Source organism: Spirosoma profusum, assembly GCF_014699005.1.
Classification (GTDB): Bacteria; Bacteroidota; Bacteroidia; order Cytophagales; family Spirosomataceae; genus Spirosoma; species Spirosoma profusum.
Genome location: NZ_JACWZY010000014.1, coordinates 1 through 57,671 on the forward strand (window position 1 = coordinate 1; position 57,671 = coordinate 57,671).

The 57,671-nt window shown below is 47.3% G+C and carries 41 protein-coding genes (1 of these 41 running past the window's edge); 12 read left to right on the plus strand and 29 right to left on the minus strand.

The window, feature by feature from the left end:
* The 5 genes from IC229_RS16770 to IC229_RS16790 all read right to left on the minus strand — a co-directional run.
* Positions 1-227, minus strand: a 227-nt coding sequence (locus IC229_RS16770; RefSeq protein WP_190888162.1) for a hypothetical protein, incomplete at its 3' end; no start/stop codon positions are given.
* Between the two features lie 68 nt (positions 228-295).
* Positions 296-601 (minus strand): helix-turn-helix domain-containing protein, encoded by a 306-nt coding sequence (locus IC229_RS16775; protein WP_190888163.1) that lies wholly within the window; start codon positions 599-601, stop codon positions 296-298.
* Positions 602-613: 12 nt separating this feature from the next.
* Complete coding sequence (locus tag IC229_RS16780; RefSeq protein WP_190888164.1) at positions 614-1,393, minus strand: phage antirepressor KilAC domain-containing protein; 780 nt, start codon at positions 1,391-1,393, stop codon at positions 614-616.
* Between the two features lie 2 nt (positions 1,394-1,395).
* Positions 1,396-1,605, minus strand: a complete 210-nt coding sequence (locus IC229_RS16785) for a hypothetical protein (protein WP_190888165.1) — start codon at positions 1,603-1,605, stop codon at positions 1,396-1,398.
* Positions 1,606-1,609: 4 nt separating this feature from the next.
* Entirely contained in the window at positions 1,610-1,861 is a 252-nt protein-coding gene (locus tag IC229_RS16790; RefSeq protein ID WP_190888166.1) for a helix-turn-helix domain-containing protein, read from the minus strand.
* A gap of 143 nt (positions 1,862-2,004) precedes the next feature.
* Here IC229_RS16790 and IC229_RS16795 point away from each other — a divergent pair, with 143 nt between their 5' ends.
* The 4 genes from IC229_RS16795 (at position 2,005) to IC229_RS16810 (ending at position 6,264) form a co-directional block, all read left to right on the plus strand.
* The gene (locus tag IC229_RS16795) at positions 2,005-2,766 is read left to right on the plus strand and encodes a S24 family peptidase (RefSeq protein ID WP_190888167.1); all 762 of its coding nucleotides are present in this window, start codon (positions 2,005-2,007) and stop codon (positions 2,764-2,766) included.
* Positions 2,767-2,819: 53 nt separating this feature from the next.
* Positions 2,820-3,905, plus strand: a complete 1,086-nt coding sequence (locus tag IC229_RS16800) for a hypothetical protein (protein WP_190888168.1) — start codon at positions 2,820-2,822, stop codon at positions 3,903-3,905.
* 107 nt (positions 3,906-4,012) lie between these two features.
* A complete protein-coding gene (locus IC229_RS16805; protein ID WP_190888169.1) occupies positions 4,013-4,753 on the plus strand; it encodes a hypothetical protein in 741 nt (246 codons plus the stop codon).
* Between the two features lie 224 nt (positions 4,754-4,977).
* Positions 4,978-6,264: a site-specific integrase gene (locus IC229_RS16810; RefSeq protein WP_190888170.1), complete on the plus strand. Its 1,287-nt coding sequence runs from the start codon at positions 4,978-4,980 to the stop codon at positions 6,262-6,264.
* A gap of 234 nt (positions 6,265-6,498) precedes the next feature.
* On the opposite strand, the gene IC229_RS16815 is transcribed toward IC229_RS16810, so the two are convergent.
* From IC229_RS16815 to IC229_RS16865, 12 genes are all read right to left on the minus strand, one after another.
* A complete protein-coding gene (locus tag IC229_RS16815) occupies positions 6,499-7,299 on the minus strand; it encodes a C10 family peptidase (RefSeq protein ID WP_190888171.1) in 801 nt (266 codons plus the stop codon).
* Positions 7,300-7,358: 59 nt separating this feature from the next.
* A complete protein-coding gene (locus IC229_RS16820) occupies positions 7,359-8,534 on the minus strand; it encodes a helix-turn-helix domain-containing protein (protein ID WP_190888172.1) in 1,176 nt (391 codons plus the stop codon).
* Between the two features lie 82 nt (positions 8,535-8,616).
* Positions 8,617-9,777 (minus strand): ABC transporter permease, encoded by a 1,161-nt coding sequence (locus IC229_RS35925; RefSeq protein WP_317171583.1) that lies wholly within the window; start codon positions 9,775-9,777, stop codon positions 8,617-8,619.
* A complete protein-coding gene (locus IC229_RS35930; protein ID WP_317171584.1) occupies positions 9,759-11,036 on the minus strand; it encodes an ABC transporter permease in 1,278 nt (425 codons plus the stop codon). The genes IC229_RS35925 and IC229_RS35930 overlap by 19 nt, the downstream gene beginning before the upstream one ends.
* A 65-nt stretch (positions 11,037-11,101) precedes the next feature.
* Positions 11,102-13,537 (minus strand): ABC transporter permease, encoded by a 2,436-nt coding sequence (locus IC229_RS16830; protein ID WP_190888173.1) that lies wholly within the window; start codon positions 13,535-13,537, stop codon positions 11,102-11,104.
* A gap of 266 nt (positions 13,538-13,803) precedes the next feature.
* The gene (locus IC229_RS16835) at positions 13,804-16,437 is read right to left on the minus strand and encodes an ABC transporter permease (protein WP_223834036.1); all 2,634 of its coding nucleotides are present in this window, start codon (positions 16,435-16,437) and stop codon (positions 13,804-13,806) included.
* A 122-nt stretch (positions 16,438-16,559) separates the two neighbouring features.
* Positions 16,560-19,169, minus strand: coding sequence for an ABC transporter permease (locus IC229_RS16840; RefSeq protein WP_190888174.1), 2,610 nt, complete (start codon positions 19,167-19,169; stop codon positions 16,560-16,562).
* Between the two features lie 117 nt (positions 19,170-19,286).
* Entirely contained in the window at positions 19,287-21,884 is a 2,598-nt protein-coding gene (locus IC229_RS16845) for an ABC transporter permease (protein ID WP_190888175.1), read from the minus strand.
* A gap of 49 nt (positions 21,885-21,933) precedes the next feature.
* Positions 21,934-24,585, minus strand: a complete 2,652-nt coding sequence (locus tag IC229_RS16850) for an ABC transporter permease (RefSeq protein WP_223834037.1) — start codon at positions 24,583-24,585, stop codon at positions 21,934-21,936.
* A 136-nt stretch (positions 24,586-24,721) separates the two neighbouring features.
* On the minus strand, positions 24,722-25,048 hold the full coding sequence (locus IC229_RS16855) for a PadR family transcriptional regulator (RefSeq protein ID WP_190888176.1): 327 nt from the start codon (positions 25,046-25,048) through the stop codon (positions 24,722-24,724).
* A gap of 423 nt (positions 25,049-25,471) precedes the next feature.
* Positions 25,472-27,934, minus strand: a complete 2,463-nt coding sequence (locus tag IC229_RS16860) for an ABC transporter permease (protein ID WP_190888177.1) — start codon at positions 27,932-27,934, stop codon at positions 25,472-25,474.
* A 24-nt stretch (positions 27,935-27,958) separates the two neighbouring features.
* On the minus strand, positions 27,959-29,143 hold the full coding sequence (locus tag IC229_RS16865) for a hypothetical protein (RefSeq protein WP_190888178.1): 1,185 nt from the start codon (positions 29,141-29,143) through the stop codon (positions 27,959-27,961).
* Positions 29,144-29,342: 199 nt separating this feature from the next.
* Between IC229_RS16865 and IC229_RS16870 the strand changes: the two genes are divergently transcribed.
* The 4 genes from IC229_RS16870 to IC229_RS16885 all read left to right on the plus strand — a co-directional run bounded on the left by IC229_RS16870 (position 29,343) and on the right by IC229_RS16885 (position 34,643).
* A complete protein-coding gene (locus tag IC229_RS16870) occupies positions 29,343-30,605 on the plus strand; it encodes a hypothetical protein (RefSeq protein WP_190888179.1) in 1,263 nt (420 codons plus the stop codon).
* Between the two features lie 124 nt (positions 30,606-30,729).
* Positions 30,730-31,536: a helix-turn-helix domain-containing protein gene (locus tag IC229_RS16875; RefSeq protein WP_190888180.1), complete on the plus strand. Its 807-nt coding sequence runs from the start codon at positions 30,730-30,732 to the stop codon at positions 31,534-31,536.
* A 139-nt stretch (positions 31,537-31,675) separates the two neighbouring features.
* Positions 31,676-33,109: an alpha/beta fold hydrolase gene (locus tag IC229_RS16880; RefSeq protein WP_190888181.1), complete on the plus strand. Its 1,434-nt coding sequence runs from the start codon at positions 31,676-31,678 to the stop codon at positions 33,107-33,109.
* A 148-nt stretch (positions 33,110-33,257) separates the two neighbouring features.
* Positions 33,258-34,643: a hypothetical protein gene (locus tag IC229_RS16885; protein ID WP_190888182.1), complete on the plus strand. Its 1,386-nt coding sequence runs from the start codon at positions 33,258-33,260 to the stop codon at positions 34,641-34,643.
* Positions 34,644-34,705: 62 nt separating this feature from the next.
* Here the strand turns inward: IC229_RS16885 and IC229_RS16890 are convergent, their stop codons facing one another.
* The 5 genes from IC229_RS16890 to IC229_RS35750 form a co-directional block, all read right to left on the minus strand.
* A complete protein-coding gene (locus tag IC229_RS16890) occupies positions 34,706-37,384 on the minus strand; it encodes a permease prefix domain 2-containing transporter (protein WP_190888183.1) in 2,679 nt (892 codons plus the stop codon).
* Between the two features lie 46 nt (positions 37,385-37,430).
* Positions 37,431-40,037 (minus strand): ABC transporter permease, encoded by a 2,607-nt coding sequence (locus IC229_RS16895; RefSeq protein WP_190888184.1) that lies wholly within the window; start codon positions 40,035-40,037, stop codon positions 37,431-37,433.
* A 51-nt stretch (positions 40,038-40,088) separates the two neighbouring features.
* On the minus strand, positions 40,089-42,719 hold the full coding sequence (locus IC229_RS16900; RefSeq protein ID WP_223834038.1) for an ABC transporter permease: 2,631 nt from the start codon (positions 42,717-42,719) through the stop codon (positions 40,089-40,091).
* A gap of 63 nt (positions 42,720-42,782) precedes the next feature.
* Complete coding sequence (locus tag IC229_RS16905; protein WP_190888186.1) at positions 42,783-43,118, minus strand: PadR family transcriptional regulator; 336 nt, start codon at positions 43,116-43,118, stop codon at positions 42,783-42,785.
* A gap of 93 nt (positions 43,119-43,211) precedes the next feature.
* On the minus strand, positions 43,212-43,334 hold the full coding sequence (locus tag IC229_RS35750) for a hypothetical protein (RefSeq protein ID WP_262893396.1): 123 nt from the start codon (positions 43,332-43,334) through the stop codon (positions 43,212-43,214).
* Between the two features lie 363 nt (positions 43,335-43,697).
* Here IC229_RS35750 and IC229_RS16910 point away from each other — a divergent pair, with 363 nt between their 5' ends.
* Positions 43,698-44,507, plus strand: coding sequence for an OstA-like protein (locus IC229_RS16910; RefSeq protein WP_190888187.1), 810 nt, complete (start codon positions 43,698-43,700; stop codon positions 44,505-44,507).
* 87 nt (positions 44,508-44,594) lie between these two features.
* Here IC229_RS16910 and IC229_RS16915 read toward each other — a convergent pair whose 3' ends face one another.
* The 5 genes from IC229_RS16915 to IC229_RS16935 all read right to left on the minus strand — a co-directional run bounded on the left by IC229_RS16915 (position 44,595) and on the right by IC229_RS16935 (position 53,503).
* On the minus strand, positions 44,595-47,222 hold the full coding sequence (locus IC229_RS16915; protein ID WP_223834039.1) for an ABC transporter permease: 2,628 nt from the start codon (positions 47,220-47,222) through the stop codon (positions 44,595-44,597).
* 75 nt (positions 47,223-47,297) lie between these two features.
* On the minus strand, positions 47,298-49,934 hold the full coding sequence (locus IC229_RS16920) for an ABC transporter permease (protein WP_190888188.1): 2,637 nt from the start codon (positions 49,932-49,934) through the stop codon (positions 47,298-47,300).
* Between the two features lie 64 nt (positions 49,935-49,998).
* Positions 49,999-50,367 carry a hypothetical protein gene (locus IC229_RS16925; protein ID WP_190888189.1) on the minus strand — a complete coding sequence of 123 codons (369 nt, stop codon included), beginning with the start codon at positions 50,365-50,367 and terminating at the stop codon, positions 49,999-50,001.
* A 21-nt stretch (positions 50,368-50,388) separates the two neighbouring features.
* Positions 50,389-53,049: an ABC transporter permease gene (locus IC229_RS16930; RefSeq protein WP_190888190.1), complete on the minus strand. Its 2,661-nt coding sequence runs from the start codon at positions 53,047-53,049 to the stop codon at positions 50,389-50,391.
* A 115-nt stretch (positions 53,050-53,164) separates the two neighbouring features.
* Complete coding sequence (locus IC229_RS16935; RefSeq protein ID WP_190888191.1) at positions 53,165-53,503, minus strand: PadR family transcriptional regulator; 339 nt, start codon at positions 53,501-53,503, stop codon at positions 53,165-53,167.
* Positions 53,504-53,685: 182 nt separating this feature from the next.
* Between IC229_RS16935 and IC229_RS16940 the strand changes: the two genes are divergently transcribed.
* A complete protein-coding gene (locus tag IC229_RS16940; protein WP_190888192.1) occupies positions 53,686-54,483 on the plus strand; it encodes a helix-turn-helix domain-containing protein in 798 nt (265 codons plus the stop codon).
* Between the two features lie 67 nt (positions 54,484-54,550).
* Positions 54,551-55,072 carry a dihydrofolate reductase family protein gene (locus tag IC229_RS16945; protein ID WP_190888193.1) on the plus strand — a complete coding sequence of 174 codons (522 nt, stop codon included), beginning with the start codon at positions 54,551-54,553 and terminating at the stop codon, positions 55,070-55,072.
* Here IC229_RS16945 and IC229_RS16950 read toward each other — a convergent pair.
* Together IC229_RS16950 and IC229_RS16955 are read right to left on the minus strand one after the other, a co-directional pair.
* The gene (locus IC229_RS16950; protein WP_190888194.1) at positions 55,064-56,545 is read right to left on the minus strand and encodes a serine hydrolase domain-containing protein; all 1,482 of its coding nucleotides are present in this window, start codon (positions 56,543-56,545) and stop codon (positions 55,064-55,066) included. The two genes, IC229_RS16945 and IC229_RS16950, sit on opposite strands and share 9 nt — an antisense overlap.
* Before the next feature lie 70 nt (positions 56,546-56,615).
* Positions 56,616-57,143 (minus strand): Crp/Fnr family transcriptional regulator, encoded by a 528-nt coding sequence (locus IC229_RS16955; protein WP_317171589.1) that lies wholly within the window; start codon positions 57,141-57,143, stop codon positions 56,616-56,618.
* A gap of 333 nt (positions 57,144-57,476) precedes the next feature.
* On the opposite strand from IC229_RS16955, the gene IC229_RS16960 reads away from it, so the two are divergent.
* On the plus strand, positions 57,477-57,671 hold the beginning of the coding sequence (locus IC229_RS16960; protein ID WP_190888196.1) for a hypothetical protein. Its footprint extends 1,239 nt past the window's final position; 195 of the gene's 1,434 nt are visible here — the first part of the coding sequence; the start codon lies at positions 57,477-57,479; the stop codon falls past the right edge of the window.

Here is a 57,671-nt window from a genome sequence, read left to right on the forward strand (position 1 = left end):
TCGGTCACTACATCGTAGATCAGATGGCGTTTGCCGTGATAGAGCGCGTCGGCGTGGAAATCAATCGTTTTGCAGTGGGGTCCGGCGTATTTGGCAACCAGATAATCCAGTTCCCGGTGAGCCTCTTCGTCGGAGAGTTCATTAAACGCTAACTGTTTGATTTCCACGGCCCGTAAAACCGACGTAGCCAGGTGCATTTTCTGTTGAAATGTTGCAGGATTTGACATAGATTTGCAGGGATTATAATATAAGATTGATGACAGCCCGGCACCCGAATTGATGCCGGGTTTTGTTTTTAGAAATGAGAGAGAAACTGATCTAAATCAGCGGGTTGAATCCGGTAATCACCTTTGGTTATCTCTTTGTGTTTGAGGTAGATAAGCTTCCCTTTTCGGTCGGGTGTGCCTTTGTGAATCCATCGACACACCACCGAACGGCCGTACCCCGTTCGTTCGCACACATCCTTGATAGTGTACAGGTGTTTAGCAGAGCCAGCAGAAATCTCCAGTTCACGTAGCCGCTCGACAAATGGCTTCAAAGCCCTCTCAAGCATGGCTACGTAATCGTCGTCCGAGCCGTTGTAGGTGGTAAGGACTTGCATATCATTTATGGGTTAGGCAGTAGCGAGTTGAACAGATTGTGCGGCTGGCGTCATAGCTGGATTTAGCAGCGAGTGAATCAATTCGCGACCGGCTTCAGTCCAGACCAACGAATGTTCAGTTCGCGAAGAACCATCGCGGCCAGGGTGGTGAAACGTAGCAAGTTTGGCGTACCCTTTGCCGTTGTATTTGGCCGTCAGGTTCCACATGCCACCGCGTTTATACTGCACCCCTTTTTCCTGTAGAAGCCGATTCAGCGCAATGGCACTCATGCCCAATTCCTGGGCTATATTGGTCGTAATCAGCGTATTGGAGCTATCAAGCACTTTCGTAGCGTAGTCGGCTTTAGGCTTGAGTTCAGCGTTTTCAAACACCAATGCCTGTTTTTCTTTCTGTTCCCGAATCCAGGCTTCGGCCCGTTGAATCGGATCATCAATCTGGTAGGAGGGGGTAGGGGTAGAGTTGGACAGCCGCCGACGTGCTTCAGCAAACGAGCGAACCAATACCGACTTAAATTCTACAACCCGTTCCGAATTGCGGGAAAGTGAACCGACGAACAGGGATTGATCTTCGGTGAGTAGGGCATAGTTAACTTGCTGAACACCACCCGCTGTCTCAAAGGGTCCGATTTGAAATCGGACCCTTCCAAAATCCTTTTCAATCGCTGGCAAGTATTCGCGTATCGTTTTAATGATACTGGCATGCTGGATACCTAGTCCCTCGGCAAAGTCAATTGTGTTCACAACCTGCAAACTACCCTCAATGGTGTTGATTGGAAGAATGATATTGCTCATGGCTAATAGTGCTCAACGATAGTTTTCGTAATGGACGCAGAGAGATTACCAACTGTTTTGCAGTAAGTTGACTTGACCACATCGTCAACAGAGGGTATTTCCCGAATTGTTACCGACAAGCCAGCGGCAGTAGCTTGCTTGATGAGTATGCTCAATTCGGCTAACTGAGCGTAGATTTGATTGGCTATGATTTGGTTTTCTTGAGTTTTCATGGTCTTAGGCGAGTGCTGCATTAAGTCGTCTTTGATTTGCCTTTTCAATTTCAAGTGCCTGTTTTTCAAGGACTTCAAGTTGCTCAATTAGCTGCTCGACATCAGCTACAGTTGGTGTTGTTCGGCCTTTGAACCAGTTGTGTAAAGTATTTTCAACTCGCCCCATCCGTTCGGCAACTCCTTTTATGCCACCTGGCACGTTTAGGCACCGTTCACGTATTTTTTTTAGCCGTTGGGTTAATGATTGTTGTGCCATATACCGTCAGTATCTTTATATTGCGGTTGGTGTTGCGGTTGGTATTAATGTTGGTATCAAAATTATGATACTAATATTTAAAAGTCAATACCTAGTATCAAATATTTTACCCAATCGTCTCATTTTTTTAATTCCATACCCGTATGCTGTATCATACCCTTAACTATTCGGTATCAAAAAGACGATTCCTCTTTCCAAATAGAATGACTCCGTATCAACGTTTAGAGAAGATTGCAGAACTCGAAGAGCGCACAGTTAATCAAATTGTGGAGTTATCTGGTAGGCACCCATCAATCGTATCGGCAATACGTACTGGAAAGAAAAGCCTATCTCAAGATCTGGCAGATGCAATTGAGTTAAAATGGAAATATAGAAGCGAATGGATATTGTCAGGACAAGGCGATATGAAAGAGACTGAATATCAGTCCAATGGAGTTGTTAAGCCAGTCAATTTAAGGCCAATACGAATTGCGCAATCTTTTGATCTAGTGCCAATTCTAAAAACGCCCTTGTATGCTAGGGCAGGTTTTGGATATACGGCATATTTGAATAGACCACCTGAAGAACAGGAATGGGAGTCAATTCCCTTTGATCGCCTTTATCCAGGCATACCGCCCGAGGATCATACAATCGTCACTATAAATGGAGATAGTATGGAGCCAAGATTAGAAGCTGGATGGGAAATGTTAGCTTATAAAACAGCAAATAATGAGTTTCCTCGAATCGGGAAAATAGTAATGCTTGATTACAAAGATGAATTGATAATCAAAACCTTAGTTGAGATTAATATTCAAAAACGAACTATAACAGTTCAATCCTATAACAATAAAGAGACAAGAGAAATACCAATGGACGAAATACGAAGAGTTTTTCATGTATATGACCACTGGAAGGCATTTCTGTAGAAATCTATTTAGAAAAAATAAACTCTACATAAATCCTAAATCACTATTTATACATGAGACGAATTGAAATAAATAGAGCAATTAATAACATTAAGGACGCTTTATTAAAGTCAAATATGCCAAATGCTTTGATTAGTTTGCAAAAGGCTGATGATAAAACTTCTCCTGAACAACTACTTGATGCCTTTAATATATATAAAATATTTTACCTTAATTTTAATAAAACAGAAAAAGCGATAATAAAGCTTTTTAGTTTAAATGGGCTTGAAGATACAAAACTTTGGGCGCAAGCTATTTCAGGCGCAAACGTTGGAGAAGTAAAGTCGATTTTTAGGAGGTTTTATAATAGTATTGTTTTTTTTGAAAATCATTTAACTCCGTTACTAGAGCTTTTTAAGCAAGATAATATAGGCTATACGGAGCGAAAAGATGATTTGATAGCGGAGTATGATGGAGACAATGAAAACACTCAACTGCTAACTATAATTCTACCTGAAGAGGATCATAAAATATCCTCCAAGCCAGATCGACTAATTAAAGCACTTAGTAGCACCAATGCATTTTATGGTGTCCTGTCAGGTCTTATGGGACACAGTGGCAATGATTTAAGTGTTATTGCTATTGATTCGGGAAGCGATAAGTCGTTTGATTTTCTGGGTGCAGCTAAAGTTGTTGAAGCTGTTAAAGAATTAATAATTGGAATGTGGGATAGGGTGGTTTTTCATAAAGAGAAAAAAATTGAAGAACGTATTGAAATTATATCAGATTCATTACCAGTGTTGGAAAAGATAAATCTACTTGAAAAAGAAGATAAAATAAGCCAACAACAGGCGGAAATTTATAGGCGAGCCCTATTAGGTGGGGTTAAGGACTTTCTCTCCGCTGGGGCAATTTTACCTGAATTTACAGCTCATTCAAGTTATAATCCTAGGCAGCTTATGGCTCCTGAAGTGAAGTTATTGTCAATGCCTAGCGAAGTAAAAAACGATACATCGACAATAGATGGTGGCCCAACTCCAGACTTGGACGAAAATAGCTATGAAGATGATGATGAGGAAGGGCTTGGCGATGTAAGTGAAGAGGATTTCGAGGCTTTTAAAAAGTTTATGGCTCGACGCAAAAAGAAAAAAGGCAATTGACGCTGTATGTGATCGAGCAGCAGAAGCGGATTGAGAAGCTGGAGAGGGAGCGGAGGTAAAATAAAGGGTGGTATGTAAATGAGTAATTATATAAATAGGAAAAAGACATGAGGCCCGATTATTATAAAGACTACTACTTTAATGAATTAGGGCCGGCCTTTACTCGCTATGTAGAAACATTTGATAGTCGTAGCGGTGGTACGGTCGCTTTATATAATGCCGCAATGGAAGCGGCTGGAAAACTTTTTCATTTACGAGAGGCTATAAATGAGAGTACAGGTATAGAGCGGTCTCGTAAAGATATTGGTGATTTATGCTGGTCCTATCAATTAATAGGTGACGTTTTTAATTCATCGAAGCACGTAAAGATTAATCGCGGTGATCGTCTTATTAATGGCAGAAAGGATGTTCACACAATAGTCTGTTGCAGTATTGTACCCTATGAAAATAATCCCTCTGATTGGTATTTTTATTCTGATTTCCGTGTAATCGTTCATCCTATAAAAAGCGATCCGATTGATTTGTTAAAGTTGGCCGCCGAAGTGTTAAGGTTTTGGGGCTGGTATTTGTATAAAGAAAACTTACTGGAACAGGTGCTCCAATACGAATACAAAGGAGATGAACCGTTATCACCTGAATTGGCGACGCAAAAAATCGATGTGCATCTGGTTGATAATAAACCTGAAGGTGTAGGGGAAATGACTATGGTCTACCGGCTATGGGATTTAGAAAAAAAAGATTGGGTGCCCTTTACAGGACAAGTTGCCCTTGAGAAAGACGGCGTTCCAATTCAACCAGCGCACGTTTCTCGCCCTCCGAAAAGCGCACGTAAGCGTTGGGGTTTGTAGAACACTCTCTAACAAAGGTTACGCTTTCGCAGTCCGCAACAACCCACATATATTTTAAAAGGAGCTCCTTATAGTCTATTGTATCTTGACTGACAGATTCCATAGTGAGTGCTTTTTAAAACAAAAAGTCAGACCACTGCCTGACTCCCTGCCGACCGAGTTCTCCCGATCCAAGCCCCGTAAGGCCATACAAATATTAGCAGTTAAACAACAAATTCCAACTAATGACGCTCACGTTTTACCTGAAAGAGGATCAACCCGACAAAGCTGGACGTTTCATGATTTACGGCCGGATATGCTGGCTTAGTCAAAAGGTACGCTTTTCAACGGGGGAAAAAGTGTTGCCCAATCACTTTAAAAACGAACGGGTTAAATCCAGCCTGGCAGCCGCCCACATCAACCAGACCCTTTCTACCTTCGAGAGTGAGTTAACCACGTTCTTCTACCGGAATCAAAACGATTCATCGGCCAAGGTATTGACCATCACTTCCGTTCAGGCTGAAGTTGAACGCATCAAGACCGATTTGCTGGGTAAAAAGCAAAAGAAAGGTAGTTTGCTAACTCCGCCTGATATTTCCTCCCAGCCAACCTTATTTGAGTTCTTTTCGATCTATCAGGCTGACATGAGGGCTAACCGCAGTCCCGAATGGGCGCGGTCCCTTCAGGCAGTGCATAAGCAGCTCGAAACGTTCAATTCAGATCTTACCTGGGCTGACCTGAAAATAAACATTCTCAACCGGTTTAAAGCGTATTTACAGGAAGAAGAGGAATTATCCGATAACACCATACATGCCTATATCTGTCTGCTTCGGGGCATGTGCGATTATGCCGAACGGCTGGACATTCATCCGCCCCGTGATATTCACTGGCTGGAAAGCAGTCCGGGTGAAGTGATTAGTCCGGTACTGGAGCCCGAAGACGAACTGGCTATTATTAATGTAAAGCTGGGTAAATCCTTAACGACCGGATATGCCGATAAATATTATCTGGAAAAGGTGCGCTGGTATTTTTTGTTAGCGTGCCAAACAGGATTACGCCGGTCGGACCAATGGCAGTTTTTAAATCCTCAGATTCAATTTATTGAAAATGTACCCTGCCTGATGGCCTTGCAGCAAAAGACCGGCAACCGTGTGGCGGTGCCACTGAGCGAGTTTGCGTATACACTACTGCTGAATCCGGCCACTGATCAGCGTCCACCCGATGGGAAAAACTACAACGCTACACTTCGCCAGATTGGACAGCAGGCCGGATTGACCCGAATTGTAACCGTTGGTAGTTTTTATAAAGGCGAACTATTGGCCGATACCATGCCACTTTATCAGGCAATGTCCTCGCACATGGCCCGAAGAACCTTTGCTACTCGCATGACTACGGGAGGCATGAATACCTTTACCCTAAAGGAGCTGATGGGGCATAAATCCATTTCATCGACTCAGAAATACCAGTCGGTGTCGAACTCAGCGATTGTGCAGCAAACAATGGAAGCCTGGCAGAAACAACAGGGCCGTTGACCCTACTTTATAAAAACAGGGTCAATAAAAGGGTTATCAAAAAACGCGAATGCGCAACTATTTATCGTTTGACAGGAAACGTTGAGGCTATGCCTGTTCTGAATGATTATTTAGGGCTATTTCTGAATATATATCTTAATGTTTCTTAAGTAGCAGAGGGCAGAGGGGGTGGGGCAGAGGAAAAGACGCCAACATGCGAAATCTCATTCTCACCCCAAGCCATTTACCCCCATGCTACGTTGGCTTGATGGTGACGAATGCGCGGAGTTTGATGTCATCTGCTACGTCGATTGGTTTGAAGAGATCGTACCAGCCGCTACGTTGGCCGCTGGAACCGTAGTTGATGTGTACCCAGAACGTATCGGCCTCCTGCTGGTAGCCATCAATGACCGTCGAGTGACCGTACGTAGTGAAATTGCCGAAGTGGAAATAGACGGGTCGGCGGGCGTCGATTTCCTCACGTATCAGTTTTACTACGTCGTCGCGTTGTACTACGTTCCGAATGTTTTCCTGCCGGGAAATGGTGGTCAACTGGTCTTTGGAAAGCGGGATGGGTTCCGTAAACGATACATAGAAATCGGCTTTGCAGGGAAAGTGTTTTTCAATCTGCCCGACGGGATTGACCAACTCCAGATAGTGACCCGTTCCGAAGTCTTTACGTATCGCTTCGGCGGTCAGGTACGACAGTAAAGCAATGTTGTTTTTGGCCACCGCTGACGTAGTAGCGTCAATTTCAGGAGCAAACTGGTCCCAGGAAAACGGATGCTTCGACAACGTATCGCGGATGACGTAACCCTTCGAACATTGGTAGTCGACAATACCGCTGGGACGTAATCGGTGGTAATAAAAAATTTGAGCGAGGGCCGTACTCCAGCAACCCAGTACGTGGTTGTCGGGAACGTAGCGGGCGTAACTGCCAAACTGGTCCCAGTTTGTTTTCAGGAGAAATGGGGCATTCTTCTGGGCGGTTGGTTGAAGCTGAGCGATGCTGTTCGTAGCAACCGCCATCAGCAGACAAAAAATGATACGTTTCATGATAAATTGTTTTGCTATGATTCGTGGCAAAACAACCCTATGAAACTACGCCTTTCCTCTCAAATTGGCTTTTGAGAGTCCTTACTACGTGTTTTGAGAGCCTGTTGCTCAGCTAACTGACGGGGTGATACACCGGTAATGGACTTGAAAACTCGATAAAAACTGGCTTCGGAATTGAAGCCCGAATCGAGGGCGATACCGAGAATAGATAAGTGCTGATACGTTGGGTCAGTTAGTCGGTGCGTTACTTCGGTTACCCTGCGTTCGTTGATAAGGCTTCGGAAACTTTTCCCGAACTCGCTGTTGATGACCGCTGATAATACGTTGGGTGATACATTCAGTTGATCGGCCAGACTGTTCAGACTTAAATCGGGATCTAAAAAAACACGTTCCTGATCAAGAGCCGTTTCCAGTCGGGACTTGATCGCCCGGCTTTGTGCTATGTCCAGGCCAATAGAGGTTCGATTTTCCGATGAACGAGTACTGGTTGCTTCAAAAGCGACTTCAAATGGTGGCTGCTGATACCCCATGATCGCCAGGTAATAAATGCATCCAGACAGATAAACGTAGAACAACTGCCAGTGCAGAAAGTAGCGCGTCGTGAAACCCAGTCCGGCATCGAGAACGATATTGATCGTCAGTAACAGACAGACGCCACCGCTGACAATCACTACGTTCCGAAGCCAGGTGTAGGTTGGATAAGACGTGTCGGAGATCGTGTCGAAAAGCCACAGTCGATACTGGTTCAGTCGACGTAAACTCAGATAGCCGTACACTATTCCCGAGAGCACCGACAGGTAATCTTCGATCTGCTTTACACGGTTAAAGGCAAGTTTTTCGGCGATCAGGTCTTTCTGGAGAAGGTCATCTGTCGTCTGCGTCTGGATATAAACGACAATGGCGTGAAGCAGGAAAATCAGTGTGGGGGCGAAATGAACGAGGTGCGACCTGAGTCGGAACTGTTTTTGCGTCAGCGCAATGGCGTACAAATACAGAAGTGGCTGGATGGTCAGATCGAAGGCGAGTGGAAAATAACGTAGCGTCGGATTTTGCCACAGACCTAGTGTGTGCAGGAGAATTTTGGCACTCAATACGCTGAATACCAGCAACAGCAACGCCAGCAAACGTTTGCTGGCGTACTGGCCGTATCGGGTTAGCAACAAGCCTGCGTAGAGCAGTCCCTGCGTAACGCCCAGAATGACAATGAGGTCGAATCCGTTGAAATTTACGTTCAAATCTGTTTTTTACTCCAAATTACGAAATAAGCAGCAGAGGGCAGGGGGCGGAAGGTAAAATCGGTCCCATCACAGCCCTATTCTATTCACTACGTAGTGACTTCACCGGATTCATCAGAGCCGCTTTAAGGCTTTGAAAACTGACAGTCAGGAGCGCGACAACGACGGCTACCAAACCGGACACTGCGAACATCCACCATTCAATGGATACTTTATAGTCGATATCTTTCAGCCAGTTCGTCATAACGTACCAGGCCACTGGCGAGGCAATTACTAAGGCAATGGCTACCAGCTTCACAAAGTCGAACGAGAACAGATGGAAAATATGGGCTGTTGACGCGCCCAGCACTTTCCGAATTCCCACTTCCTTCGTGCGCGACTCCGCCATGAACGCCACTACGCCATACAGACCTAAACAACCGATAAAAATGGCAATTCCCGCCAGCAGCCGAAACAAAGAAAACTGACGCTCCTCGGTCTGATAGAAATTGTTTATGGCTTTATCGGCAAACTCGTAGTTGAACACAAAGTCAGGGAACGTAGCGGACCAGGATTGCTCCACTGTCTTCAGCAATCGACTGATTGATTCCTGATTGGTAGCCTGTGGCGATAGTTTGATACTGAGTCGGCGGTAGGCTCCCTCTAACGTAGTGATGATACAGGCTTCGGTACGTTGATGGAGCGAGAACGTATTGAAATCCTTTACTACGCCCACAATTGGTTTTTTGACCTTGCTTCCGTTAAAATCAGAGAGAAACTGCCCCAGAATTTGCTGCGGGTTGCGGAATCCCAATTTCTTCACAAATGCTTCATTGACCACAAATTCGCTGATACTGTCGGATGGGTGTTGAATGCGACCCGCTATCAATTTCAGACCATAAGTGCGGAAATAGGCTGTATCCGCCGGGCGCATCACAACCGTAAATTCAGCAACTTTATTGGCTGGGCCGTAGCGGAAACTTGTCCACCAGTTACCACGAGCTGAGGGCGTCGACATGCTGTAGCTCATGGATTGGATACCGGGCTGACCCACTAATTTTGCCCGCAAATTCGTTAACTGATTTCCCTCGGCCTTATTAGGTATGGGTACCGTCAATACCGCATCTTTGTTATAACCGAGATCTGTCGAGCGGAAAAGCTGCATCTGGCTGTAGGCGATGATGGTGCCGATGATAAGTATCTGCGAAATAGCAAACTGTCCTACAATCAGGGTTCGACGTAGCGTTAACTGACCGCTGCCCATAGACCGAATTTTCCTTTAAGGGCCAATACCGGCTGATAACCCGACAGCACCAGCGCCGGATAAAAGCCCGCCAGCAACGTAGTGCAAACGGCAAGCACCACCAAAAAACCAAGAATCGTCGGCGTAAAGAGGTCCGATTGTTCCAGCCTGACATCCAGGAGTTCGATAACGTAGGGAAGGGCTGCATAAGCTATAACGAGCGAAAACAGGACGGCCAAACCCGTTAACAGTCCTGTTTCGCCCAGAAACTGACGTACTAACTGCGTTCGGGAACTGCCCAGTGTTTTGCGAACACCTACTTCCTTCGCCCGACGGATGGCCAGTGCGGTGGCCAGATTGATAAAATTGACACAAGCCGTAATCAGGATGAACAGACCAATAAGCCCCATCGCCCAAATGGTTTGTGTGCTTACCCTGCGATCCGCAAAATTACTTGTGCGCGTATCGGTGTGAATCTGCGTGAGGGGTTGCAGTTCGTAAACCAGATTTTTGGCGTCGTCGGGATTGTGGTATTTATTCACAAAGTTCACCAACTGTCGTTCCATAGCCTGCGGAGACTGACCATCCGGTAGCATCAGGTAAAGCTGCGTCTGGCTGGAAGTTGATTGCCAGTCGTCCCAGTTCGTATTGGAGCCATATGTTTTCAACGATGCAAACGACAACAGCACTTCAAACGGCAAACTGCTTGTAACGGGTGGATTCGCCACAATCCCAGTCACCACAAAATCCATTCGATTCTCCAACCGGAACCGTTTGCCCATCGGATTTGCGCTACCGAAATACTTTTGGGCCATACGTTCCGAGAGTACTACCGTGTTCGGATTGTTTAGCGAGGTTTCCGGACTGCCGCTTTTCCAGTTATAATCGAACAGGCGGAAATAGGCGGGTTCTACAAATGCCATTGTAGCATCTTCTTCCTCGAACTTCTTCGACGCATTTATTCGCACTACGCCACTCGTTTCATTTACAAGCGTTACCTGTTTTTTGATTTCGGGATAATCGCTACGTAGTGCCGCCAATGCAGGTAGTGCAATACCCACGTTACGTCCGTCGCTATCCGATTTTTTATAGAACGAAATGACTCGGTACGTTCGCTCGGCGTTGGTGTGATGCCGGTCGTAGCTGAGTTCGTAGCGGATGGCGAGAAACAGCAGCAGGCAACAGGCCAGTCCGAAGGTTAGCCCTGTTACGTTGATAACGGTGTAATTCCAGTTTCGCCGAAGCGCGCGCCAGGCGGTTTTGAAGTAGTTCGTTAGCATTGTTGTAAGGATTTTTCATGTGTAGAGACCGGTCCGCCGTTGCGAGGGCATGGCCTGTCTCTACATTATTCGGAACGTAGTGATTTCACTGGATTCATCAGGGCGGCTTTGATACTCTGGAAGCTGACTGTCAGCAGGGCGATTCCCACAGCCAACAGTCCTGCTACTGCAAACACCCACCACTGCATATCAATGCGGTAGGCGAAATCAGCCAGCCAGCGATTCATCGCATACCACGCCATGGGGGTGGCAATTACGATAGCGATGCCTACTAACTTCAGAAAGTCTTTCGATAGCAGCAGCGCCACACTTGCCACGGAGGCTCCCAACACTTTCCGAACGCCGATTTCTTTGGTACGTTGCTCAGCCGTGAACGTCGTCAGGCCGTAAAGACCCAGGCAGGCAATCAGGACTGAGATGAGCGAGAAATAAAGGAAAATCGTTGAAAAGCGGGCTTCAGCTTCGTATTGTTCGCCCAGTTTTTTATCGACAAAATCGTAATCAAGGTAAGCGGTCGGAAAATGCTTTTTCCATTGGGCCTGCAACTCTGCAATAGCTTCCTGCGGTTTTTGTCCGTCGATGTTCAGGATGATACGTGAGAAACCAAAATCCCGGATGACCATCGCCAGCGGTTCAACCTTGTGCTGAAGGGAATTAAAATGGAAATCGTTTACAACGCCTACTACCTGTCCCCGTCGACCACCCATCGAGAACGGTTTGCCGATAGCCTTATCGGCACCGGACCAGCCAAAAGCTTTTACTGCGGCTTCGTTGATAATAAAATTCTGAGTCGAGTCGGTGGGATTATCGGTGGGGAAGTTTTTTGAAAAATACCGGCCCGCTACTACGTGCATCCCTAGCGTAGCAAGGTAGTCGTAATCGACTCTCAGGCGAAAGATGCTGGTTTGCAGCTTCTTGCCCCGATTGTCCACCGTTTCCATACCATTGTTGCCCAGACCGCCAACCAGAATACTGTTACTGGTCGTCAGATTTTTGACATACTGACTTTTCAGCAGGTCATTTTTAAACGGTTCGATACGTCGCTGTACGTCAATATCGCCGTTAACTTTCACCTGCAGTAACGCATCTTTTTGGAAGCCCAAATTTTTGTTCGCTATAAATGACCGTTGAGCGTTGATCACCAGAATGCCTACTAACAGCACAATCGTTATACTGAACTGGGCAACAACGAGTGTCTTACGTAGCCAAACTCCTTTCCCCGACGTAGCCAAACTACCTTTTAACACGGTCGTCGGCTGGTAGGAAGAAATGAAAAAGGCCGGATAAAGCCCTGATCCCAGACCGACCAGTAATGCGATACCCACCAGAAACGCGAGCAGAACCGGTGACTGAAAAACAGCGATTTCTTTCTGCGTAAGCTGAGCGAAGGCACTTTGCAGCCCGTAACACAACAAAAGAGCAATGCCCAGCGCGCCAACTGCCAGAATAACGGATTCGAGCAGATACTGGCCAACGAGTTGGCCTTTCAAGGCGCCCATCACTTTCTTGACACCCACTTCCTTCGCGCGTTTCAACGAGCGGGCCGTAGCCAGATTCATGTAATTGATACCTGCCAGAAGTAGTATAAACAGACACACAGTACCAAAAATGTACAGATTCGTCAGGCTACCGGGAGCACTTATCTCGTACCGAACATTCGATTTTAGGTGGATGTCCGTGAGGGGCATAAGCTGATATTCCGCCGTACGCTTATTAACACCGTAACGCTGATTGATAGGCAGTACGTGCCGGTCATAGAACTGAGGCAATTTGGCGGCAAAGGCTTTATAATCAACGCCTTTTTTTAGCAGAATGTACGTGTAATAACTATTGTTGCCCCAGGCACCATCTCCCGCCAGGTCGGCGCGATTATACGCTATGAGGGTTTCAAACGAAACGAGGCAACTGAACGTAACGTGGGCGTTTTTGGGTGCATCGGGCATAATACCCGTGATTCGGTAAGGAACCCCCTTACCCGTCGAATCGTTCAGCATGATGGTTAAATTCTGACCGACGGGATTTTCCTGGCCAAAATACTTTTTGGCCATACTTTCAGTCAGGACAATGCTGTATGGATCGGTGAGGGCCGTTTTTGGATCGCCGACCGTCATCGAGTAGCTGAACGTATCAAAAAACGACGGGTCGGTGAGTAGAATTCCTTCTTCCACAAACACCCGATCTCCGCGCTTCACGACGGCATCGCTCGGATCGAATCGGACGAACTGCTCTACTTCAGGGTAATCGGCTTTGAGCGCAGGGCCCAGTGGTACCGCCGAAACCGCGTGCTCGAAGGTTTCGGAATCGCCGATGATTTTGCTGGCAACCCGGTAAATGCGGTCGGCATTTTCGTTGAAGCGGTCGAAGCTCCACTCATCCTGTATCCAGAGCGCAATAAAAGCAAAACAAGTCAGCCCGATAGACAGGCCAGCCAGATTGAGAGAGGAGTAGAGTTTGTTACTAACTAGGTTTCGCCAGGCGATTTTAAAATAGGTACGTAGCATAGGGCGTTGAGGTTAGCTTCGCTAACAGTTCCAACTACTATGCCACACCCGAAAAAAGCCTGCTACGTATGAATTGGGCTATTTTAACGTAGTATAACTGTCCGATACCGTACAAAGCCTGTCCGTTTCTGTACGGGGTTAATGGCAAGGGCATAGGGTAATTGGTAGAGACAAGGCATGCCTTGTCTCTACATGCGTCAGCAATAAACTATCTGGTTAAAAAGTTATCCGGTCATGAGACAGGGCATGCCCTGTCTCATCGTAGGTTATTCACTTCGTAGCGATTTGACCGGATTCACCAGCGCGGCTTTGATACTCTGGTAACTCACCGTCAGTAACGTAACGACCAGCGCTCCTAAGCCAGCTACGGCAAAAATCCACCACGACAAATCAGTATGATATTGATACTTCTGGAGCCAACCGTTCAAAAAGTAGTAAGCGATGAACGAGGAAATACCAAACGCAATCACAACCAGCACCACAAAGTCTTTGGAAAGCAGTACCCAGACGTTGGTAACCGATGCGCCCAACACTTTCCGAACGCCAATCTCTTTGGTACGTTGTTCGGCAACAAACGAAGCTAACCCGAACAGCCCAAGGCAGCTAATCAGAATGGCGAGAATGGCAAATCCCGAAGCCAGCTTGCCGATACGTTCCTCAGCGGCAAATTTTAAGGCATATTGCTGATCCGTAAATCGATAATCGAATGGACTTCCTGGGTTGAATTTACGGAAAACTCCTTCAATTTTAGCAAGCGATTCGCTGGTGCTACGTGCCGGATTGAGTTTGATATTGATGACATTGGCCCAGCCATAATTCAGCATATAAACGGTTTGAGTTACCGGTTTAAAGGGCGACTCCATAATCATGTCCTTGATGACACCCACTACTCGAAATTGTGAATCATTCCATTTAATTTGTTTGCCCACGGGATCTTTTAAACCCATGTAACGGACAGCCGTTTCGTTCAGCACCATGCCCGATGAATCACTGGCGAATTTCCGGGAAAGATCGCGACCCTGCACAAACTGCCAGCCTACTGTTTTGCCGAAATCATGCGAAACGGCAATCGTACCAAAGCTTTCTTTGAAATTTGGGTCTTTCCCTTCCCAGCTAAATCCGCTATTCTGTGAGTTCAGATTCGTTGCCGGAGCCGACGACGTTGACATATCGACAACACCGCCGGTCTGAATCAGAGCGTCCCGAAGGGCGTTGTAGTGCTGGTGCAATTCCGGGGTATTCATCGCTACTGTTATCAATCCGCTCCGATCATACCCGACTGGGCGATCTTTAGCGTGTTGAATTTGCCGAAACACGATGATCGTTCCGATAATCAGCGTAACGGAAACCGTAAACTGAACAACAACTAAAACCTGACGCGGAATCGAGGCAAATCGGCCCACCCGGAATGTACCTTTCAGTACCTTAACTGCCTGGAATGACGATAAGTAAAGCGCTGGATAGCTGCCTGCAATCAGCCCTGTCAATAGACTAAAACCGATGCCACAGAGCCAGAAAACCGGATTTGTCCACAAAATACCAATCTGTTTATCAGCTACATCATTGAAAACAGGTAGGATCAGCAGTACGAACAGAATAGCTAACACGAATGCAAAAGCAACGACCAGTAGTGATTCGCTAAAAAACTGTGCAATCAACTGGCTACGTACCGAACCAACGGCCTTTCGAATGCCAACTTCTTTGGCGCGCTTTTCACTACGTGCCGTACTGAGGTTCATGAAATTGATGCAAGCCAGCAGTAGCACAAACACGCCGATAATCCCAAATAACCAGACGTACTGAATGCGCCCTTCCAAGTTTCCTGATTTATCCCAACCCGAATAGAGATGCCATTTGCTCATCGGCAGCAGGTAAACCTCGGGTTTGATGAATGCTACCTCTGGATTATGCTTCAGCCGTATGTTTTTGATCTTGGCCGAAACGGCATCAAAATCGGCGTTGGGTGCGATCTGAACCAGCACCTGCCAGGAAAAGTTACCCCATTCGACATTGTCCTGCGCCTGTTTCACCCAGGATTCTGACGCTACATACAGATCCCAGGGAGCGATGAATTTCAGGTCTCTGAACTCAGTATTGTACGGAAAATCCTCATAAACGCCCGTCACTTTTACATCCAGCTTATTATCGATCTTCATGAGTTTGCCCAATGGGTCGGTCTCGCCAAACAACGCTTTGGCAACCGATTCCGACAATAAAATCGAATTCTGGTGTTTCAAGCCATTCCGTGTACCGCTGAGCATGTTCAGCGCGAGCATATCCGGCGCACCAGCGCTTAGATAACTGCCAGTTTTGGTGAATTTCTTTTCGCCATACGCCAGAATGTGATCGTTATTGCCATCCCCGGACGACATAATGACGTGCGTGAAATCACTGCCGTAAACAGTCCGCAATTCAGGGCCCATTGGTGCAGGATTGTATTCGCCGTTAAACACTTCCCCATTGAACGTACCCTTTTGCATGACTTTGGCGATGCGGTCGTAGTTCTGAAAATACCGGTCATACGATAGTTCGTCATAAATCCAGAGGCCAATCAGCATCGCGACGGCCATTCCCGCAGCTAGTCCGCCAATATTGATGAAGGAGTACACCCGGTTCTTGGCTAGATTCCGAAATGCGATTTTGAGATAATTACGAATCATGGTTGTAAAAGCTGGAGTTGGGTAAGTATTTGTATTTTCTCGTTTGATGAGGGAAGGACGTAGCAGACTCACTACGTCCCGAACGTAACGCCAGCGGGCTTCTCGTAAACCCACCCCCCGGATACGTTCCTGAAACAGCTCGTCCAGGTCGCCCTCCATCTCTTCGGCTCGATGCGGAGGGCAGAAGAGGTGCAGCAGGTACGTAGCAAAACGGGGCGGTCCGACGTTTCGGGGTTTCATGGTTTCTGTTTATATCGGTTGTAGAAACAAGGCATGCCTTGTCTCACGGGCGTCAGCCATAATCCATACGGTTGAGATAGCCATCCGGTCATGAGACAGGGCATGCCCTGTCTCTACGTGTGTCATTCCGAACGTAGTGATTTCACCGGATTCACCAGCGCAGCTTTGATACTTTGAAAACTGACCGTCAGCAACGTAACGGCTAACGCGCCCAGTCCGGCAGCGGCAAATATCCACCACGATAGCTCGGTACGGTATTGATAATTCTGGAGCCAGTCAGACAGAACGTAGTAAGCAAGGGGCGCGGCCAGACAAAAAGCTACCAGAATCAGCATTACAAATTCCTTCGACAGTAAGCCCCAGACGTTGAAAACCGATGCGCCCAGCACTTTCCGAATGCCAATTTCTTTAGTACGTTGCTCGGCCATGAACGATGCTAACCCAAACAGCCCCAGGCAACTAATTAAAATCGCTAGTATAGCAAAACCACCCGCTAATCGACCAATACGTTCCTCTGTACCAAACTTTTGGCTATATTGGTCATCGACAAATTTGTATTCGAAGGGCGAATCAGGGCTGTAGCTTTTAAAAACCTGCTCTACTTTTGCAAGCGCTTCATGACCTGATACTTGTGGGGCTAAGCGAATGTTGATCGTGTTGACATTCCGGTAGTTGACTGCGAAAAAAGACGGATTGACCGGCTTGAACGGGTCTTCTTTCACCATATCTTTTATGACACCAATCACCTTGTATTCGCGGCTACCTTGACGAACAATTGCGCCAATTGGCTGCTGGAAGCCCATCAGCTTAACCGATGCTTCATTTAAAATCATGGCCGAACTGTCTGTCCTGAAATCGCGGGAGAAATCCCGACCTTCCTTAATCTGCCAGCCAACCGTTTTGCCAAAATCGTGCGTTACGTAATTCGACATCACAAGCGGCTTAGTGTCAGTACTTTTACCTTTCCAGGAAATGTCCGTAGTGCCACCAGCCTGCACAGTTATCGAATTTGATGATTCTGACATACCAGCAACCGCACCTGTATTGAGCAAATCATTACGTAGGGCTGTATAATGCCTGGAAAGTTCAGGGGCATACATCCCGATTTCAATTAATCCACTTCGGCTGTAACCCACTGGACGGTCTTTAGCGTGTTCGATCTGCCGGAAAACGATGATGGTGCCGATAATCAACGTAACGGAAACTGTAAACTGAAATCCAACCAATACCCGACGCGGAATGGTAGCCGAACGACTGGTCCGCATGATACCCTTAAGCACTTTGATTGGTTGGAACGAGGATAAATACAGCGCTGGATAACTGCCTGCAATCAAGCCTGTTAGCAGACTGAAACCTAGTCCTGCGAGCCAGAATAGCGGATTTGCCCACAAAATCACCATCTTTTTCTCGGCCACCTGATTGAAAAATGGTAATGTAAGCTGTACGAACAGAATAGAAAGGACAAAAGCTAAGAGCGCCAGCAACAGCGATTCACTGAAAAACTGCGAAATGAGCTGACTACGTAGTGATCCTATCGACTTTCTGATCCCGACTTCTTTTGCGCGTTGCTCGCTACGTGCCGTTGAGAGATTCATGAAATTGATGCACGCCAGCAGCAGCACAATCCCGCCGATGCTCCCAAACAGCCAGACAAACGTAATGAGTCCACCCGTGTTGACGCCGTCTTTAAAATCACCATACAGGTGCCATTTGGACATCGGGTGCAGGAAGAATTCAGGTTTATAGCCCGGCGGATTATCGCGCTTCATACGTATATCCTTGATTTTAGCCGAAACCTGGTCGAAATCAGCGCCCGGTTTGAGTTGAGCGAAAATCTGGTATGAGTTGGAATCCCATTGATCCCGGTCGCGTTTGGCACCTTCATCGTTAGCCGCGAAAAATTTCCAGGAAACCAGAAACGTAACGTCGTTGAACGTATTATTGGACGGCAAATCTTTGTAAACGCCCACTACTTTCACCGTCTGTTTATTGTCCAGTTTAATTAGCTTATTGAGCGGATTCTCAGTACCAAACATCGTGTTGGCAAGCGACTCCGACAAAAGAATTGAATTGACGTCATTACTTCCAAACGGAGTGCCTGACACTACGTTCAGCGACATCATTTTCATAAAGTCAGGCTCAACGTAATTGCCGAGTTTGAGCAGTTTTCGTTCTCCGGCTGCCAGAATAGTGCTACGTGTTACGGAGATGCCAACCGATTCGAAATCAGGGTATTTGCTACGTAGTTCCTGCGCCAGCGGAATGGGCATCACATCATAGGACGCTTTCTCTACGTCGAATTTTACAAACTGCCACAGTTTGGCAATGCGATCGTAGTTTTTAAACTGTCTGTCGAAAGACAATTCATCATAAATCCACAAGCCAATCAGCATCGCGACGGCCATCCCCGACGCCAGCCCGAAAATGTTGATGAAGGAATACACTCGATTCTTGGTCAGATTGCGAAACGCGATGGTCAGATAATTACGTAGCATAGTTGTATTGGTTGGTCTTGGGTAATGGTGTTCTTGTCGTTTGATCAGCGAAGGACGTAGCAAACTCACTACGTCCCGAACGTAACGCCACTGAGCCTGCCGTAAACCCACCTCTCCGATACGTTGCTGAAATAGTTCCTCCAGATCACCCTCAGTTTCCTCGGCCCGGTTTGGCGTGAGGAACAGGTGTAGGAGATAGGTAGCAAAACGGGGCGGTCCGACGTTTCGGGGTTTCATGGTTTTGTATTTGTTGTAGAGACAAGGCATGCCTTGTCTTCTAGGCGTCAGCAATAAACCATCCGGTTAAGAAGGCCATCCGGTCATGAGACAAGGCATGCCTTGTCTCTACGTAGGTTATTCGGAACGTAGTGATTTTATCGGGTTCATCAACGCGGCTTTGATGCTTTGGAAACTGACCGTCAGCAACGTAATGAGCAGCGCACCCGCTCCTGATGCGGCAAAAACCCACCAGGAGATTTCAGTGCGATAGGTGTATTGCTGAATCCATCCGTGCATGTAATACCAGGTCGCCGGAATCGCGATCAAAAGCGAAATAATGACCAGCACCACGAAATCTTTTGAAAGCAGCTGCCATAAATTGGAAACGGAAGCACCCATCACCTTGCGAATACCGATTTCTTTGGTTCGTTGCTCCATCACAAACGACGCCAGACCAAATAATCCTAGGCAGGAAATGAATATGGCGAGAATGGCGAAAAAGCTGGCTAGCTTGCCAATACGTTCTTCTTCTCCGAATTTTTTCGCGTACTCCTGATCGGTGAATTTGTAATTGAACTCGTTGTCCGGGTCGTATTTTTTGTAGATCGCTTCCACCCTGGCTAAAGCTTCCGGCGCACTTTTGGCCGGATTAATTTTAAAGGTGATGAGCGAAATTCGTTTGTAATTGATGAAAAAGATGGTTTGCCTGACAGGCTCGTAGGGCGATTGAGTAATCAGGTTCTTGACTACACCAACGACTTTATAAGTTCCGTCTCCCCATTTGATGATTTCACCAATTGGTTTTTTGAAACCCATATACGCAACGGCGGCTTCGTTCAGTACAAATCCACTGGAATCGGTGGCGAATTCTTTGGAAAAATCCCGTCCTTCCTTGATTTTCCAGCCAACCATTTTCCCAAATTCATGCGTGACACGTAGTGTGACAAATTCATCGGCCATATTTGGGATTTTACCTCTCCATTCCAGACCACTATTGGTTACGCCCGTATAGGTAACGGGTGAATCCGTAGCTGCCACTTCCTCAATGAATCCCGTATTCAGCAACTCTTCCCGGAACGTATTGAAATGATTGATTAGGTTGTCAGATTTGATCCAAAACGACACCAAATTGCTTCGGTCGTAGCCAACCGGCCGGTTTTTCGCAAAGTCAATCTGCTGAAAAACAATCAATGTACCGATAATCAACGTAATGGAAACCGTAAACTGAACCACCACCAGCACTTTACGCGGAAGCGCTGCGAATCGCCCAACCCGAAAGGTGCCTTTCAGCACTTTAACCGGCTGAAAGGAAGATAGATAAATGGCTGGATAACTGCCTGCCACCACACTGGTAAACACGCTGAAGCCAACCGCTGCAATCCAAAAAAGTGGGTTGCTCCAGGGCATGGCAATGTGCCGGTCAGCTACTGCGTTGAAGGCGGGTAGCACGAGTACAACCAACATCAGAGCTAGGATAAACGCAACACTGACAATCAGCAGTGACTCACTAAAAAACTGCAACATGATCTGTTTGCGAACCGAACCAATTGCCTTCCGAACGCCCACTTCCTTAGCTCTTTTTTCACTACGTGCCGTACTCAGATTCATGAAATTAATGCAGGCCAGCAGTAACACGAACAGGCCAATAATGCTGAATAGCCGAACGTATTGAATTTGGCCGCCTACGTTTACCCCCTCTCTAAACTCCGAATACAGATGCCATTTGCTCATCGGCAGCAAAAACATAACGGGCTTAAATCGGGCGTCGTCATTGGTTCTGACTTTGTTCAGTTTAGCATCTTTAATGGCTGCTGACACGGTTTCCATGTTGGCATTATCGGCAATCTGTACCAACGTCTGAAACCAGCTATTTCCCCAACCAACCCAATCGGGTAAGCCCTTCTTTTTCAGTTCGAAAGGGGCAATAAACATCAGTTCCTGAAACGAGGAATTGGCCGGTAAATCGGCATAGACTCCTGTTACTTTAACCGGGATTTTCTTGTCGATGGTAATGAGTTTATTCAATGGATCGGTATCGCCAAACAGCGATTTTGCGGCCGTTTCGGAAAGTAAAACTGACGATGGATCACGAAGCCCCGACCGCGTGCCTTTCAACATCGTCAGCGCCAGCATCTCGGTTATGTCAGGCTCCATAAAGTTTCCGACGTTGGAGATATTTTTGGTGCCGAGCGATAACAGATGGCTTCCAGGGTAGTCGGCCGTAACGACGTATTTAAAATGGCTTCCGTAACTGCTACGTAGTTCCGGAGCTAACTGCATGGCCTGCCCAGTCCAGGTTTTTACGCCATCGTCGAACGTCTGATTCTGCATCACTCTGGCAATGCGGCCATAATTTGCGTAGGACTTATTGTAGGCAAACTCATTCCAGACCCACATGCCAATGAGTATGGCTACCGCCATGCCCGTTGCCAGACCAGCAATATTGATCGCTGAATATCCCTTGTATTTGGTCAGATTGCGAAACGCGATGGTCAGATAATTACGTAGCATAGTTGTATTGGTTGGCCTTGGGTAATGGTGTTCTTGTCGTTTGATCAGCGAAGGACGTAGCAAACTCACTACGTCCCGAACGTAACGCCACTGAGCCTGCCGTAAACCCACCTCCCTGATACGTTCCTGAAATAGTTCCTCCAGGTCACCTTCCATCTCCTCAGTCCGATGAGGAGAAGAGAATAGGTGCAGCAGGAACGTAGCGAATTTCGGTGGTTTCATGGTTGGGTATTTGTAAAGACAAGGCATGCCTTGTTTCAGGACCGGATGGTTATTCCGAACGTAGTGATTTCACGGGGTTCATCAACGCGGCTCTTATACTTTGGAAACTGACGGTGGCTAACGCAATGCCCACGGCCAGCAATCCGGCCAATCCAACCACCCACCAGCTAATGTCAATTTTGTAGGCGAAATCCTGCAACCAGCGATCCATAGCGTACCAGGCAATGGGTGACGCAATCACAATCGCAATAGCAACCGGCTTCAGGAAATCTTTGGAGAGCAACGTAACGATACTAGCGACTGACGCACCCAGCACTTTCCGAACACCGATTTCTTTGGTTCGCTGCTCCGTCATGTACGTAGCGAGGCCGAACAGACCCAGGCAGGCAATAAAAATGGCTAGTAATGAGGCTATCGTAAATATCTGTTCCGACTGCTGATCATCCTTGTACTGCTCGTTATAGCGCTCATCGACGAAAAAGTAGTCGAATGGATTGCCGGGGAAATACTGATTGAACAGCCCTTCCAGTTCCGCAATTTTAGCGGGTAACTGCTCCGTCGTGAGTCGGACGGTTGTATAATAGACGCTGGTTTGCGGAATGAAGATGATGGGCTCGATGGCCTGTTTGAGCGACTGGTGATGATAATTTTTAACCACGCCCACAATTTCCAGATCACGTCCCCATTTGATTTTCTGACCGACGGCTGCCGATGAAGATAAAAATCCTAACTGCTCAACAGCTCGTTCATTAATCATCACCTTTGTGATGGCATTCCAGGGTTTATCGCATTCTGCAGCCGTAACGTTCTGACCAGCAACTAGCTTGATTCCATACGTACCGAGAAAACGATGGTCAGCATTGACGACGGCATAGGTCTTCTGGTTATCGCCCGGTTGAGGATTTGGTCGGGTAATGCCATCGGCGCTGAAGTTATACCAGTTCCCCGGTACACTACCCGAAGTACAGAATGCCTGAACTGACGCCAACTGAGAAATTGACTGCCGAAACGCTCCACTACGTGTTTTGAACGTACTGTCTTTCCCAACGTCAGGGCCACGTAGTACCAGCAACTGGTCGAGCTTCATGCTTAAATCCTGCGTCTGCATGTGCCGAAGCTGTTGCAGCATCACACCCGTGGCAATCATGAGTGCTATGGATACACTGAATTGAAATACAACCAGCGATTGCCGCAACGTAACACCCTGCCCCACTCGGCTAATTGCTCCTTTTAATACCTGAACTGGCCGGAATTTAGTCAGCACAAATGCTACGTATCCACCCGACAGGAGCGTGCCTGCCAGCAGAAATCCCACAGTGAATGCCCAGAAATTGCCGCGTAGCAATACGTCTGTCGATAACACTCGGCCTGTAAGCTGATTAAATGGCTGTTGCAACACCGAAATCAGTCCGAGTGCCAGGCTCAGACTTATCAGATTCAGCAGGAGTGATTCACTCAAAAACTGCGTAATCAATTGCCCATTCCCCGCCCCGACAGTCTTTCGCACACCGACTTCCTTGGCACGTTGAAGCGCCCCCGCCGTCGATAAGTTAATGTAGTTGAACCAGGCGATTATCAAAATCAACAGCGCAATACCACCTAACAGGTAGACAAATCGCAGATTGCCGTTGGTTTGGTAATAATCGCTCAACGACCGCGACAGATGCATGTTTTTCACCGGCTGCAACCGAATCATTTCGGTATCCTCCGGCTTTAGTTTTTTCTTGAAGTCGTTGAATTTTGTTTCCAGGGCCAGGTAGTCAGATTGGGGACGTACCAACAGATAGGTATCGATAAAATTACTTTCCAGATTATCCAGCCGCGCCCAATCGTTGCCATTCAGTCCAGCCGGACTCGCCAATGTTTGCAGCGAAAACAGCATATTCGCCCGGAAATCAGAGTTAGTCGGAAAGTCCCGATACACCGCTCCAACCGTAAAAGCAGTCTTACCAAACTGATTATTCAGGGTTAGGGCTTTGCCAATGGGTCGAGTATCGCCGAAGTATTTATGGGCTGCGGTTTCCGAGATTGCTACTACGTTCGGCTGCTGAAGCGATAGGAGAGAACCATCGGCCAGCGGGAACGTGAATAGTGAAAAGAAACTGCCATCTGCATAAGCTGTACTGGTTTCCCGGAAGGATTTCTGAGCTGCTTTACCCGTTCCTGACCAGGTTACGATGCCATCGCTGATGCCATTGGCTATTCGGCAATAATCCTGTATTTCGCCAAACTGCTGTTTCCCCACCATTGCTACACCGGGCGCCAGTTGTGGGTAAGTCTGACGGTTATTGTCCATCAGAACCCGGTACAGATTGGGCAGGTTTTTATGAAACCCATCCACACTACGTTCAAAAGCAACGTATTCGGCAATAAGCACGAAAGTAGCCATACCCAATGCCAGTCCTACGGTATTGATTAGCGAATAGACGCGATTCTTGGCCAGACTGCGAAAGGCGATTTTGAGATAATTACGTAGCATGGTTATCGAATTTGGTCGTGAATACTCAAATTTTTCTCGTTTGATCAGGGAGGGACGTAGCAAACTGATCACATCCCGAACGTAGCGCCAGCGTGCATTTTGCAATCCCACCTCAGCGATACGTTCTTGGAATAGTTCATTCAGGTCTCCTTCCAGTTCTTCCGCCCGGTGAGGTGGGCAGAATAGATGCAGCAGGAACGTAGCGAGACAAGGTGGTTTCATAGTTGTGTATTTGTAAAGACAAGGCATGCCTTGTCTCCTTGGCGTCAGCAACAAACCTTTCGGTCAAAAACCATCCGGTTATGAGACAAAGCATGCCTCCGCAACGGCGGACCGGTCTCTACAAATGTTTCGTCAATCATGTCAAGGCCGGGTTGGGGATGGCGTCCCACATCTGATTACGCAGTTGCCGAATTTCTTCCAGCGCTCGCCGACCGTAGGCTGTTACCGAATACAGTCGTTTCCGGCGACCTCCCCGCTCGGCTGTCATCCCACCCATTTCGGAACTGACCAACCCTTTTTCCTGAAGTCGACTCAAGGCTGAATGAACCGCCCCAAGATTAACCGAGCGATTCATCTGCTGCTCAATCTCGTTAACAATAGCGGCTCCGTATGCATCGCCCGACCGTATGGCGACGGCCAGCAACACAACTTCTTCAAACTCACCTAAGTAGGTTCCTTTCATAACCGAAGATTAGTTGTGTAAATGTATAACAAATGCCTTGCCAGTAATAAAAAAGGCCGATCCTGTACAGGAAAGGCGCATTTGAGTAAAAAGACCACAAATAACCTTGTCCAGAAACGGACATTTTTTGTACGGTCATGGACAGGTAGCCTATGCTATCATGCAGGATAGTTAGAATAAAAACGAAAAACTATTTGACTATTTTTCGAAACGGTAAACAATCCTAACCCTTCTGTCGTTTTATATTCGTGAGTCGCTGATAGATAGGGATGCTGTGAAAGGCACCTGCTTTTTTCTAATTACTGTTCTATTAAGCGAACCAAAAGCCAGGTGACTTCGCGTCGTCTGGCTTTGTTTTTTTGCATGGGGCTGGGGGCATAGGGTGAGATAAACTTCAACCCTATGCCCCATGCCCTATGTTACTTACTCCACCCGCAAGCTTTTTATAGGATTTACCAGTGCCGCTCGGATCGTTTCGTAGCTAACAACTGCGACTGTCAGCAGGAAAACCAAAAGGATGCTGATCAGGAAAATAACCACATCCAGATCAACGCGATACGTGAAATCCTGAAGCCATTTATGCATTACCACCCAACCTAAAGGTATGGCCAGTAGACTCGCCACCGTCAGCAACGTAAGGAAGGGAGTAAACAGAAGCCCAAGAATTTGCAGTAACGAAGCGCCCATCACTTTGCGGATGCCTATTTCTTTGGTACGTCGCTCGGCCAGATACGATGATAGTCCGAACAGACCCATGCAGGCAATCAGGATGGATAGTAAGGAAAACGCCTTGAACAGACCTGACATCCGGTTTTCGCCTTCGTACATCCGTCCAAACTCCTCGCTCATAAACCAGTTTCCGAAACCAACGCCAGGTAAAACCTGTTTCCACTTTTTCTCCACCTCAGCAATCTTCTCCTGAAATTTCCCCTGAGGAAGTTTGACGTATACAATCCGATCTTCGGGATCAGGGCGAGCGCTGATGGCTAAGGGCGAAATTGTATGATGGATGGACCGGTAGGGGAAATCACGAACAATACCGACGACGGTTCCTTCCTTTTTCTGGTTTTGTTCCTGGAAAGGTCGCTTGATTGTCAGGCGCATCCCCAGCACTTTATCCAGCGATAAGCCCAACGCTTTCACCGCGCTTTCGTTTAATAAGTACGCGCTGGAATCGGCGGGGTTGTCGTTGCGGAAGGTTCGACCGGCGAGCAGGTTCAGGTTAAACGCTTTCGGCAGGTCGAAATCGCCGTTCATGCTCGCCCACTGGTGTACCTGATTACCCAATTGTGGGAACGTAACGTCGTGATCCAACGAACCGAAATAGTCCTGATTTGGCAAGTGATTTGCCATCGTAACGGCCTGAATTTCGGGATCTTCCAGAATTTGCTGTTTTAGCGAACGATACTTATCCATCGATGCTACACCCGACCACCGAATCGACAATAATTGATCGCCACTCTTGCTTAAGGTTGATTCGCGGATAAAATTCATCTGTTTCATCATCACGCCCGTCGCCACGATCAGCAGAATAGTGATGGTATATTGGCCAATAATTAACCCTTTCCGAAGCAGGTCAGAACTCCGGCTGGAGAATTTGGCATTTTTCAGCACGCTGATTGGCAGGAGCCCTGACAGGTAAAGTGCAGGATAGCTTCCGGCCAGTAAACCAACCAGCAACGTAGTACCTAACGTAACACCAATCAGTTTACCCTGCACCAGATGAGCGAGTGTAAAATGCTTGCCCGCAATGACGTTAAAAAGAGGCAGGAGAATAATGACCAGCACCAACGCAATCAATAAAGCCACGAACGTAGTAATCAGTGATTCGCCCAGAAACTGCCCGATCAACTGCCAGCGATTGCTTCCCAACACTTTTCGCAACCCAATTTCTTTGGCCCGCCGAACCGCTCTTGCCGTCGCCAGATTCATGTAGTTGATGCTGGCAATGAGGATGACGAGCAGCGCCGTACACGCAAAAATGTAGAGATATTTGATGTCGCCAATCCGGCTGTTGTTGTAACTCGACCGTAGCTCCTGATCGAAGTGAACATTCTTCAGTGGACGTATCACCGGTTCAGTCATTCCGGTCGGATCTTTGGGTAAATTAGCCTGAACGATCTGGGTGAATGATTTGGTAATCTTGCCAATATCAGCGCCTTCTTTGGTATGCAGATACGTTAGGAAATAACCGGAACCGTTGCCCCAGTTCTCCAGCCAGTTCTGGTTGTTGGCCGTCATCATCTGCTGAAGCATACCTCTACTGATCAGATAATCAGGCTGGATGTGCGAATTTTCGGGATAATCTTCCAATACGCCCGTTACCGTGAGTGGTACGTACTTATTATCGGTTGCATAGATATGGCTAATTTCCAACGTTTTACCAACCGGATTCTGATCGCCGAAAAACTGCCGGGCAATCGTTTTGCTGAGTACAATGCCGTTGGGTTTTGTAAACGCCGTTTCCGGATTACCGTATAGCAGCGGAAAAAGAAATACGTCTTTGAAATCTTGCGCTACCCAGAAAACATTTTCCGACAGCAGAATTTTATCGGTTGGGCGATCCCAAAACGAAGCCGGATACCCCATCGACACCACCTGCGCACCGCCGATTACCTCCGGAAATTGATTTCGAAGGGCGTTCAGCCAGGCTCCCGGTGCATAGGCCATCGTCCCCTCTGAATCCTTTTGTTTTCGGTGCGTTCCTAAAATATATAGGTTGTCGGAGTCGGGATGGAAGCGATCAAATCCTTCTTCATCGATAATAAAGAGATAGATTAACGTAACACTGGCCAGACCAATTGCCAATCCAGATATGTTCAGCAACGTAAAGCCTTTCTGACGGCGGAAATTGCGCAGGGCAATAAGAAGATAGTTTCGGAACACGGGAATAGGGTTAAAATGTGACGCTTATTTCATGACCTGAATCCCGACCGTGTCGTCCAGACGGGCGACAATTCCCCATCCGTAGAAATAGTTTGCCAGACCGATCAGGATTTCGTTTTTGCCTTCTTTCAGAGGTAATTTGATCGTTGTATTCTCAATCGTACAGCGTCCGGAAGGAAATTTCTGCTGGGGAGTTCCGAAATAATTTTTGTCAGCGTACAGAAGTTGCCCGTTTACGAATACCCATACTTCATCGCTAAAGCCAAGATTTAGCAGCCGTTCCTGAGCTTTGTTGGATTGAATACTGGTTTTGAGCCAGGCCAACAGTCGAACTTCACCATCTTTATGCGCATACCGTCGGCTAACGTTCACAATGTTCCGGCTTTCGGCTTTTATGGGCGACCAGCGAGCGGTGCTATCAGGCAACTCAGCAGGACCTGCTTTTCCATACGTACTCTGTACGCCAACGACTGGTTCTTTACCAAACGGAAAGACGACGGGCTCACTAACGAGCCAGTTTCTCAGATAGCGGGTATCGTGGGCGACGAGATTATAACCTGCCTCTGGATTGATACTTTCGGTTACATCGGGTTTAATAACGAAATTGGCGTAATTGACAGAACCACTCAACGATATACCTCCCGACATTTTCGGGCTTTCCAATTCAGGAACAATCAGCGCAGGTTTGCTCATGTCGTTGACATAAGCTTTCATTTGCCGTCCCGAAACGACCAGTTTTACGTGGTTCCAGCCGGATTCATACATCGTAGCGCCCGTCTGGTACTCGTCGGTTAAATCCCACATACTCATTCCGTTAACGATGGGGGCATATTGCAGCGTAGTTCGTACATCGGTCGTTACTTTGCCGAATGATCGGAGGTAAAAATTTTCGCCGTTACGTTGATCGGCATCCATTCTGAAATTGATACCAGGAAAACCAGGCCCGGTGAGTTCGACGTCATATTCAATGGTGCCGTTGCTAAACGTAACGTCCTTCAGGACAATGCTTTTCGGGCCCTTTATAATTTTCATAACCGTAGTCTCTTTCTCTTTACTGGTTATGAATTCGACTTGTCCCGGTGCATAACTCCACTTTTCGGCCGTCATAGGAATGTGTAATTCACCAATTTTACGGGCGGGAGCTTTCTGGGCATGTATTGGACGTAGCAGTCCAGACAGAAAAAGCAGAAGCAAAGAGAGTCGGTACATAAGAATTAGGAGTAAGGATTTCAGATTGACGAAAAGCAGTACGTGGTCGTTTCAATTGAAAAGCAACATCGAAATCAGCGTAAAAAAATGTATACTCGTACGCTGATTCACGATGGCTCAGCAAACGTATCGAGAAAGACCATTCCCGTAAAATCATTCCTAATCCAAGTTTTTTCAAGTTGTATCATACTGATTGACAATGGTTTCTGAATCGACAGATCTACTTCGCTGCAAACAACTGATTGAGAAGAAACTTGATTGGGGAACGAGCGACACCTGGGCAGGCGCCGACTTTGAGAATCTCCAGCAACGGATTCTGGACGAAACGGGCGTTTCGCTCAGCGCCAGTACGCTACGTCGAATCTGGGGGCGGGTCGATTACCAGCATTTACCCAGCGGCACTACGCTCAATACGTTGGCGCAATTTGCTGGTTACGCTGATTGGCGGCAGTTCGTTCGGTCGCAGGATGTTAGCGACGAATCATCAATACAAACTGTACCGGAAAAGACAGTTGAACGTAGCATTAACTGGAGTCGATTAGGCTGGATTGCGGGCGTGGTGGTCGTGATCGCCTTACTGGGAATTGTGGCTTTTGAGCAGAAGAATCCTCAGATCGACGCCGTTCAATACCAGTTTAGCAGTAAGCCACTGACCCGCACGATTCCGAACTCGGTTATTTTCACCTACGATGCGTCGGCTTCACCAACCGATTCGGTCTACATTCAGCAATCCTGGGATCAAACCCGTCGGGACGTAGTGGCCAGAGATGGACACACGCATACGTCGATGTATTACGAACCCGGTTTTTATCGCGCCAAACTGGTTGTTGGTCATGAGGTTGTGAAAGAACATTCACTGCTGATTCCTACCAATGGCTGGGTAGGCATGATCAACACAAAATCTGTTCCGATCTATTTGAAGCAAACCGAATTTTTAGGCAAGAAAGAACTGCGACTACCCATTGCTAAAATTCAGGAGAAAAACGTACCGCTACAGCCAGAGGCACCCCTAGTGAAGTACTTCAATGTCGGCAATTTCGATCCCGTACCGGTAACAGATTTTGCCTTTAGTTGCGATATAAAGAATGAATATGGTGAAGGAGCTGCAACCTGTCAACATTCCTGGATTGCCCTGATGACCAACGGAATGCCAATCGCAATTCCGCTTTCGACAAAAGGCTGTGTATCTGAACTCATGATGATGGACGGTGCGCGGGGTGTTTCGGGGAAAAATACGGACCTGTCCGGACTAGGAGTAGATTTTACAAACTGGGTTCACGTAAACTGCCGAAGCGACGGCAGAAAACTGATTATTTCAGTCAATAACAACGTAAAGTACTCGGCACCGTTACCTACCCAAAAAATGGAAATCGTTGGCCTCGCCTACGGTTTTCGGGGAACGGGTGCGGTAAAAAGCGTTACGTTAATTTCAAGTGGCAAAAAGGTTTTCGGAGATTTTTGAATAACGTTACGTATCGGAGTCGTTACGTCTATGTATTGTTATAACATGGACGTTTGTTTGTAGAGACAAGGCATGCCTTGTCTCTACAAACAAACATTGACCAGTTCCCGCTAACTTTAAGTTGATGACGGAGATTTTCGATAATATCAGAAAGCTGTATCGCTTCTACGTTCCTGACAACGAACTGGCGGAATACATTGAGTTTTTCTCCGAATCGTCGGCACCGGAAACGTATCGCTACGTTGCAGGGAATCACTTCACCGTGAAGATGTTCCCAAGCTGGACACCTACATGTTACATGAATCTGGGCGAGACGTATCAGCTTTCAGTCGGCGTGAAAAAGCATCTGATTCAAAAAGATACAGACGTACTGATTCTGCGAAACACAATTGTGGAGCGCCATAATTTGCCCACTGATTCCATATTCACCATCAAGTTTTTTCCGGGTGGTCTGGAAGCGATTCTGGGTGTCAATCAGGTGCAATTCAAAGATCGGGTTGTCAATCTGGCAACGATTTTACCCGTTACGTTAATTCAGCGCGTGAAACAACTGGGTACGTTTGAGGAACGTATCGAACTACTTCAGCACTATTTTTTGAGCCGATACTACCAGCAGAAAAAGGCCGACCACTACCGACAATTCGTCTCGACGACCATTGGTACGTTCGATGAGAGCGGTATGGTGTTAAATGCGGGTCAACTTGCTGATCAACTGTTTGCTACGTCGAAAACCATCAATCGCTATTTTCACCGGGTTATCGGCACTCCGCCCAAACAATACCTGTCGATGGTCAGAACCCGCGCTGCCCTAATATGCTACGTTGCTCACAAAGACCAATTCTTTCCCGAAGATTACGGCTACTACGACATGAGCCATTTCTACAAGGACGTAGTGAAGTTTACGGGTAAAAAGTTACGGGAATCGCTGTGACCTAATCTGTAATCGTAGGTTTCCTGGCCAACTGTGTAGATGCAGACTGGATAGTAGCGGCTATCTGGTTGAAATTGTCCGTTTTTTACTAAAATCTACGCCAGGAATCCGATTGTTTTGCCTCAAAAAGCAAACGCCAATGAACAGATCGTCAACACTTGCCGTACTCACTATTCTCTTTTTTATATTTCTCACGCCAGCCCGGAGCCAGCCGGGTACAGTTCGTCAATTGGAATCCTGTCCATGTCAGGTCAAAACAGATAGCAGTTTCCGTACTCGTTGCGCGTATCTAATTGTGCCAGAAAACCGAAAAAAGAAGAACGGGAAAACCATCAAACTGCCGTTCATGCTGGTAGAAAGCAAAAATCCCAATAAGAAAAAAGATCCACTACTGTTTACCGCAGGTGGGCCGGGCGGCAGTTCGCTGGGTTGGGCAAGAGGTGCAAGCCAATCCCCACTTATCAATGATCGCGATTGTATTGCCTTCGAGCAGCGTGGTACTCATTTCGCGGTGCCAAACTTGTGGAGCAATGAGCTCTCTGAAGCTATCAGTGCGTCCTATCGCAAAAATCTGGATAAAGATAGTATGGTGGTGGTGGGTGTAAAGCGCTATAAAAAAGCCCTGGAGGCTAAAGGAATTGACCTGGCCGGATACAATACCGACGAAACCGTGTCGGATATTCACGATCTGCTCGCAACGCTACGTATCGATTCCGTTAATCTAACCGGAGGCTCCTATAGTGGAGGACTCATGACAGCTGTACTTCAGCGAGATCCGTCGCGGATTCGGTCGCTCATTTTAGATTCACCACTTCCGACTTTTGTTCCAATCGATGAAGACGAGCCGGCTAATTTTGCCGAAGCACTGAACGTACTGTTTCGTAACGTAGCGAGCGATTCGACAGATAAAGCGCGTTACGGTAATCTGAAAGCAAAATTCGAGCAGTATTTTACAGCTATTGACGGCAAAAAATTTACATTGCCTTACGTAGCAAAAGGGGAAAAGGATACGCTACGTATCGAGTACACACGTAGCGATTTGCTGGATATTCTGGTCAATACGTCGATGAAGGATGTGCCGTATGCGATTACAGAACTGATTAAAGGCAACCACGACCAGTACATACGGCCATTTCTGGTACATAAACTCGAACGAAATAATGGTCCTTCGGGAATGCGTATTTCCGTGTATTGCGCTGATCAGACGGCATATCATAGCGAGAAAGTACTTCAACAACTCTACGATATCTATCCTTACCTAAAAGGGTATCACATCAACGATGTGTACAGAGCCATGTGCGATTGCTGGAACGTACCGCCCATAAAACCCGAAACCAAACAACCATTTTACTCCTCGAAACCCGCTCTCTTGGCCGATGGCGAAATGGACAATGCCTGCCGCCCACTTTACATCGACAAGATTCATCACTACATGCCCAACAGCCAGCGGATACTGTTCAAAAATCGAGCTCACGGCGTTGGCGGTCGCGACTGGAACCTGTTCACCCAACAGTTTCTGAACAATCCGTACCAGAAACTAACATCTGATAAAGCCGAGATTGTGGTGTATTGAACGTAGGTAAGGACAAGGCATGCCTTGTCTCTACTGCAACTGCTGTTTTTATACCGTTTACTCATTCTAAGTTTCCGTTATTGGTAATACCCACGTACCTCAATAGCTTCGTAGCCAGTTAGATATCCTCATCTTTAATCTAAAAGCTATGAACCTGCTATACCGTTTCAGCGGCTTAATCTTTTCCGTTTTATGGATACAAACCAGCCTTCTATTAGCTCAGGGCAATTACGTAGTCAACACCAGTAACAATTCCGACTCCGGAATCTATGGTAACTTCAACGTACTGGTGGGGCCAGGCGCGGGAAGCAGCGGCAGCATGACTGGATTAACGAACACGATGGTAGGCTATCAGGCGGGGCAGGCTAACACGACGGGAGATGCAAACGTATTTACTGGTACCTGGGCGGGGCAGGCTAACACTACCGGAGATTACAATGTATTTACCGGTTATTATGCTGGATACGCCAACACTACAGGTGGTTACAATGTGTTTACTGGCATTAGTGCTGGGTCTGCCAATACCACAGGTGGAGGTAATACGTTCATAGGCAGTAATGCAGGGCGTGCCAACACTACGGGTGGTTTTAATTTGTTCAGTGGCTATGGAGCAGGCTACTCCAACAGCACAGGTGAGTATAACGTATTTAGTGGTACTAATGCGGGCTGGTATAATACGACGGGTGGTTCTAATACGTTTACCGGCTCTTTTGCAGGAAATTCCAACACCGCAGGAAATAACAATGTATTCAGCGGTAGTCAGTCTGGGTGGAATAACACCACAGGGTCGAATAATATCTTTATGGGCTTTTGGGCAGGTTATTATAACACGACTGGCAATAACAACATTCTGATAGGCCCTTTTTCGGGAACAGCCATCACCACCGGCAACGATAACGTATTAATGGGCTACAACAGTCAGGCCGAAGATGGACTTCGCAATGCTACAGCCATTGGCGCTAACAGTCGCGTGTCCATCAGTAATGCAGTGATTCTGGGTAATCAGGCTAACGTAGGGATTGGTACGTCAGCGCCCAACACCCGACTGGAAGTCGTGAGTGAGTCCGCCGATGATAGCGGGTTACGGCTGAGTCACCTCACCAGCCAGAGCAAACCTACCCAATCAACCGATCATTTTCTAACCGTAAATGAGAAAGGCGACGTAGTAAAAGCTCGCTATCAACTACGTATCACTAGCGCCAATGAGTGGAGCGATCATGTTTTTGCCCCTACCTATTCACTACGTCCTTTATCGTCGGTGGCATCCTATATTGGTCAGCATGGGCATTTGCCAGACGTACCTTCGGCGGAGCAGGTGGCCCGGGAAGGCGTCGATTTAGCCCAACTGAATGCTACGTTGTTAAAGAAAATCGAGGAACTGACGCTATACAGTATTGCGCTGGAAAGAGCAAATCGGGAGCAGAAAGAGGCTAATCAGCACCTGGCTCAGCAACAGCAGCAAACCGCTGAGCAACAACAGGCAGAAATTAATCACTTAAAAGTATTAGTCAGCAAGCTTCTGGAGAAGAAATAACGTAGCATAGGGCATAGGGTAACACCTGCACCTACCCTATGCCCAACAACCTCTGCACTATGCTATTCCGAACGTAGCGATTTTACCGGATTGACCAACGCTGCTTTAATGGCCTGATAACTAACGGTGGCCAGGGCAATGACGATAGCTAATGAACCGGCTACGGCGAAAAACCACCATTCGATGTCGATGTGATAGGCAAATTCGCTCAACCACCGATTCATCGCCCACCAGGCTAGCGGAAAAGCAATACCATTGGCAATCAGTACCAGCTTTAGGAAATCTTTGGATAGGAGGGCAGTCAGATTGAAAATGCTGGCTCCCAGGACTTTCCGCACACCGATTTCTTTGATACGTTGTTCAGCCGCATACGTAGCAAGACCGAACAAGCCTAAACAGGCGATGAAAATGGTGGCCAGGGCAGTCCAGATGAGCAGCGTTTCCCGACGTTGATCTTCGGCGTAGAAACGAGCCAGTTGTTCGTCAAGAAAGTGATATTCGAGGATGTGAGTTGGATCAATTTTTGTCAATACTTCATTCATTTTCGCCAGCGTTCCCGGAATATCCTTGCCCTCCACGCGTGAAGTATAATAATCAATCGGATAGACCGGGTTGTTCTGATACGCCAGTACCATAGGCCCAATTTTTTCCCGTATCGACTGAAAATGAAAATCACTGACGATTCCAATTACCCGGGCATGAAACGTCTGGCCGGTGCTGAGCGGACTGTAACTTCCGCCCATAGCACGTTCAGGAATTTCAACTAACTGCCCCGATACGTTGGTAATGTTCAGTAGTTTTGCGGCTGTTTCGTTGAGGATAATGGAAGAGGAATCACTGGTATTCATGAAGTTACGACCTTTCAAAAGGCGCACTTCGAAGGTTTTTGCAAAGTTTTCATCGACACCCAGCAGGTACGAAATTTTATGTTCGTCGGCATTCCCTTCTGGTCGGATTTTTATCGTCGAAATGGTTTTCCATTCACCGGGTACTCGCGATGTGGTCGATACGTTCTTTACTGTCGGAATTTTACTGAATTCTGCCTTGATGGTTTCGGCACCGCTTCTGATTTTCGCGGAGTTTATATCGACCACCAACAGCAGTTCTTTGTTGAAACCCAGGTTTTTGGAGTTAGCAAAGCGTATCTGCTGAAACAGAACGATGGTCGTAATAATCATCACCACCGAAATCGTAAACTGAAAAACAACCAGTCCTTTCCGCAACGATAAATCGCCTTTGTTCTGAAGTTTAAGATTTTTCAGCAGCGATAACAGACTGAATTTTGACAACAAAAGCGAAGGGTAACTGCCCGACAGTATCCCGGTGAAAGCGAGCGCGAGTAAGGCATAGAGCCAAATCCGGTAATCGGTGCTGAAACCAAGCGAAAGCTGTTTATTCGTGAACTCGTTAAAAGCCGGCAGCAACAGATTGACAACCACAATCGCCAACAGGAATGATACTGCGGTTACCACCATCGATTCGGTCAGGAATTGTTTGACGAGATGGCTCTGGAATGCGCCATTGGCTTTCCGAATGCCAATTTCTTTCGACCGGTTCGACGCTCTGGCCGTCGTCAAATTCATGTAGTTGATGCAGGCAATCAGCAGGACGAAAAGAGCAACAACTGCAAATATTTTAACGTAGAGCAAAACGCCTTTGCCCATCTCGGCTACGTTGGAGTTTCGGGCGCCATCCACAATGTTTTCAGAATACAGATGGATATCGGCCAGCGGTTGCAGACTATAACTCATGGTATTGCCCACATCCAGTTTGGCGTTCGCATTGAGTAACTGGGTGATTTTTCGGGCTGCTACGTCTAAATTGGCTTTTTCTTTCAACAGAAAAAACGTCATGAAATTTTGAGACGCCCAATTGGATGTCCATTCGGCGAAATCTGCGTCGTGAAGGAGCGTTTCCTCTGAAATAATTGAGTTGAAATCAAAGCTTGAGTTACGGGGATGATTTTTCAGAACAGCCGTAATTTTCAGCGGTTTATCCATGCTCTCCAGACTGATGTTTTTGCCAGTCACCTGAGACGTATTGAATAAGCGTTGGGCTAATTCTTCAACAATAACAATGGTATTTGGCTCTTTCAGGGCCGACTTACTACTGCCGTCTACCGTCTCGAAATCAAACACTTCCATCATACCACTATTCGCAAAAGCAATGGTTTCCTGAAACGTATTTTTGTTTTCGGGATTTGTCAGATTAGCACGCCCGGTTCGGACAATGCGGGCCGTATTCTCAATTTCGCCAATGTTTTTCTTCGATTCTTCGGAAACTTTATAACTAGATGCCGCAATGGTGAGGTCCTCGGTTGGACCCTTCTTATGCTGAATAGCCCGGTAAATTCGCCTTGACTGACTGTGTTGCTGATCGAAGGTTAGCTCATCGAACAGATAGAGCCCAATCAGCAAAAAGCACGTAACACCAAAGGTTAGGCCTGCTACGTTCAGGGTGGTGTAAAGTTTGTTCCGGGTAAGGGTTCGGAAGGTGATTTTGAGATAATTACGTATCATGATTGCATTAGTAGGGTTTGGAAACTCAGTAGGTTTTCGTCGTATAAACTCCGGTCGTACATAGGCCAGTACGTCGAGCCAGTAGCGTCGTCGAGCGCGTTTCTCGCCCAGCTGATTTGCCCGCACCACGTAGCGTTCGTGCAAATCGCCCAGCACTTCCTCGTGCAGGTGAGGAGCGCAGAACAGACGTAGCAAACGGTCGGCGAATTTAGGCGGTTGCATGGGTTTGTGATTTGTAGAGACAAGGCATGCCTTGTCTCTACGTAGGTTATTCGGAACGTAACGATTTTACGGGGTTTACTAAGGCGGCTTTTAGGCTTTGGAAACTGACGGTCAGCAACGTAATGAAAAGAGCGCCCGCCCCTGTTCCCGCAAAAATCCACCACGATAACTCCGTGCGGTATTGGTATTTCTGGAGCCAGTTTCCCAGGAAATACCAGGCGATGGGGGCGGCTATGCAAAATGCAATAATGATCAGTACCACAAAGTCTTTCGAGAGCAGGCTCCACACGTTGAGTATTGACGCGCCCAGCACTTTTCGGACGCCAATCTCTTTGGTACGTTGCTCCGCTACGTAGGATGCCAGTCCGAACAGGCCCAGGCAACTGATGAAAATAGCGAGAACTGCAAAGAAGGATGCCAACGTACCGATACGTTCCTCGACCGCAAATTTTTTCGCGTATTCCTGATCGGCAAACTTGTAATCGAAGAGGGTAGAAGGTGCATATTTCTGGTAAATGGCGCCGATTTTACTGACGGCTTCGCTGGCGTTCAGGTTAGGATTGATGCGAATATTGACAAAATTGCTCGGGAAACGGCTGATGTAAAAAAGTGTTTGACGGGCGGGTTCGTAGGGCGACTCCATCACCATGTCTTTAATAACCCCAACGATTTTGTACCGCAAATCGCCTTCGCGGATGATTTTACCGACGGGCTCTTTCAAGCCCATAAACTTGGCAGCTGCTTCGTTAATGACCATCGCTGTAGAGTCGGTGCCAAATTTTTTTGAGAAATCGCGTCCTTCTTTAAATTGCCAGCCAATCGTTTTTCCGAAGTCATGAGTTACGCCGATGACGGCAAAATCGGGTTGTTGATCCGGGTCTTTACCGTCCCAGTCGAACCCGCCATTTACCGTCCAGATGCCTGTTAACGGACTTTCCGATTCTGCTATTTCCGAAACAGCTCCCGATTGAATCAACTCGGCCCGGAACGCATCGAAATGATTGTGAATCTCAGGAGTGGTTGTTTGTACATAAAGTAATCCACTTCGACTATAGCCAATGGGTCGATTTTTGGCAAACTGAATCTGTCGAAACACAATGATCGTCCCGATTATCAGCGTAACGGAAACGGTGAACTGCACCACGACCAGAACCTGTCGGGGTAGCGAGGCAAACCGACCAACCCGAAAGGTTCCTTTCAAGACTTTCAGGGGCTGAAAAGCGGATAGGTACAAGGCCGGATAACTACCGGCAATCAGGCCGGTAAGCAACGTAAAGCCAATACCCAGCAGCCAGAAAACGGGCGTTGACCAAAGAAGAGTCATCTGTTTGGCCGCTACCTCGTTGAAGTAAGGCAGAATCAGTTGCACCAGCACTAAAGCCAAGCCGAACGCAATACATACAACCAGTAAGGATTCGCTCATAAACTGGCTAATCAATTGCATACGAACCGAACCGACGGCTTTCCGAATACCAACTTCTTTGGCGCGTTTTTCACTACGTGCCGTACTCAGATTCATGAAATTGATGCAGGCCAGCAGCAACACAAACACGCCAATAATCCCGAAAAGCCAGACGAACTGAATTTGTCCGCCAACGTTAACCCCATTTTTAAACTCCGAATACAGATGCCAATTGCGCATGGGCTGAAGGAAAATTTCGGGTTTGAATTTGGCTTGTTCCTTCCCTGCATTAGCTAGTTTAGCGTCCTTAATTTTCGCCGAAACCTGATCCAAATCAACCTTGTCTGCAAGCTGAACATAGATTTGAAATGAATTATTATCCCACTTCTGCTGCGAGTTTTTTACCCAATCCCGAATCGCCACATTCACCTGCCAGGGAACCATATACTCCAGGTTGTTGAACCGGGTATTATAAGGCAAATCTTCGTACACTCCCGTAACTTTCACTGCGAACTGATTATCAATTTTTATCAGTTTGCCCAATGGATCGGCAGTACCAAAAAACGCCCTGGCTACCGATTCAGAAATCATGATGGAATAGGGTTCCTGTAATCCTGATTTAGTGCCTTTCAGCATCTTCAGAGAAAACATATCGGGGGCTTCTGGCTCGATATAATTCCCAACTCGCCAGAATTTTTTATTGCCAAACGACAGTAAGTGCCCTTCTGCCCAGGAAGACAACACTACGTGTTTGAAATTATCGCCATACTTTGTGCGTAATTCTGCCGCCAGCGGAATGGGAATAGCGGCAAACGTGGATGTATTTCCGTTGATGGTTTGAGTTTGCATGACCTGAGCAATCCGGTCGTAGTTTTTGTGATACGTATCGAAAGTCAGTTCATCATAAATCCACAAACCGATGAGCATCGCCACGGCCATCCCGACCGCCAAACCACCAATGTTAATAAAGGAATACCCTTTCTGTCGGGCCAGATTTCGGAACGCGATTTTTAGATAATTACGTAGCATGGTCATATTGGTTGGGTTTGGGTATTCTTGAGGTCGTCGTTTTATAAATTCAGGTCTGATATAAGCCGCTACGTCGAGCCAGTAGCGTTTTCGGGCTTTCGCTACGCCTGATCGCTTGGCCCGCACAACGTAGCGTTCGTGCAAATCGCCCAGCACCTCCTCGTGCAGGTGAGGGGCGCAGAACAGACGTAGCAGACGGTCGGCCAGGCGGGGTGGGGTCATGGTTTTATTGGTTTGTTTGTAGAGACAAGGCATGCCTTGTCTCTACGTAGGTTATTCGGAACGTAACGATTTCACGGGGTTCACCAACGCGGCTTTGATGCTTTGGAAACTGACGGTCAGCAACGTAATGAAAAGAGCACCCACACCGGAGGCTGCGAAAATCCACCATGATAGCTCCGTTCGATACGTATACTTTTCGAGCCAACCGCTTAGGAAAGAATAGGCGACAGGCGTTGCAATGGCAAAACTTATAATGACCAGTAGTAAAAAGTCTTTAGAAAGTAATACCCACAAGTTCGCCACCGACGCGCCCAGCACTTTTCGGACGCCAATCTCTTTGGTACGTTGTTCTGCTACGTAGGATGCCAGTCCGAACAGCCCCAGGCAGCTGATGAAAATGGCCAGAATGGCGAAGAATCCAGCCAGTTTACCGATACGTTCCTCGGCGGCAAATTTCAGGGCGTATTCCTGATCAGCAAATTGGTACTCGAAAGGAGCCGTTGGAATAAGCTTTTTGAAAACCGCTTCGATTTTGGGCAACGCTTCACTGGCACTGACAGTTGGGTTAATTTTGATATTGATATGGTTGGTGCCACCGTGCGCCCGAATCATAAAAATGGTGGGAACAATCGGGTCGTAGGGCGATTCCATGACCATGTTTTTGATAACGCCCAGGATTTGATAGGTCATGAGCGGTCGTTCGCGAAATTGCCAGGTAACCGTCTCGCCAATTGGATTCTTTAAGCCCATATACTTGACAGCCGCTTCGTTGATCACCATCCCGGACGAATCGGAGATATTGTTTCGGGAGAAATCGCGCCCTTTCAAAAACTGCCAGCCTACCGTTTTGCCAAATTCGGGTGTTATGGCCAGCGTTCCGAAACTGTTTTCTTGGGAAGGGGTTTTTCCTTTCCAGGTGAAGCCGTCATTGCCCGACCATACTTCCGTTACTTTCCCCATCGACTCCGCCATTTCCGACACCATTCCCGTACGTTGGAGCTCGCTACGTAGTAGTTCATGCTTCCCGTAAAAATCGCCGGATTTCATAGCGACCAACAACAACCCATCGCGTGTGTAGCCGACTGGTCGGTTTTTCGCAAATTGAATCTGACGGTAAACGATTATTGTCCCGATAATCAGCGTGACGGAAACGGTGAACTGAACAACGACCAGTACTTTGCGGGGAACCGACGCAAACCGACCAACTCGAAAGGTGCCTTTGAGGACTTTAACCGGTTGAAACGATGATAGATACAAAGCCGGATAACTACCGGCCAGAAGACCCGTTACACTAATAAATCCAAGACAGGCCAGCCAGAACCACAGATTGCTCCAGGGCATCGCGATTTGCTTGGCAGCCACATCGTTAAACCAGGGCAAGGCAACCATAGCCAGCAGCAGAGCCAGCATAAAAGCCAGAATGACAACAAGGTAAGACTCGCTAAAGAACTGATTAACTAATTGACGACGTATCGACCCGACAGCTTTGCGAACGCCCACTTCTTTGGCTCGTTTCTCGCTACGTGCCGTACTCAGATTCATGAAATTGATACAGGCCAGCAGCAATACAAAAGCGCCAATCGTACCAATCAGATAGAGCAACTGCATTGGGCCGTTATCGATCACTCCTCGTTTGTAATTGTGCAGATGCCAGTCGCGCATGGGCAGCAAAAAGACTTCTGGTTTAAGCCTGGCTTGTTCCGGGAAATTGGCCAGGTTCTTCATTTCAGCATTTTTGATTGCTGCCGATACCGTTTCAAAATTAGAATTTGGGTTTATTTCGGCGTAGATTTTCAGAAAATGGTTCTGCCAATCGGTCATGGCCTTTTCTTTCATCCACGGATTATCAGACACCCACAAAGCAAACGGTGCCAGAAACTTAACATCTTTGAATTGCGTGTTCAGGGGTAAATCTTCGTAAACGCCCGTCACTTTTACGTCAAGTTTGTTATTGATTTTCATCGCCTGATTGACAGGGTCGATGTTGCCGAAAATCGCCTGAGCTGTCGACTCGGAAAGCAAAATGGAATTTGGATCTTTCAAACCCGCTCGTGAGCCGTACACCATCTTCAGAGTCAGCATTTCAGGTGCCTCTGCTTCTATAAAAATCCCTTTTCGAGACACCTTATTCTCGCCCGCCGACAATACGTTATCGACATTCCAGGACGCCATGACAAGGTGCTTGAAATGGTCTTTATAATTCTTTTTTAGCTCCGTACCCAACGGATATTGTACAGAGTTGTTCGTGCCAACGCCATGTTCCCCATATTCAAGGGACTGAACCTGAGCGATTCGGTCATAATGTTCGTGGTACGTATTGAACGACAATTCATCATAAATCCATAGGCCAATGAGCATCGCCACGGCCATCCCGACTGCTAGTCCGCCAATGTTGATCAAGGAATAGGCCTTATGCTTAGCCAGATTTCGGAACGCGATTTTCAAATAATTACGTAGCATAGTCATATTGGTTGGTTTGGGATATTGCTCGGATTTTCTCCGGATAAATTCCGGCCGCACATAGGCCACTACGTCGAGCCAGTAGCGTCGTCGGGCTTTTGCTACGTCTGATCGGTTCACCCGCACCACGTAGCGCTCATGCAAATCGCCCAGTACCTCCTCGTGCAGGTGAGGAGCGCAGAACAGACGTAGCAGACGGTCGGCCAGGCGGGGAGGTTGCATAGGGTTAAGGGCAGAGGCCATGAGATTCGAGCGCGGGCATTTTCACCCAATGCCCCATGCTATTTAACTCCACTCTAGTCGAATATTGGGGAGAATACGGTCCCAGAGACGGTTTCGAACAGCACGTACGTCCTGTAGAATCCGGCCGCCCAGGGCCGTAACGGTAAACAGTCGTTTTCGACGGCCTCCGCGTTCGGCGGTCGCTTCGCCCAGATGAGATGTCAGGTAGCCTTTCTGCTCCAGCCGTTGCAAGGCGGCATGAACAGCTCCGGTGCTGACCGAATTACCCGTTTCGTGTTCGAGTTCTTCAGCAATGATCACAGAATAGGCACCCGGAGACAGCGCGGCTACCGCCAACAGTACAACTTCTTCGAATTCTCCTAAATCGCTACGTCGCATGCACCAGTATCGGGTTAGAAATAAGCAGGTATGGTATATTATCTATTTCGGTATATCAAATGCCCGGCCAAAAAGAAAAAGTGGCTCTCAGACTTAGGGTTGACCTTTTTTGATGAGAGCCTGGTGATACGTATTGTCCAGAAACGGACATTTTTTGTACGTATGTGGACAGACGTAGTGGGGTGGAAATGAGTTATTTTCTGCTACGTGCATCATGGCTGACGATCTCCATAACGTAGCAGTGATTCTTAAGATTGACTTAGGATGATTTTTCGCGGAAACTGTGGTTTACGTAAAAGGTTACAGCGATCAAAAAAACAAGTGGTTGAGTGGCATAGGATTTGTACGAAAAGGACATCGATCTGAACGAGATAAATAGAGCGTAACTGTCTCACTAGAAGTATACTATGTGTATGGCCAGTGTTCATTACTTGCCGTTTTTTGCAGAAAATTTCTTCTCTGGCTACCAATCCGCATACTTTTTGCAGCGAACCCCAATTGCTGCGTCCGTAAACAAACGAATGCGATCTATGACGCTATTAGCGAGCGTCTATCGGTCGAATAGACCGGTTAGTAATCATGAAGGTGTCATATACGAAAATTTGTCTGCTACTGCTGCTGCTCTCGACTAACTACGCCAAAGCGCAGCGATCGGAAAAACGTATTCCCATCCAGATAGTGGCACCTAGAACGGGGACGCTGGTTCGGGCGAATGGGCAAACGCATCGGCAGTACGCGCCGAATGTTACCATTCAGCACATCGGCTTGGGAGGCTCCTGTGATCAAGTGCTTTACAACGATTCCACGAATCAACTGGTGGGTTCGGGACACGTATTTTTCAGACTCGATGACGCTACGGTTATCAGAGCTGACACCATAAAATATCAGGGCGATGAACAACAGGTGTTTTTTCGAGGGCAGGTAACGCTTCAGAATTATGGACTGGTACTCAATACGTCACAGCTCGATTATTCGCGCCAGACGGGCGTTATTCATTATGCGGATAAACCACGTATCGTTGAGGGCCAGCATTTGCTCACCATGCGTGAAGGCCATTATGATCGAGAGAACCGGCAGTTTGCAACTCGATCAGATAGACCACCGATCATTGTCAACCTCAGCCTGGTTCCAGAGCCGGTTAAAAAACCGGTTATTATCGAAACCTACGTAACGCCGGACGTGGAGGCTAAACCCGCTAAAAAGCCGACTGAAACAGGTAAAAAATTTGTAAACGCACCTATCCCAAATTCTGTCACAAGTCAGGATACCCGAAAGATTATTTTGCCGAATGGTAAAGTTCTCCCAGCCAAAACAGCATCCATCCGACCTGCCAGCCGGGTGTTTCGTCCTAGAGCCTTGTCCAGACGAAGACGTTTACCAAATCGGTAGAGACAAGGCATGCCTTGTCTCATGACCGGATGGTTTATGGCTGACACCAAGGAGACAAGGCATGCCTTGTCTCTACACGCCTTACGCCTACTCACTTCGTAAACTCTTGATCGGATTCATCAATGCGGCTTTGGTTGCCTGATAGCCAACGGTCACGAAAGCGATCAGGAACGTTCCGGCGATGGCAATGGCGAATACATCAGCCCCTATGCTGATCTGGAATTGAAAGTTTTTGAGCCAGGCGTTCATGACGTACCAGGCAACGGGCGCGGCCACGATAAAGGCGATCAGAATCAGGCGCGAAAACTCTTTGGCGAAAATCCAGATGATTTGTCCCGTTGTGCTGCCCAGCACTTTTCGAATACCAATCTCTTTAGTTTTCTGTGATGCCATGAACGAAACCAGACCATAAAGGCCCAGACAGCCAATGAAGATGGCCATGGCTGCAAAGGCCTGGATGAGTTTCAGCATCAGGGATTCTGTTTCATAAAATTCCGCAATCTGTTCATCCAGAAATTCGTAATCGTATACCTGATCGGGGTGCATCTCATTCCAGGTTTTATTGAGTCCCGCCAGCGTTTGTTGCGTATTGGCCAGGTCAATTTTTACCGCATAATAGTCGTAATTATTCATGTCTGAGCCAATGCAAACGGCATTGATAGCCTGGTGAAATGAGAGATCGTGAAAGTCCCTGATTATACCGACAATGGGCCCTTTCAGCCGTCCACCGTTCAGGCTGACCATTTTGCCCAGTAGTTCGTCGGGAGATTTAAGATTGAGTTTCTTGGCAAACATTTCGTTGACGAGAAATTCCTTGACCGAATCGGCAGGGAAAATGTTACGTCCGGCAACTAAATCCAGCTCGAACATGGGAACGTAGTGATCGTCGGCGGCTCGTACGTTGACATTGAAATTCTCCGGTTCGGCTCGATTATCGTAAGTGGGCGAGGTTGTCCAATTGCTGCTCGACGACGGTGCTGCTCTGCAAAGCGATACGTTTTTTACGCCCGAGACTTTGCTGAACCGGTCGGTTAACGTATGCATTGTCTGCGGGTTGGAGCCGGTTGCAATCGGAAGCATCACCACCGCATCCTTGTTGAAACCCAGATCGGATTGTTTGGCGTAACGCATTTGATTCGCAATGACAATCACGCCGATGATCAGCATTTGCGAAATGGCGAACTGCGTAACAATCAACGATCTACGAATATTGAAACCGCCAATATTCTGCTGCGATAATTTCCCTTTAAGCGCCAGCACTGGTTGAAAACGGGCGATGATCAGCCCGGGGTAAGAACCCGAAAAGAAAATAACAAAGAACGTAGCGGCCAGAATAAATAGCGTTAATCGCCAGTCGGTGAGCAGATTGATACGTATCTGCGATTGAAACCATTCGTTCATGTACGGAAGCGTCAGCAGCGATAGTACAATCGCCAGTACGACAGCCGTAATGGTGATGAGTCCGGTTTCGGAAATAAATTGCCAGAAAAGTTGCCCGCGTATGCTACCAAGGACCTTCCGAACGCCCACTTCCTTCGCTCGATTCAGCGCTTGAGCCGTCGCTAGATTGACGAAGTTGACACAAGCTGTGATCATTAAAAACAGTCCAATAAGGCCCAATACCAACAGATTTGTTTTGGTCATAGCACCGCCATATCGTGCATCGAAATGCAGGTCTGCTAATGGCTGAAGCTTGTAGACGTGGACGTTTTTACTTTTGGCCCGATACTTTTTAACATAAGCCGGCAACAAACTTTCGACCCGTGCTGGCGATACGCCCGGCCGAAGTTTTACGTAGCATTGCATGGCGCTCGTGATACCGCCCCAGGCGTCATCGCTGGCGAGCCAATCGTCAAATTGCTTAAGGGTGACATAGGAAACGTAGATTTCCGTTCGACGGTCAGTATTGATCGGGAGGTCTTTCAAAATCCCTGTAACTCGGAAACTTACCTTATTATCAACCCGGAACGTCTTATTAATCGGATTGGTATTCCCAAAATATTTACGAGCTATGCGCTCCGTGAGTATGGCCGTATTGGGTTGCGTCAAAACCGTCGCCTTGTCGCCTTTCAACAAGGGGTAGTTGAAGATGTCAAAGAAGTCCGTTTCGGTAAATGCGACCCCTTCGTCTTCCTTGAATTTTTGAACGTCTTTGCCCGATTCGAGCGTAATCAATACGTCGTCGTAGGTAGCAACGCGGGCCACTTTTTCGCCAAACGTATAATCATTCCGAAAAGATTTTCCCAGCGGTCCGGGTACGCTACGTGAATAATGGACTGTTTCACGGTGCTGTTCAGTGACGAAGCGATAGATACGGTCGGCGTTCGCGTGGAAATTGTCGAAGCTAAGGTGATAGCTTACCAGCGTAAAAATGAGAATGGCGCAGGTCATGCCCAGCGCAAGGCCTGATACGTTAATCGTCGCGTACGATTTGTTCCGGGACAGGTTTCGAAAGGCGATTTTTAAATAATTACGTAGCATAACTGGACTTAGAAAAAAAGGTGTTGTGTACTGTTCATTTGTTTTACGTTGGGCCAGCGGCCGTAGCAATTTCAGCGCACTCAAACTATACCGCCAGTCAGCGCTACGTTGCCCCACCGTCTCGACCCAGTACGCATACAGTTCCAGCAGATCACCCTGCACCTCTTCCGACGTATCAGGATGACTGAACGTCTTTAATAGCCAAGCAGCAAAACGGGGCGGGGGACGTAGCATTGGATATAGTGGGTTGGGAATAGGGCAAAAGGTTGGGGATCAGGATGCCCTATGCCCCAAACCCTGTGCCTCATGCTATTCACTACGTAGTGATTTGACTGGATTCATCAACGCGGCTCTGGTGCTTTGGTAACTCACTGTAAGCATAGCGATGACGGCCATAAGCAGGCCAGTTAAGGCAAATACCCACCAACTGATTTCGGTTTTGAACTCAAAATTTTGCAGCCACTGACTAATTGCATACCAGGCGATGGGCGAGGCTATCACCATGGCAATCAGTACCAGTTTCAGGAAATCTTTGGTCATGAGGGTGATGATGCTAATAACTGACGCGCCCAGTACTTTCCGAACCCCAATCTCTTTGGTACGTTGCTCAGCCGTGAAAGCTGCCAGACCGAATAAACCCAGACAGGCGATCAGAATGGCAATCAGCGTAGAGGTTTCGATGAGCTGTGCCGTACGGGTTTCGTTTTTGTAGGCATCCGCCAGCGTTTTATCCAGAAAATCATAGCCAAACAACTGGTTTGGGAACGTCGCTTTCCAGGACTTTTCGATGGTTGCTAAAGCTGTTTTAATGGCTTCGACCGTTGGAGCCTCGCTCTGGAGCTTGATACCCGCCTGATAAAAGTTGTTCGGTACAACCTGCATCAGTGTCGGGTCTATTTTCTGATGTAATGAATTGACATGGAAGTTTTTAACAACGCCAACGATGGTCGCGAACTGATTCCCATCGCCATAGTAGATTTTCTGTCCAACGGCGGCTTCAGGGCGGCTGATACCCATTCGAGACAGGAAAATCTCGTTGGCAAGCACCTTAAATGCGGCCGATGACGTATCCGTGTCTTTGAGCTTTTCGCCGGCTAGTAACTGAATGCCGTACGTGTCCAGATAATGCGAGTCGCCCATTTTCATCTGGGTCTTGATTTCGATGGGAGTGGCTCCTTTTCGATATTGCATACCCTGCATCCAGTTGCTCTCAGCCGAGGCACTGTTGAACGAGAAACTGACGTCTTTGATCTGGGGCGATTCCTTCAGTTGGGCACGTAGCGTTTGCAGTTTTTCGGGCTCGTTACTGGGTAATCCAATTGTAATGATGGCCGCTTTATTAAAGCCAAGATCCGCGTTTTGGAAAAAAGATAATTGCCGGTTGATAAGCAAAGCGCTGCTAATCAATATCATGGAAATAGTGAACTGCACCACTACTAATCCCTGACGTAACGTAACGCTACGTTCACCGCTGGGGAGTTTATTGTTTTTTAGGGCCCAGATAGGCGGCATTCCGGAGAGTCGGAAAGCAGGATACGTTCCAGCCAGCAGGCTGGTTATACTCGCTAATCCGACTAAAAATGCACCTACTTTCCAGGTAAATAAGTCGGCTATTGTAAGCGGGAGTCCCATCATCGTGGCAATGGACGGAAGGGTTATCCAGGCTAGTATTACCGCCAGCAAAGCAGCCAGAAACGTAATGAGACCCGCTTCGGTCAGGAACTGGTAGATCAGCGATAAGCGATTACTGCCCACCGCTTTTCGAACGCCAATTTCTTTCGCCCGTTTAAGTGCCTGAGCCGTTGTCAGGTTGATGAAATTGATGCAGGCAATCAGCAGCACAAACGCGCCAATCAAGGCCAGCATTCGGAGGAGTTTCGGATTCGCCTGTCGACCGCTGAAATTGAACGAATAGTGAATATCCGACAGCGGATTCAGCGCAAAATGCTGATTCTCAATCGTCTTTGGGTCTTTCTGGTATTTGACCTGAATGGCATGAAACCGTTTCGTCAGTTGTTCGGGTGTAAATCCAGGCTTCAGAAGGGTATAAAGCTGGAAATTATCTCCGAATCCACTCCAGCCATGAGAATCATAGTCAGGTTCCACCCGTTTGAGCGTAGGGAAAGACACCAGTACGTCGAACGGGAAATTCGTGGTTTGGTTGTGATCTTTCAGTACGCCCGATACCTGTAAATCCTGCTTGCTGTCGTAGCGAATGGTTTTTCCGATGACGTTCGCAGTGCCAAAAAACTTGTTGGCATACGACTCCGTGATCACGACCTGATTGGGTTGCGAAAGGGCTGTTTTTGCATTACCCGCAACCCATTGATAATCAAGCAGACTGGAAATGCCCGACCCCACAAAAACGACCTTCTCTTTAAAAATCTCGCCGGTTACCGGTATCGTTAATCCGCGCTGCCATTTATTCATAATGGGCACGACAGCTTCGAATTCAGGCGCTTCGTTAAGTAAAACGACGCCCAGTTCAGTGTAGGTGCCGGGATGCGGCCCTCCATCACTTGCATTAACCGTTTCAACCCGGTAGATTCTGTCTTTTTTGGTTTGCTGCTGGTCGTAACTGGTTTCGTGCAGAATAACCAGAAATACGAGAAGCGCGCAGGCGATTCCGAGGGCTAAGCCGAAGCCATTGATCAGCGCGAACGCTCTGGCATGTTTGATGTTGCGCCAGGCGATTTTTACATACGAACGTAACATAGAAGGACCTAGTAAAAAAGGTGGAGGATATTCATTAGCTGTTTTCGATTTAGCCAGTGGCCGTAACAATTTCAGGGCGCTCAAACTATACCGCCAATCGGCGCTACGTTGCCCCACGGTCTGCACCCAATGATCATATAGTTCGAGCAAGTCACCCTGTACCTCTTCCGACGTATCAGGATGGCCGAACGTTTTCAGCAACCACGTAACAAAGCGGGGCGGGGTTTTCATAGAATTTTGTGTAGAGACAAGGCATGCCTTGTCTCTACGTCGGGGACGGCTATACGTCTCGGAATTAATTTTTTGCCCGTTTTAAAGTGCCATGCAGTTTCGAGCCTTGATACGTTACATTCAAGGAAATGGAGTCACCGTCGGCGTAATATTTGCCGCTGTGCGGAATCGGCTGGTTATCGTCATCGGTAATGCTGAAACTTAAATCCGTTCCGTTAATCTTGCCGTCGTTAATCGGTTTAGACGAGTTTTCTGCAGATGCCTTTCCGGTGAGTTGGCTACCGTTGATGGTGAATTCGTAGGTAACCGGATAGGTATTCCCGTCGGGTAACGTAATAGCTCCCTGCCATTTACCGCCCAAATCGGCCAGGGCTGCGAAACAAATGAATGTTGAGAAAATGAGTAAGGCTGTAACCCGAAATTTACGTTTCATGATACGTATTAGTTTAATGGTTTATTCGCTTCGTAAACTCTTAATTGGATTTGCCAGAGCGGCTTTTACACTTTGAAAGCTAACAGTCAGGAGTGCAATACCAACCGACAAAGCTCCCGCTATGGCGAATACCCACCAGGCGATGTTGATGCGGTAGGCAAAATCCTGTAACCATTGGTCCATCGCGTACCACGCTACGGGCGATGCGATCAGAATGGCAATCAGTACTGGCTTCATGAAGTCTTTCGATAACAGCGCGACAATGCTGGCGACCGATGCGCCCAGCACTTTTCGAACGCCGATTTCTTTGGTACGTTGGTGGGTCGTTAAAGCCGCCAGTCCGAACAGACCCAGACAGGCAATCAGCACAGCCAGCCCTGCGAAAATGCTCACCAATCGGCTAATTCGCTGTTCAGACTGGTAGATGGTGTTGAATCGTTCGTTTAAAAAGGAATACGTAAAAGGGTTGTCTGTCTGCGCTTTCCATCGCTGTTCGATAGTACGTAACAGGCCGGGTATATTGCTCGTCTGAATACGTAACGCCAGTTGACCGACATCGTGGCCATAAAATAGGAGCAGTGGAGCAATACGTTGGCGCATCGATTCGAAATGAAAATCTTTCACCACACCCACAACCGTATAAGTATGTTTACTACCTTCGGTACCATCGCCTACAATAGAAATTTGTTGGCCAATTGGCGATTCGCCCGCCCGATTTTTGAAACCATAGGCCTGAACCGCAGCTTCGTTAATGAGAATGTTCGATTTTTCGGCGGGAGAATCCTTTAAAAAATTACGTCCCTGCGCCAGTTGAATTCCTAACGTAGGCAAATAGTCTTCGTCGATGTAATAGCCTTTTGATCGATGTATGGTTACCTGCGAACCGTTTCGCACCTGAACCCCGTCTACACTCTGGTTGGACAATCCGGCTGGTAAAAAACCTGCACGCGCTATCCTGACGACGGGTGCTAATTTGGATAGTCCTTCTTTAAAAGCATTTACATTTGACCCCAATACGTGTGTATCGTGCAGGACCAGCACCTGCTCTTTGTCGAAACCTACTTTTTTGTTCTGAATGAAACGTAGCTGCTGTGTGGCAACCAGGGTGGCAATGATCATACTAATCGATACCACAAACTGAACAGTCACCAGCGTACTACGTAACCAGCCACTACGTGTGCCGGTCTGTATAACTCCTTTTAGAACTTTTATGGGCCGGAATGAGGACAACACAAAAGCCGGGTAACTGCCCGCCAGCAGCCCGATTAGCAGACAGGCCAGCACAATCCCCGGCAGCATCCAGCCGTCGATGAGCGCGCGGTACGTAAACTGTTTCCCCGCCAGCTCATTAAAGCTTGGCAACAGCAGCAGAACGAGTCCCAACGCCAGCCCCAGTGCCAGGAATGTTACCAGAACAGACTCGGCCAGAAACTGACTGACCAACTGCTTGCGGATGGAACCGAGCACTTTGCGAATACCCACTTCTTTGGAACGCCCTACCGATCCGGCGGTGGATAGATTCATGAAATTGATACACGCCAGGAGGAGAATGAAAAAAGCAATCGCCGAAAAAATATACAGGTATTTAACGTCGCTGTTTGCCTCTAATTCATCATCCAGATTGGACTGCAAATGAATGGACGTAATGGGTTGAAAACGAAAGCTAAAGCCATTGCCTTTCTGTGAAAATTCGGAATAATCAGTTCCGAAGAACTCCTTGATTTCCGAGGCAATGTATTTGCTGGCGAACCCCCGGCTTATCGTTTCCACCTGATTGATGGAGTAGCCATCCCGAACGCGCAGGTACGTGTAGGCACCACTGGCTAACCATTTAGGGCCCGTCTTAACTGACGAAAACGAGCCAAACATATCGTAATGAAAGTGGGTGTTCGACGGCACATCGGCACAAATGCCGGTTACCCGAAATAAACCCAGATGACCTAGAGTTAGCGTTTTGCCAATAGGATCGGCCCGACCAAAATACTTCCGGGCGATTGTTTCGGTCAGCACTAGTGTGTTAGGCTCAACAAGTGCGTTCACCCGGTGACCTTTCAGCATGGGGATTGTAAAAACCGAGAAGAAATTTGAATCCACAAAGGCCACGTGTTCTTCCTTTATAATATCGCGACCGTTTTTGACTAAAAAAGCTCCCTCCTTACGTAGTCGGGTAACGGCTTCCACACCTGGGCAGTCGCGTAGCAAGGCTTGTCCGGCTGGCCCGGGTGCATAAGCCAGTTGAATATCTTTATCATCGATTCGGCCATTCAGCGCCATTCGGTAGATACGGTCGGCATTGGCGTGATACCGGTCATAACTCAGTTCATGCAGCACGAACAGCACAATGAGCAGACAGGTAGCCAGTCCAACCGCCAATCCGATAATGTTAATGGCCGTAAACGCTTTGTGCAGAACAAGGTTTCGCCAAGCGATTTTTAAATAATTACGTATCATTTCAGGACTTAGTAAATGGGGTTGAGGATACTCTTTCGCTATTTTCGATTCGGCCAGCGGTCGCATTAATTTCAGGGCACTCAAACTATATCGCCAATCGGCGCTACGTTGCCCCACCGTCTCAACCCAATGGTCATACAGTTCCAGCAGATCGCCCTGCACTTCCTCCGACGTATCGGGATGACCGAAGGTTTTTAGCAGCCAGGTAGCAAAACGGGGCGGTGGTTTCATAGAGTTTGGTTTGTTCGTATAGACAAGGCATGCCTTGTCTCATAACCGGATGGTTTTTAGGAATACCCGTTCCTGTCGCATAGGAGACAAGGCATGCCTTGTCTATACATGATTTTTATCCCCCCATCAATTGCAAGGTTTGCGGAGGCAGCGCATTCCACAATTCAGTGCGTACCTGTTTAACTTCCTGGAGGGCTCTCCGACCAGCCGACGTAACGGTAAAAAATCGCTTTCGACGTCCCCCACGTTCCGCCGTTGCTCCCCCCATCTGCGAGGATAGAAATCCTTTTTCTTCCAGCCGTTGAAGGGTCGTGTGCACCGTGCTGAACCCGACCGCTCGACCGGTTTTTTGTTCAATTTCCTGCGTGATATTTACGCCGTAGGCACCTTCGTCAAGGATGGCTACGGTTAATAATACCACTTCTTCAAACTCTCCCAGAAAGGCCCTTTTCATGGTTTGTTATTTTATACGATAATGCCGAACAAATGCGGTGCCAATACACAAGAATGCCTTCTGGAACTAATAAGGACTGTTTTTGCTAAATAATGACGAAAGTAACTGTCCGATACTGGACATCACGTGTCCGCAAACCGGACAGGAAAACAGGTGCGTTGGTAAATACGTATCTTTGAGTGATGCATTTCCGACTGTACGATATTGCCCCTGTACTGAAGCCTTTTGTCAAGGAGATTTGCTCGATAGAAAGCGATAAGCCAGCTACTACGTCTCCACCGATCCGGGTATTGCCGGATACCTGCGTGGAGCTTTTCGTGAATATCGGCCAGCCGCAGACAATCGCTTCGCTAGCTGGGAAGATAGCCAATGCCGGAAGATGTTTTGTTACGTCCCGGATGAATCGTTTTATGGACGTTCAGACGCTGAGCAACGTATCATTTGTGTCGGTTTGTTTTTCGGGTGGGAATGCCTATCCATTCTTTCCTGTATCGATGCAAGACATTGCTAATCAGGTTGTTGACTTGCATGACCTGTGGGGGCGTAGTGCCAACGACATGCAGTACTACGTTGAAGAAGCACCGACGATGGCGCAGCGTGTACAATTGATTCAGCAGTATCTGATTCGGCAACTGTCAAAAACTGTTACGTATGACCCAGGCATTACGTATTGTATTGAGCAGATCAGACAGGTACATGGTCAGCTTTCGCTGGAAGAATTAGCCAATCGAGTTGGGATCAGTAATCGACAGTTGGTACGTCGATTTAATCAGTGTATCGGCCTGTCACCCAAAGAGTTTTCTCGAATTACTCTGTTTAAACAGGCGTTGAAGCAACTCAAATCCTACCCTGAATCCAGCCTGACCGAGATCGCTTATGCAAGCGGTTATTACGATCAGTCGCATTTCATCCATGCCTGCCGGGATTATTCGGGTTTAACTCCGCGCCAGTTGCTATCGGCGAACTACATTTTGTGCTGATGTCCGATTTTTACAATTACGATAGCTAGTTCGTTCGCAACTTTGCCGAAACGTAATGGATAATTGTATGCGTAAGGTAATTTTAGGACTGGCCGTTAGTCTGGATGGCTACATCGAAGGCCCAAACGGCGAATATGACTGGTGTTTCACCGATCAGGATTATGGTCTCAATGCGTTTCTGAAACGTATCGACGCGATTTTTATCGGGCGAAAAAGCTACGAATTGATGAATAATCCAGCCGAAGAAGCCAGCAACTATCAATTTTCGGAATACAAAAAATACGTTTTTTCGAACACACTTACCGAAGTAGGCGAGGACGTAGCGTTGATACGTGGCGATCTTAAAGAGCAAGTCAACGCCCTTAAAAGTCAACCCGGTAAAGATTTCTGGCTGTTCGGTGGCGCTGATTTAACGAGTTCCTTCATGAATGCCGGATTGGTCGATGAATTATTTCTGGCGGTTCACCCGATTTTACTGGGCGCCGGTAAGCCGTTGTTTATCAATCTTAAAGATCGAATTAAACTAACATTAACCGATTCGAAAACGTATTCCACTGGATTAGTTTCGCTCTACTACGAACTAAAGTGATACGTTAGCGGTACGTTTTGATCGGAAAATTTGCACCAGTCGGGTAACGGCGATTGCCAGATTCAGCAGGGCAATCAGGCCAAACCCTATTACGCCATCCGGCATCATCAGGAAAATACGTTCCCAGTTTAACACGCGGCCACTGATAGCCGTCAGCAGCGTTGGAATAAGCAGGAACGTAACAAAAGGGAGAAGGCGAACGAGTAAAAAAAACCATGAACGCCAAACAGGTCGCTGCTGATACGTTTGAAACCATTGGTTGATTCGGAAAAACCGTCGGATGGCTAATCCAATGAATAGTAACAATATAAGCCCGACGCCGATTGGTAAAATCCAATCAGGCAAGGTTGGTATCTCTGGTTCCTGACCAGCGAGAATATCGGTGACACCCCGTAGAAACGAATTGTAATCGACATACGGATTGATGCCGCTGTTGAAGAGCATTACAACGCCGTAACCATCTTTGGTGAGTAAAATCTGTTCGGCGCTGTACGTCCACAGAATACCACTGTGGTAGAGACTTGAATCACTCCGAACAATCCAACCCATGCCATAATGAAGCGAGATATTCGGGAGCGGGTTATGCATCAGCGTCATGGATTCGCGACTCAGTAGCTGTGTATCGCCAACACGTCCGTGCGCCAGTTGCAGACTGAGCCAGTGCCCCATATCGTTGACTGTAGAATGCATCCCGGCAGCCCCGTCAATAAACCAGTCCGGTTCCCGAACAGCGACAGGTTTTCCCAGAAAGAAAATATGGCCGTGGTCTATTTTATCAGAACCAATATAGAAAGACTTTGTGGTTGATACATCGCTGGTATGCGTCATGTGCAACGGTTGAAAAATGTGCTTTTGCAAATAGCCGGCAAACGGTTCGTGACTGACGGCTTCTACTATTTTTGCCAGCAGCCGGTAGTTCGGGTTGTGATAATGATACTGCTGGCCCGGCTCACTCACCAGTCGCGCTACATTGAATCGAGCCATAGCCTCATCCAACGTAGCGGGTTGTTGGCGAAAGGCTAATTCCGGAAATCCGGTGTCGGCTAGCCCGCTGGTTTGGTGCAACAATTGCCGGACGGTTATCGATTTAGCCCGATTATCTTCCGTAGAAAACGAAGGAACGTACTGAACGACAGGTACATCAAGCGAAATCCGTCCTGCTTCAACCAACTGCATAATCGCCATCGCTGTAAATGCCTTGCTGAGTGAAGCAATCGCGAAGGGTGTATTGGACGTAACGGGTACATTCGCGCTGGTTTTTCCATAGCCTTTCGAGAACAGCAACGTATCGTTATGCACCACGGCAATGGCCAGACCAGGAATACTACTTTTGTCCAATCTTTCCTGAACGTAGCGATCTAGTTTATTGGTCAGCGATTGAGCATACGTAGCGTGAACGAATACCGAACAACTGAAAAGTAGTACTAAGACAAATCGAATTGGAAGTATATTCTGTGTGAATCGGAGCATCATGTGGTTTGGCAGTTCGACCGGGCAAAATTCCGACGGAACGTAGTGCAATCCGTTTACATAGGTAAAGAAATCAGGACTGTGCCCATTTCTTTCGGATGCGGCTCAGTTGCGTGGGCGTAATGCCTAAATACGATGCAATATGATATTGTGAAATTTGCTGTTCCAGACCCGGATACTGCTCCTGAAAAAGTCGATAACGATTTTCGGCGTCCAGTAACACGATTTCAATTTCTTTACGTTCTTTTTCGACGAAATACCGTTCTGCAAACCGCCGACCAACCCGTTCCAAATCTGGATACGTATCATACATAGCTGTAAACGACTGATAGTTAGCCTGAAGTAGTTCGCAGTCGGTTAAAGCCTGCTGGATAATCTGATTGGGTTTGCCGGTAATTAGCGACGTGTATCCGCCTGCAATTGAAGGCGATACAAAGAAATGTTTGTTGTATTCCGTACCCTGCTGATCGCGATAAAAGCCGCGAATCACGCCCGATTGCACGAACGCAAATTGGGTAGCTAGCTGGCCTTCCTTAATAAAATAGTCTCCTTTTTTCAGCCGTGTTTCCGTAAAAAGCGTCTCTACCTGTTGCCACGTCACGTCGCTAATAGGCGAGAGATTGTGAAGAAATTGCCTGAACGTGACCAAAGTTATGCAAGATGGGTTTCGTAAACGAACATACCAAAGAGCTGACAGGTAATCAAACCTGATACTGATTTCAGTGCCAGATCATGAATTAAAACATATTGTAAACGTTTAATAAAGCTTCGTGAAAATGTAACTCTTTACATTGCAATATCAATAAGGATAATGTTTATCTTGTTAATCGATTGGTGAAAAGTGGGAATCAGGTAGTAATTAAATTCATTCCCAGTTTTACAACCAGTTTTTGTAAAAGATCAGTTATTGACGAGTATTATTCTTTAAACCTTTATGAAAAAAATTTCTACGTATTACGTGATTTTATTGGCCTGTATACCAGGCTTTTTATGGGCTCAAACTAACTATGTTGTCAATACGCCCAACTCGTCAACACCAGCTATGTTTAATACATTGGTTGGTCCCTTTGCTGGAAATGCCTCGATGTCAGGGTATTACAACACGTTCCTGGGATATACCGCGGGATAC

What these genes read in the sequence shown, in the direction of transcription:
- IC229_RS16775 (WP_190888163.1), bottom strand. Translation starts at nt 601, where the DNA reads ATGCAAGTCCTTACCACCTACAACGGCTCGGACGACGATTACGTAGCC.
- IC229_RS16780 (WP_190888164.1), bottom strand. Translation starts at nt 1,393, where the DNA reads ATGAGCAATATCATTCTTCCAATCAACACCATTGAGGGTAGTTTGCAG.
- IC229_RS16785 (WP_190888165.1), bottom strand. Translation starts at nt 1,605, where the DNA reads ATGAAAACTCAAGAAAACCAAATCATAGCCAATCAAATCTACGCTCAG.
- IC229_RS16790 (WP_190888166.1), bottom strand. Translation starts at nt 1,861, where the DNA reads ATGGCACAACAATCATTAACCCAACGGCTAAAAAAAATACGTGAACGG.
- IC229_RS16795 (WP_190888167.1), top strand. Translation starts at nt 2,005, where the DNA reads ATGCTGTATCATACCCTTAACTATTCGGTATCAAAAAGACGATTCCTC.
- IC229_RS16800 (WP_190888168.1), top strand. Translation starts at nt 2,820, where the DNA reads ATGAGACGAATTGAAATAAATAGAGCAATTAATAACATTAAGGACGCT.
- IC229_RS16805 (WP_190888169.1), top strand. Translation starts at nt 4,013, where the DNA reads ATGAGGCCCGATTATTATAAAGACTACTACTTTAATGAATTAGGGCCG.
- IC229_RS16810 (WP_190888170.1), top strand. Translation starts at nt 4,978, where the DNA reads ATGACGCTCACGTTTTACCTGAAAGAGGATCAACCCGACAAAGCTGGA.
- IC229_RS16815 (WP_190888171.1), bottom strand. Translation starts at nt 7,299, where the DNA reads ATGAAACGTATCATTTTTTGTCTGCTGATGGCGGTTGCTACGAACAGC.
- IC229_RS35925 (WP_317171583.1), bottom strand. Translation starts at nt 9,777, where the DNA reads ATGGGCAGCGGTCAGTTAACGCTACGTCGAACCCTGATTGTAGGACAG.
- IC229_RS35930 (WP_317171584.1), bottom strand. Translation starts at nt 11,036, where the DNA reads ATGCTAACGAACTACTTCAAAACCGCCTGGCGCGCGCTTCGGCGAAAC.
- IC229_RS16830 (WP_190888173.1), bottom strand. Translation starts at nt 13,537, where the DNA reads ATGCTACGTACCTATTTTAAAATCGCCTGGCGAAACCTAGTTAGTAAC.
- IC229_RS16835 (WP_223834036.1), bottom strand. Translation starts at nt 16,437, where the DNA reads ATGAAACCCCGAAACGTCGGACCGCCCCGTTTTGCTACGTACCTGCTG.
- IC229_RS16840 (WP_190888174.1), bottom strand. Translation starts at nt 19,169, where the DNA reads ATGAAACCCCGAAACGTCGGACCGCCCCGTTTTGCTACCTATCTCCTA.
- IC229_RS16845 (WP_190888175.1), bottom strand. Translation starts at nt 21,884, where the DNA reads ATGAAACCACCGAAATTCGCTACGTTCCTGCTGCACCTATTCTCTTCT.
- IC229_RS16850 (WP_223834037.1), bottom strand. Translation starts at nt 24,585, where the DNA reads ATGAAACCACCTTGTCTCGCTACGTTCCTGCTGCATCTATTCTGCCCA.
- IC229_RS16855 (WP_190888176.1), bottom strand. Translation starts at nt 25,048, where the DNA reads ATGAAAGGAACCTACTTAGGTGAGTTTGAAGAAGTTGTGTTGCTGGCC.
- IC229_RS16865 (WP_190888178.1), bottom strand. Translation starts at nt 29,143, where the DNA reads ATGTACCGACTCTCTTTGCTTCTGCTTTTTCTGTCTGGACTGCTACGT.
- IC229_RS16870 (WP_190888179.1), top strand. Translation starts at nt 29,343, where the DNA reads ATGGTTTCTGAATCGACAGATCTACTTCGCTGCAAACAACTGATTGAG.
- IC229_RS16875 (WP_190888180.1), top strand. Translation starts at nt 30,730, where the DNA reads ATGACGGAGATTTTCGATAATATCAGAAAGCTGTATCGCTTCTACGTT.
- IC229_RS16880 (WP_190888181.1), top strand. Translation starts at nt 31,676, where the DNA reads ATGAACAGATCGTCAACACTTGCCGTACTCACTATTCTCTTTTTTATA.
- IC229_RS16885 (WP_190888182.1), top strand. Translation starts at nt 33,258, where the DNA reads ATGAACCTGCTATACCGTTTCAGCGGCTTAATCTTTTCCGTTTTATGG.
- IC229_RS16890 (WP_190888183.1), bottom strand. Translation starts at nt 37,384, where the DNA reads ATGCAACCGCCTAAATTCGCCGACCGTTTGCTACGTCTGTTCTGCGCT.
- IC229_RS16895 (WP_190888184.1), bottom strand. Translation starts at nt 40,037, where the DNA reads ATGACCCCACCCCGCCTGGCCGACCGTCTGCTACGTCTGTTCTGCGCC.
- IC229_RS16900 (WP_223834038.1), bottom strand. Translation starts at nt 42,719, where the DNA reads ATGCAACCTCCCCGCCTGGCCGACCGTCTGCTACGTCTGTTCTGCGCT.
- IC229_RS16905 (WP_190888186.1), bottom strand. Translation starts at nt 43,118, where the DNA reads ATGCGACGTAGCGATTTAGGAGAATTCGAAGAAGTTGTACTGTTGGCG.
- IC229_RS35750 (WP_262893396.1), bottom strand. Translation starts at nt 43,334, where the DNA reads ATGATGCACGTAGCAGAAAATAACTCATTTCCACCCCACTACGTCTGT.
- IC229_RS16910 (WP_190888187.1), top strand. Translation starts at nt 43,698, where the DNA reads ATGAAGGTGTCATATACGAAAATTTGTCTGCTACTGCTGCTGCTCTCG.
- IC229_RS16915 (WP_223834039.1), bottom strand. Translation starts at nt 47,222, where the DNA reads ATGCTACGTCCCCCGCCCCGTTTTGCTGCTTGGCTATTAAAGACGTTC.
- IC229_RS16920 (WP_190888188.1), bottom strand. Translation starts at nt 49,934, where the DNA reads ATGAAAACCCCGCCCCGCTTTGTTACGTGGTTGCTGAAAACGTTCGGC.
- IC229_RS16925 (WP_190888189.1), bottom strand. Translation starts at nt 50,367, where the DNA reads ATGAAACGTAAATTTCGGGTTACAGCCTTACTCATTTTCTCAACATTC.
- IC229_RS16930 (WP_190888190.1), bottom strand. Translation starts at nt 53,049, where the DNA reads ATGAAACCACCGCCCCGTTTTGCTACCTGGCTGCTAAAAACCTTCGGT.
- IC229_RS16935 (WP_190888191.1), bottom strand. Translation starts at nt 53,503, where the DNA reads ATGAAAAGGGCCTTTCTGGGAGAGTTTGAAGAAGTGGTATTATTAACC.
- IC229_RS16940 (WP_190888192.1), top strand. Translation starts at nt 53,686, where the DNA reads ATGCATTTCCGACTGTACGATATTGCCCCTGTACTGAAGCCTTTTGTC.
- IC229_RS16945 (WP_190888193.1), top strand. Translation starts at nt 54,551, where the DNA reads ATGCGTAAGGTAATTTTAGGACTGGCCGTTAGTCTGGATGGCTACATC.
- IC229_RS16950 (WP_190888194.1), bottom strand. Translation starts at nt 56,545, where the DNA reads ATGATGCTCCGATTCACACAGAATATACTTCCAATTCGATTTGTCTTA.